The organism is Sorangium sp. So ce145, from assembly GCF_051525985.1.
Lineage (GTDB): Bacteria > Myxococcota_A > Polyangia > Polyangiales > Polyangiaceae > Sorangium > Sorangium cellulosum_B.
Genome location: NZ_CP150315.1, coordinates 10,029,083 through 10,086,098 on the forward strand (window position 1 = coordinate 10,029,083; position 57,016 = coordinate 10,086,098).

Genomic DNA, 57,016 nt, shown 5'->3' on the forward strand with positions numbered 1-57,016 from the left:
ACAGCTTCAACGATTACTTCGTCGCGTTCCTCTCGCCGCGGCCGGCCAACCTCATCGACGGCCACATCCTGTTCGACAGCGAGCGGAACGCGATGAGCGTCAACAGCTCCTTCATCGACGTCTGCGCCTGCCCGAGCGGCCCGCCCTGCGATCTCGACGAGAGGGTGTACGCGTGCACCCGCGGGACCCGGGAGCTGCTCGGGACGGGGTTCGAGAGCCGCGCGGGGACGAGCTGGCTGGTCACCTCGGCGCCCGTGGAGCCGAACACGGAGATCAAGATCCGGTGGGGCGCGTACGACGCCGGAGACCACCAGCTCGATTCGACCGGGCTCGTCGACAACTGGCGGTGGCTCACCGACAAGGACGAGAGCGTGATCACGCTGCCCGACCCCCCTGCGCCGCAGCCGTAGGGCGCGTCGCGGCAGCGGCGGCGCGCCCGCGTGCGTGGGAGGCGATGGCCCGCGCGCCGGGCGATCAGGCCGCGATCGGCGCGTCCGAGGTCGCCGCGCCGATGCCGGCGAGCAGCTCCTTGTACCAGGCGGCCGCTCCCGCCGCGCGGCCCGGAAGCGCGCGGCTGCCCCAGAGGACCGAGAGCGTGCGCGTCGTCCCCGCGTGCGTCTTCGTCCGCTGCGCGTCCTTCACGGCGTTCGCGCACGGGCCGTCCGCGTCGAAGACGCAGAGGAGCCCCTCGAGGTCGATCTCCTGCCCCGAGGCGTTGAACACGTAGCGGGAGCCAGCGGGCGCGACCTCGATGCGGAGCGGCGGGCGGGCGCGATCGAGATCGATCACGCTGATGGGCAGGCCCGTGTGCAGCGACACCGCGTTGCACGCGTCCACGGCCGCGTTGATGGGCGCGAGCGATCCCCCCTCGGCGGCGCGGATGAGGTACTCGGAGGCCGGCTTGCCCCGGCCTGTCGGCTTGTAGCCGCCGTGCCGGAGCAGATCGCGGACCGCCGACCGCACGGCGTCGTCCGAGCGGAACGGGGCCGAGGCCTTGTCGGACAGGAGGCCGCGGAGCGCGTCGCTCCCCTGCAGCTCGCCGAGCGGCGCGGGGAACGTCGTGACGAAGGCGGCGACTTCGAGCAGAGGATGCGCCGAGAGCGTGAGCACGCGGCGCACTCTACACGAGCGGCGAGGCTGCGCGAGCGCCTCCTCGGAGCAGGTCGTCATCGGCGCGCTGCTCGCCAGAGGCGCGGTTGGGTGCGAGCTCGATCAGCGCGTTGGACGACCCCTTCGTGATCAACCGCTCGGCGTTGAACGCGAAGGAAGGCCCATTGATGCGCGACGGCGCGCGGCGCGCGACAGCGCTCCTGGATGGATGCTCGTCATCTCACACGCTCTCGGTCAATCCCGCGAATGCGCAGGTCGACTCGATGGTGCCGTGAGCGATCCCGTCCCTCTGCGGCGCAGATCGACTACCCTGGCCGGCCGTGACGACGGACTCCACACGCCCGAAGCTGAGGTCGCCCGCCGAGCTCCGGCGCTCGATGGGCGCCGCGGCGCGGAGCCGCCCAGGAGGCGCCGCACCACCGCTCGCCGAGCGCGTGATCCCGTGGCTGCTCGGGGCCATCGTCGCCGGGTCCGTGCTCGCCATCGGCGCTGTCCATACACCGACGCTGGCCCTCGTGTCCGCGGTCGTGGCGATCGCCGCCGCGCTCTCGCTCCGCGCCAGCGCGCTCGCCGGCGAGCCGTCTCCCGTGAAGGCGCTGCCGGCGCTCACGCTGCTCGGCTTGACCGCGTATACGCTGCTGCAGGCCGCGCCGCTGCCGCTCGCGTGGCTCGAGCGGCTCTCGCCGGCGAGCGCCGACATCTGGTCGCGCTCCCTGATGCCGCTCGGCGAAGCGGCGCCGCGGTACGCCAGCGTCTCGCTCGATCCCGGCGCCACGCTGGTGGAGGCCGTGAAATGGCTGACCTATACCGGCGTCTTCATCACGGCTGCGTTCGTCGGTGCGCGGCGCGGCGCGAAGCTCGGGATCACCCTGGTCTTCGGCAGCGCGTTCCTCGCCGCGCTCACGACGATCGCCCACGGGCTGCTCGGCGCGACGACCGTCTTCGGCCTGTATCAACCGCGGTTCTCGGTGGCGTCATGGCACGTCGGGCCGCTGCTCAACCCGAACAACCTCGCCGGTTACCTGAACCTCGGCATCCTCTCGGGGGTCGGGCTGCTGCTCACGAGCAGGCCGCTCCTGCCGCCCTGGGTCGCCGGCGTCGGGCTCACCACGATCGTCGGGGTCGGCATCATCGCGTCGTCTCGCGGAGGGCTGCTCGTGCTGCCGCTCGGCCTCGCCCTCTTCGCGTTGCTCTCGCGGCGGCGGCGCGGCAGGCACCGCTCCGGCCCCCGCGGCCGGGGCGCGGCGGCGTGGCTGTTGAGCGTGGCCATCGGCGGCGGCGCGCTGCTGGCCGCGCTCGCCGCGACGAACCGCACGCTCGCGGAGATGGCGGACGACAACCTCGACAAGCTGTCGCTCTTTCGCTCGACGCTCCCGCTGCTCGCGGATCACTGGCTCCTCGGCATCGGGCGCGGCGCGTTCGAGACGGTGTTCCCCGCGTACCGACAGTCGCCGGGGAACATCGTGTTCACACACGCCGAGAACGTCGTGATCCAGTGGGCCGCGGAGTGGGGTGCTCCGGTCGCGGCGGCCTCGCTCGTCGCGCTCGGCGTCGCGTTTCGCCCGGGCAAGATCGCCTTGCGCGCGAGCACGGCGGCGCTGGGCGCCTGGGTCGGCTGCGCGGTGCTCGTCCTCCAGAACCTGTTCGATCTCGGGCTCGAGGTGCCAGGCGTCAGCATCGCTCTCGCGGCGACCCTGGGCTCGCTCTGGGGTGAGGCCCATGGCGAGCGGCCACGGCACGAGGCTCCGGCAGGGGCGCCCGGCCCGGAGCGGCGGCGGCCGTGGCAGGCGGCGGCTTGCGCCGCGGCCTCCGCGCTCGCGCTCGTCTCCCTGATGGTGCGCTTCGGCTGGCGCGACGTCGACCACGACCGCCGATCGCTGCGCGCGCAGAGCGACGCCGGCGCGGCGAGCGGCGCCGGCTGGCCACGCTTCCGCGAAGAGCTCCGCGCGGCGATCCTCCGCCACCCCGCGGAGCCGTACTTCCCGCTGCTCGGCGCGGTCGCCGCGCTCCGGGGCAGCGGCGAGAGCCCCATCCCATGGCTCCAGCGCACGCTCGAGCGCTCACGCCGCCACGGGCGCGCCCACCTCCTGCTCGCGGAGGTGCTCGCGTCCCGCGGCGCCAAGGAGCAGGCGCTCCTGAGCCTGCGGCTCGCCGTGGAGGACGACCCCGGCGTGACCGACACGGCCGCGGTGCTCGCCCGGCAGTGGACCCACACGTGGGAGGAGCTGCTGCGGGCCGTGCCGGAAGGCAAGGCCGGGGTCGAGGTGCTCGAGCGCATGGCCACCGCGGGCGACCGCCGGCAAGAGGTCGACCTGCGCCTGCGCTGCGCGGAGGAGGCGATCGCGCGCGACCGCGCGCGGGTCGGCGCGCACTGGGCCGCCGGCGATGCGCTGCTCGCGATGCTGGAGGCCCCGGGCTCCGCCCGCTGCGGCGGTGACGACGGGCGGAGGGCCGCCTGCGAGCGGGAGATCGAGGCGCACGCGGCGGCGGTGCAGGGCCTCGACGACGACTCGTTCTTCGCGGTCCAGCTGAGGGCGCGGCTCCTCCTCCTGGGCAAGAAGAGCGCGGAGGCGGAGCAGCTGCTCTCGGGGAGCTGCGAGCGGCTGGACAACCGGGCCGGCTGTCTTCGCCTGCGGGTCGTCGCGGCGGCGCAGATGGCCTCGTCCGAGAAGCTCCTCCCCGCGCTCCGCGAGCTGCTCTCCGCGTCGTGCACGACGCTCGCGGCGTGCGCGGCGACGTCGACCTGGGCCGGCGACCTGCTCGCGGCGCGTGAAGATTATCCGTCGGCCGTGACCTACTACGCGCGGGCAGCGCAGGACGAGCCGACCGAGGAGCGCCTCCTCAAGCTGGCCGACGCCGCCAGCCGCGCGGGCGCGCACATCGAGGCGTCGAAGGCGCTGGAGCGCCTGCTGCAGCGGCGCGGGGGGCAGGACCCTGCGCTGCGCAAGCGGGTCCTCGAGGAGAAGGCGAAGGCGCTGGCGCCTTCGCTCAGCCCGTAGGTAGATTGCGCACGATCGTGGCCATCTTCGCCTTCCTCCCTCTCCTTCGAATCGCCCTGTGAAGCTGTCGTCGTTGCTGCGCGCTGGGATGCACGGCGGCGCGGGGGTCGCCTTCGCGGTCATCCTGCCTCGCGCCGTCTCGCTCGCGGCCCAGTGGGTGCTCGCGCTGTCCGCCGACCCCGCGGCGCTCGCCGCGCTCGCCAACTACACGTCGCGCGGGATGGTCGTCGTCGCCCTGGTCTCCGCCGGCCTCGCGCCGACCCTCGCGCGCCGGGCGCGCGCCTTCGCGACCAGGGGGGGCCGCGCGCTCGTGGGCGGCGCCCTCGCGCTCGTCGCCGTGTTCGCCTTCAGCTGCACGCTCGCCCATGAGCTGACCACCGGGCTGGGCGGGACGGCGGGTTTGGTCACCGCCCTCTTCAGCGCGTGCTCGCTGCTCGCCGCCGCCTCGCCGAGCATCTGGCCGAGCTGGCAGCTCCAGGGGCGGTATCTGCACGCGCTCGCGGTGCTCCTCGTTTTCTCCCCGGGCGCGTCCATGCTGGCCGCGCTTGCGGGGCGCCCCGATGCCGTCGCCGTCGCGATCGGGATCGCCGGCGCCTCGCCCGCGCTGCTCCTCCTGCGCCCGACCCGGCTCCGGCGCGCCGCGCGTTACGCGATGCTCGTCGTCCGGCGCGCGGTCCCGTACTCCATCGCGAACTTCGCGACCGTCATCGTTTACCCGATCTCGCTCAGCGCCAACCTGAAGCTCATCGGCGACCATCGCGTGGGGCAGCAGGTGCTCTACTGGTCGTTCGCCGCGGTGCTCTCCCAGGCGTCGCAGGCGTTCGCCGCGCGCGCGGTCGCGGGCGCGAGCAGGTCGGGAGACGAGGCGACCTGGCAGGCGCGCGCCGTGCGCGCCTGGCTGCCTCCGGCCGCCCTGCTGTCGCTCCTCGGCGCGGCCATCTATGTGATCTTCACGGTCCGGATCCCCGGCCTGCCGCACTCGGGCGCCGCGCGCGACGCCATGACGATGACGATGCTGGTCTCTGCGGTGGCCCCGCTCGTCACGGACGCCATGTGCATTTACTTCTCCGGCCCGGGTTCGCGCCGCGTGCTCGCGGCGGGCAGCGTGCTGAGCAGCGCGTGCGTGGCCGGATGGCTCCTGCTGGCGCCGGCGCCCCTGGTCCGCCATTTCGGTGTGTTCGGCCCCTCGGTGCTCGTCGGCGTGGCGCGCCTCGCCTTCGTGATCGACGCGCCTGTGCGGCGGTACACGCTCGGCGCGATGCTCCTGCTGATCGCAGCGTTCGCGCTCACGCTGGCGCTCGGCGGGGGCGTGAGCTTCTAGCGCGCCGGCCGCGCGTCGCGCGGCCAGCGCCCGCGAGGTGCCCTGATCGCGCGGCGGCTCGGCGGCGCGCTCGCCGTCCCGCGGGCCCTGCCGAGGGCGACGAGCGCCAGGGCGATAGCGCCGAGACCGGCCGCCCACGAGGCCGGACGCTGCCCAGGCGCCTCGGTGCACACGCAACCACGGCCGTACAGGAGCGTGTCGTCCCATCCGGCCGCGCCGGCTCCGCCATAACCCGCGCTGCCGATGCCCCCTGCCCCGCCGTCGCCGCCCCCCCCTGCGCCGCCGCCGGCGCCTCCTGCTCCGCCGCCGCCGGCGCCTCCGGCTCCACCGCCGCCAGCGCCTCCGGCTCCACCGCCGCCTCCCCCTTCGCCCTGCGGCATCCTCACGATCACGCCGTCCGACCCCCGGTCCGGCGAGAGCCCGGCGGCAGAGACCGCGCGCACGCCGACGTAGTACTTCGCCCCGTCGAGGAGCGGCAGCCCGCCGACCGAGGCTTCGACGACATCGCCCACGTCCTGCCAAGCGGGCGAGCTCAGGTAATCGCCTTGCCCGCCCACGACCGTCACCTGATACGACGTCGCGCCCTCGACCTTCGACCACCTCATGTGGAGCGTGTCCCTGGTCTCGATCTCGTCGATGTCCTCGCCCTGCTCGCCGCTGCCCGGATCGACATCCCAGACGAACTCGGGTGCCGGCAGGATCTCGTGTCGCATGTTGTAGAGGTAGCCATCTGCCACGCTCACGAGGATGTCGTCGTGGCCGTCACCGTCGGTGTCCGCGAGGCTCGGTGAGCCGACGGGGCTGCCGAAAGCATAAGACCACACGAGGCGCGCCGAACACGCGTCGACCGCATAAAGAAAGCCGTTCGTGGAGCCGACGAGGGCGGTCGGACCGGCGGACGCGCGCCCGGTCAGGTTCCGCGAGATCGCCACATCGCCGAGCTGGCCCATCGGGGCGCCCGCCTGTGCTGCGGCGCCCTCCGCGTCGAACGCGCCGTCGCCCGCGAGGACGATGAAGCTCGATTGCCCCCCGCTGGCGGCGTCCAGCACGGAGAACGTCAGCCGCGCCGGATTCATGAACGACCCCTCGACGAGGACGGTCTTGCCGTCACAGCTGGCGATCGCGCCGTGCGGGTAGGGACGGATGTCCTCCACGCCCCTCCACAGCGCGGCGCTCAGGTCGTGCGGCAGCGCCCGCGCGGGGGCATACCCCCCCTGCAGGGTCATCTCGAGCCGATGATCTCCCGACACATCGGCGAGGATGGGCATGAAATAGAGCAGCGTCTCCGGGTTCTCGCCGAGGGGGCTGCCGTTCCGACCCGAGAGCACCTTGGCCCTGTTGATCGCGACCGCCACGTCCTCCGCGCCGTCTCCGTTCCAGTCGGCGATCGCGACGGCCTGTGTGCCGGCGGAGGCGTCGATACGGTGCTTCCACCGCTCTCCGCCGCCCCCATCGATCGCGACGACCTCGGTGCGCAGGCTCGGATCCACCGTGACCGCCACGAGCTCGCGCGCGCCGTCTCCGTCGAGATCCCCGTGCAGCACGTCCCACGCGGGGGGCTTCTCGAGCGGAGTTTCGCTCGTTTGCCTGCCGTTCGCGTCGAGCGTCGCGACGGCGTACTTCACCGGGTCGGTGAGCGGGTGCAGCCGCCTGAAGCACGCGAGCGTCGCGGGCGAGCTCCCCTCGGCGGGGGCGATGGACGCGCCGAACGCGTCCCTCACGCGCCAGGCGGCCTTGGCCGGCGCCACATTGCTCGCGCCGTCGGACGCGACCCGGACGAGGTCGCCCCGGCTGTCGACGACCACGACGCTGGCGGCGGCGTCCTCCGGAGAGAACCTCGCGGCGAGCGGGGCGCGGCCGAAATTGACGAAGGCGCCCGGGCCTGTGTAGAAGCCGCCGACGCGCATCCCGGGCAGGACGTCGCGCCCCTCCCGCACGAGGTTCAAGGGCTCGAACGACGCGTCGAGCAGCGTGAGGAACCCATCGGCCCGGGAGACCACCAGCCGCGGCCACGACGGAGCGCTCGCGACGGGCAGCTCGAGCGCCGCGATGCCGCTTCCGGGCTCGACGGAGTAGACGGCCGCGACCGTCGTCCCGCCCCCCTGCATATCCACCGCGGTGAGCGCCACGGGCTCCGACGTCGACTCGAGCACGAGCTCGCCGCGTCCGTCGCCCGTGAGATCCGGAGTCACCAGCGAGAAGGCGAGGTTCGTCCTGCGGGATCTCGCCCAGTCGACCCGCGTGCGCACCCGCTCGCCGTCCAGCGACCAGAGCCGCTCCAGCGAGCCTCCGGCGGCGCGGCTGAACCGGTACGCCGACACACGCTCTTCGCGCGACGTCACGATCCATTGCTCGGAGCCCGCGTCTCCCTGGACCGCGCCCTGCGCTATCGCGTCGGGAATGGTGGCGAGCACGGCGCCCGTGGCGGCATCGAGCACGAAAGACGTCCAGGTTTCGCCCACCTTGCCACTCGCCAGCACCTCGAGCGCGCCGTCGCCGTCGAGATCCCACGCGAGGCGCGTCGGGGCGCGGGCGTCGCCGCCGTCATTGGGGCTGAGGGTCTTTCGCCAGACCACGGCGAGCGACGGGCTCTCGTCCGGCCTGTACGCGAGCAGGGTGACCTCGCGCGCGCCCTGGTTGCCGCGGACCCGATTCTGGAAGCAGAGCGCGTGCTGACCGGGGCTCGCCCGATCGCCCATGGTCACCGCCTCGCAGACGGCCGCGCCGAGATGGACGCCGATGCTGGCCGACTCCGCGAAGACGTCCCCCGATCCCGAGACGAGGAATAGCTGGTCATAGGAGGACACGAGGAGATCGTCCGCGCCGTCTCCGTTCCAGTCGCCCACCGTGTCGATCGTCGCGTTGCAATGCACGCGCCGCGGAGGAGGAGGCAACCGCTCGACAGCGCCGAACCCCCTCGCGAAGCTGTAGATGACACCCGGGCTGTCCGTGCGCACGGTGCAACAGCCACACTCGTCCAGGAAGAGATCGAGATGACCGTCGCCATTGAAATCGGCGAGGCGCGCGGCCCCGAGCGTCCCGAGCTCCGAGGCGTCCTCGCGCCACAGGATGGCTCCGCTCGATCCATCGATGACCGCCGCGCCCGCGCCGCTCAGCGCGACGATCTCGAGCCGCCCGTCTCCGTCGAGATCGTCGACGGAGTGCAGCGTCTGCAATCCCAGCGATGGGGTGCTCCAGCGGACGAATCCCAGCGGATCGGAGAGGACGACGCGGCCGCCGGACACAAAGAGCAGGTCGATATCGCCGTCCTGGTTCGTATCCCCTGCGAGCACCCGGCCTGTCCCGAGGACACCGCCGAGGTACGCCCGCCAGTAGGGCGCCGGCTTCACGATATTGCTCGTGGACGACGTGGCGCCCGTGCGCTGCGCGTCGTGACGGGCAGATGGCCAGTCGGCGAAGGCCGAGGCTCCATCGAGGAGGAGCGCAGAGCAAACCGCGCTCGCGACCGCGCCGCGCGCCATGAAGGACGATCGTTCCATTCTGACTGCCCGAGCGCGTTTTTCGCTTCCAGACGCGCGGCCGAAGTGTACTCCATCGGCGCGAGCGTCGCACCGCGCGAGAATGTGCCGCACCTCGCCTCCCCGACGCCAGGCCGCCACGAGGCCGCGCATTTTCACGATGCGCACATTATACCACATCGTCCCCCTAGTGAGAACCCCGGCTTGAATTTTGGAGACGCCGCGGGCACCTTACCCCTCCGCGCGGACCTCTACCCTCCACGAAGGCGCTTCGAGCGCATGACTTATGGCCGACGAATCCAGAGCCCCCTCCACGACCGCTCTCCGCGACGACACCTCAGGCGAGCGCGCGTTCGACCTCGTCGTCACCTGGCGAACGGTCAGCAAGCACTGGGCCATCGCGCTGACCACCCTGCTCCTTGTCGCCCTCAGCGTCACGTTTTATACGCTCGGGCAGAAGAAGATCTATCAATCCGCGGCGACGGTGCAGTTCGATCCGAACCCTCCTCGGCCCCTCGGCCGCGGGGTCGACACCGTGGTCGACATGGGCGCCGGCTCGTACTGGAACAACCGCGAGTACTATGAAACCCAGTACAAGGTCATCCGGTCCATCCGCGTGGCGCTGGCGGTCGTCGCCCAGCTCAACCTGCAGAACGATGCCTATTTTCTGAAGGACCTCCCGAAGGACGCGGCCTCGCCCGGGCCGATGTCCGTGACCCCGGAGGAGGCCGCGGAGATCCTGCGCGAGCGGCTCGTCGTCGAGCCGGTGAAGGACAGCCGCCTCGCGGTGATCCGCTACAACGACGCGGATCGCGAGCGGGCTCAGCGCATCCTCACCACGTTGATGGACATCTACATCGAGCAGAATCTCGATGACGCGCTCGCCTCGACGAACTCAGCGGTCGATTGGCTCCGGGCGCAGCTCGACAAGCTGAAGTACGATCTCGAGACGAGCGAGACGTCGCTCCACGAATACAAGCTCAGCAAGAACATCCTCGACGTCGATTTCGAGGACAAGACGAACCTGCTGCGCGAGGAGATGAAGCAGATCAACGACGCTCTCACGTCCGTGCGCACGAAACGTGAAGAGTTCGCGGCCCGGAGCCACGAGCTGTCGAAGCTCGATCCGAACAACCCGCTCGACCTCCCCGCCTCCGAGCTCATCCAGAGCCCGGTCCTCCAGATGCTGCGCGCGCGCCAGGAGGAGTGCGTCCGTGAGCGCGACGCGCTCATCGGCTCCGGCAAGGGCGAGAACCACCCCGACGTCCGCGCCGCGACCGAGCGGGTCGCCGCCAACAGGAGCGCGCTGATCGCCGAGATCAAGAATGTTCAGGGCGCCGTCAACCGCGATCTCGCCATCGTGAAGCGCCAGGAGGGGGGCCTCGTGGGGCTGCTCGAGGACGCGAAGAAGCAGGCGTTCGAGCTGAACTCCCTCAAGATCGAGTACGATCGACTCCGCAGGACGAAGGACAACACAGAGAAGCTGTACCAGCTCGTCCTGGAGCGCACGAAGGAGAGCGATCTCCAGCGAATGCTGCGGGTGAACAACATCCACGTCCTCGATCGACCGAACTTCCCGCTCACCGCGCTGCGGCCGCGCGTCGGCGTCAACATCGGAATAGGCATCCTCGCCGGGCTGCTCCTCGGGATCGGCGCTGCGCTGGCGCGGGCGATGCTCGATCGCACGCTGCGGACGCCGGATGAGGTCGAGCGGGAGCTCGGGCTGCCCTTCCTCGGGCTCCTCCCGGAGTTCGACAAGCGGGACCAGAAGGAAGCCCAGCGCCGCAGGGCGCGCCACCGCGGCAAGGCCGCGCCGCAGCTGGGCCGGCGCGAGCTCGTCGTGCACGACCAGCCGACGAGCGGGATCGCCGAGGCGGCGCGCGCGATCCGGACCAACCTGCTCTTCATGTCGCCCGACCGGCCTTACAAGACGCTCCTCATCGCCAGCGCGGGCCCCAGCGAGGGCAAGACGACCGTGTGCTGCTGCATCGCGGTCGCCATGGCGCAGGCCGGACAGAAGGTCGTCCTCATCGATTGCGACCTCCGCAAGCCGCGCATCCACCAGATCTTCGGCAAGAGCCCGGAGCTCGGCGTCACCAGCGCGCTGCTCGACGACTCCGTGGTGGACGACGAGAGCGCGCTCAAGACCGAGGTCGAGAACCTCTACGTCATCCCGGCAGGCCCGATCCCGCCGAACCCGGCGGAGCTGTTGCACAGCGAGCGCTTCCAGGCGCTGCTCCAGAAGCTCCAGCGCCGCTTCGACCGGGTCATCATCGACAGCCCCCCCATCGTGGCGGTCACCGACGGCGCCGTGCTGTCGACGCTGGTCGACGGCACGGTGCTCGTCGTGCGCGCCTCCGCGACGAGGCACGACTTCGCGCGCCATGGGATCCGCGCGCTGCTCGACGTCGGCGGCAAGACCGTGGGCGTCGTGCTGAACGCCGTCGATCTGAAGCGCCAAGAGTACGGGGTGTACCACTACTATGGCGACAGGAAGGACGGCTATTACCACGCGCCCTCCGAGCCGGCGCCCCCGGCCCCGACGGACGCTCCTGCACCCCCCTCCCCGCCCCCCTCTCCACCCCCGTTGCCCAACTGAGGAGCGCCGCCGTTGCCCTCGCTGAGACTCCCCCGCGCGCGCGGCGCTGCGCGCGCCGCAGGCGCGGCGCCCGCGCGGCGGACGAAGACGCCCCTCGGCCGGGTCACCGCGACGCTCCTCGTCGGGACGCTGGCGGCCCTCGGCCCGATCCTCGAGGGAGCGCTCGGCGACGGCCGCGGATGGACGATCGGCCTCTTGATCTTGCTGGCCGCCCCGTCGCTCGCCCGCGCCAGCGGCCCCCGGTTCCATCCGCTGGATCCGGAGACCTACATACCAGCCGCCTATTTCCTCAGCGTCGCCTACTCACCTATCCTGCGCCTCCTCATCTCCCGCGAGTTCTCCCTGTCGAGCCATGAGACGGCAGCCATGCGGGTGGCCTATGCCGGCGCGGTCGGGTGCGCCCTCGCCTGCACCGCGCTGAGCCGCCGCCAGGAAACACCCGACCTGCAGCGCCTTGTCCCGGCGCACAGGCCCAAGGCGACGCTGGACCAGGACTGGGCCACGATCCTCGTCGGCATGGTGGGCCTGGGGCTCGTGGCCACGTGGATCGCCACGATCGGCGTGGGGCGGTTCTTCTCGATGAACTACGCCTCCAATCACCTCGAGGCGGATGGCAAAGGGCTGCTCACCGGCGGCTGGCATCTCATCGGGGTGGCCGTCGTTTACCTCTTTCTCCGGGTCGTATCGCTCCGCAAGGCGGGGCTGGCCGTGCCGAGGGTGGTCTCGCTCGCGGGGTTCTGCTTCTTCGTGAGCTTCCTGCTCAACACGATCATGGGCCGGCGGGGCCCCCTCGTCTGGACGGTCCTCTCCGTCGCCCTCGCTGCGCACGCCTTCGGCATCCAGATCCGACGCGTATGGCTGGCCATCGGAATGGTGGGCGTCCTCTTCTACGGCATCGTCGTGGAAGGCGCCCGCGCCGAGCAGGGCAGCGGGCTCGACGCGCAGATATCGTCGGCCAGCGCGTACCTCGATCGGATAGAGAACCCGCTGGAGATCGGAGAGCTCCAGCGCGTCTACGCCAACCTCGTCAGCGTCGTGAACGAGCAGCCGCCCATCATCAGCTACCCAGGCGAGAGCTGGGTGAACGCGGTCCTCATCCTGGTGCCCAAGCCGCTCTGGAGCGAGCGACCGCTCGGCCTCGCGCAGCGATATGCCATGTGGACGGCCCCCGACCTTGCGCGCCGCGGCGCCGGCTTCGCGATGGGCGCCGCCGCCGAAGGGTACCTGAACTTCGGGCTCGTCGGCACGGCCATCGAGATCGCGGTCTTCAGCGCGCTCTTCTTCATGATGCCGCTCCTCGTGGCCGGCGCGCGCGGCTCGCCCCTGCTCGCCCGCGCCGCGGCGGTGAACCTCGCCTCGTTCGCGTACAACCAGTTTCGCGGCGAGCTGACCGCGCTGCTCAAGATCGCGGTGTCGCTGGGGATCGCGCTGCTCGCGACGGTCGTGCTCACCTCGGTGGTCGCGCACCTGCGGCGCGGGCTGGCGGCGCTCGGCCCGACACGCCGGAGATCCGGGCGGCGCCTGCGCGATCCGCGCCTCGGGCCCTCGTCGGCGCTGGGCCGGTAGCCGCGCCGACCGGGGTTGGCCGGCGCGAGCACAACGCGGGACCGCGCGCCCGCAAGCCGCAGGATGGACCGCGCGGCGCGCGGCGTCGGAACATGAAGAGCGGAGAAGCCAGGTCCTTATCGTCATGAGATTTCCCTTTCGTTTGAACCGTTCAGGCTGGCCGGCGCGCATGCTGCCTCGCAGGGTCTGCTTCCCGGACCCTCGGGCCCTTCTCCGGCCCGAGGAGATCACGTCGCCCGAGGTGTTCTCGGAGCGGATCTCCGTCCTCTTGCTGGGCGGCACCTACAAGACGACGCGGCCGGGCAGGCACCGGCAGAGCGACGCTCTCCTCGTGGGAGCGCTCCGCCAGAAGAGCCCGGTCGTCCTCGATGTCGGTGCCTCCGACGGGAGCACGGCGCTCGATCTGATCACCGCGCTCGGCGACGCCTTCGAGGCGTACTACGTGACGGACAGGGCGCTCTCGCTCCGGGTGCGCGCAGACGACCGCGGGCGCGCGTTCTTCTACGATGCGGACGGCGCCTGCGTCCTCGCCGCCACCCCGCGCTTGCTGTTCTATCCCGCAGCGGCGGGCTCGCGCCGCTGGCCGCGCTGGGTGCTCCCCGGGTGGCGCGGCGCCATCCCGCCGTTCGACCCGGCCTATCCGGAGGTGTCGCTCGTCCAGCCGCGGCTCCGCGAGATCGCGCGCCGTGACGCGCGCGTGCGCCTCAGGCCCCACGACATCTTCCAGCCGTGGGACGGCCCCGCGCCGACGGTCGTCAAGGCAGCGAATATCCTGAACCGCGCCTATTTCTCCGACGATCAGATCCGCCGAGCCGCGCGCAATTTCTGGCGCGCGCTCGCGCCTGACGGGCTGCTCCTTGTGATCGACAACCGCGACGCCGAGAAGGCCTCGCTGTTCGCGCGAACGGAGGGCGGCTTCGGGCACATCGACAGCATCCATGGCGGAACCGAGATCAAGGAGCTCATCCTGAGCTGCTGAAGCCCCTCTCTCATCGGCAGCGAAGCTCGCTTCCCACGCACGGACCTCCCTGAAGCCCTCATGCGCATCCTCTACGTCTCTCCCTACTTTCCCCCCGAGCCCGGGGCCCCTGCCGCGCGTGTCTCCGAGCTCGCCCGGGCCTGGCGGCGTGCCGGACACGAGGTCACGGTCCTGACGGGCATGCCGAACCACCCGACAGGGGTGATCCCGGCTGCCTATCGAGGTCGGCTCCGCGTGGAAGAGGACTTCCACGGGGTCCGGGTCCTCCGCACCTGGATCTACGCCGCCGCCAACCGGGGCAAGGTGCGCCGCTCGCTCGCGTATGGGTCCTTCGCCCTGTCCGCGCTCTCGCTCGCGCAGCTCGGTTTACCGCAGGCCGACGTCCTCATCGCGACGAGCCCCCAGTTCCTCGCGGCCGTGGCCGGCTACGGGCTCTCGAGGCTCCGCGGGCTGCCGTTCGTGTTCGAGGTGCGCGACCTCTGGCCCGAGTCGATCGTGGCCGTAGGCGCGCTGTCGGCCGGGCACGCGGTCGTGCGCGGGCTCACGCGCGTCGAGGAGCACCTCTACGAGGCGGCCGACGGGATCGTGGTCGTCACGCAGAGCTTCCGGGAGCGGCTCATCCAGCGAGGCGTCCCCGCCGACAAGATCGACGTCATCAGGAACGGCGTGGACCTCGGGCGCTTCACCCCCGCCTCGCGCGACACGCCGCTCCGCGAGAAGCTCGGCTTCGGCGACCGCACCGTCGTGGCGTACGTCGGGACGCACGGCATGGCGCACGGCCTCTCCGCCGTGCTCGACGTGGCGAGCGGCCTGCGCGCGCGCGACGACGTTCGTTTCCTGTTCGTCGGCGAGGGGGCGGAGCGAGCCAGCCTGGAGGCGCGCGCCCGGGAGCTCGGGCTCTCCAACGTGACGTTCCTCGGCGCCCTCCCGCGCGATGCGGTCACCGAGGTGTACGCGACCGCCGACATCTGCCTCGTTCCCCTGCGCAAGACCGAGCTCTTTCAGACGGTCATCCCGTCCAAGATCTTCGAGATCCTCGCCATGGAGCGGCCCATCGTGATCTCGGTCGACGGCGAAGCGCGGTCCATCGTCGAGGAGGCGAGCGCCGGCGTCTTCGCTCCCCCGGAAGACGTGCCGGCCATGACCCGGGCGATCGTCGAGCTCGCCTCCGATCCCGAGCGGCGAAGGCGCATGGGGCCGGCAGGGCGGGCCTACGTGATGCGCTCGTTCGAGCGCGACATGCTCGCGCGCGAGTATGTCGATGTGCTGGAGCGCGTGCTCTGCCGCGCGCGCTCTCGTGAAGGCCAGAGCAGGAGCAAGCGATGAACCTCCCGCGGATCGCCCGCACCCTCGTCCAGCTCCATCCGCTGCAGGTCCTCGCCCGCCCGATCGCCCTCGGCCACCGCGCGCTCGGCGGGGGGCCGAGCGCGGCGCTGGCGCCTCGCCTCCGGCCGGGCTTTGCCCCGCCGAGCCCGCGGTTCGCGGCCTTCGCCGACGCGGAGAAGGAGCGCGGGCGCGCGCGGCTGGCCGCCATTCCCGAAGGGTCGCTCCTGCACGCCTACGAGCGCGCCTACGGCTATGAGCTCGGGGCCGAGCCGACCCTCCCCGCCCCGAGCGCGTGGGACGACCCGATCGCGTCCCACCCGTTTCCCGCGTCGGTGCGCGCCCGCCGGCTCGCGGCGGCGGCGCGCCTCGGCCGCCCCGGGCTCTCTGCCGAGCTGGCGCGCGCGTGTCGGGCCATCGCGCTCGGCCTCGAGCTTCACCTGCTCGCCAATCACCTCCTGGAGAACGCGATCGGGCTCGTGTGCGGCGGCGCGGTGGCCCGCGGGCCCGAGGCCGAGGCGTGGTGGCGGCTCGGCTCCGCGATCCTGGCGTGGCAGCTGCCGGAGCAGTTCCTCGCGGACGGCGGCCATTTCGAGCTCTCCGCGTCGTACCACCTCGCGCTGACGGCCGGGCTGCTCGAGGCCATCGAGCTCGCGCAGGCGGCCGGCCGCGAGGTGCCCGAGCGCTGGAGGACCACGGCGGAGAGGGCGCTCGAGTGGGCCGCCGCCGTGCGCGCGCCGGACGGCTCGTACCCGCTCTTCAACGATGCGTCGCTCGACGCCGCGCCGGAGCTCGACCACGTCCTCGCCCTCGGCGAGGACCTCGGCCTCTTCACGCCGGGCAGGGCCTCCGGTGGCGGGCGGGCAGCCCCCGGCACGCCGGGCGCGCCGCCGGACGACACGCCGTCGCTCGACCACCTCGCGTCCACCGGCTGGGTGATCCTGCGGTTCGGCGACCGGGCCTGGCTCGCGCTCGACGCGGGGATGGATGGAGCCCCCTATCAGCCCGGGCACGTGCACGCGGACGCGCTCACCTTCGAGCTATGGCTCCACGGAGAGCGCGCTGTCGTCGACTACGGGGTCTCCAGCTACAAGGCCGACGGCGACCGGCAGACCACCCGCTCCACGCGCGCCCACAACACGGTGGAGCTCGGCGACGTGGATTCGAGCGAGGTGTGGAGCGCCTTCCGCGTCGGCCGCCGGGCGCGCGCCGGGGTGCGCAGGCTCGAGCGCGCCCCGGCGCACGTCGCCGTGGAAGCTGAACACGACGGGTATCGAGCGCTCCCCGGGGCCCCCCGGCATCGCCGGACGGTGGAGCTGTCCGCCCGGGAGCTCGTGGTCCTCGACGACATCCTCGGCGGCAGGACGAGCGCCTGCTCCCGGCTCAGGCTCGACGAGGCCGCCTTGCGACGCCAGCCCATCGAGATCGAGGGTATCCAGCTCACGCCCGAGCGGAGCTCGGGCGTCTGGCACCCCTGCTTCCGGAAGCCCCAGGCGGCCACGGTGTTCTCCGTGCGAGGCGACGTGCGCGACGCCTGGCGCGGCGGGTTTCGCGTCCGCTTTTAGACGGGGCGCGTCTCCGTGCGCTACTCGCGCACGAGGCTGCCTGTGAGCGTGATGCGAAAAGGCGCGAGGGCCTCGACCTTGTCGAGCACGAGGTGCAGCGCCAGCGCGGCCTGGTGGAGCCCGGGGATCAACACCGTATAGCTCGGGTGGTCGACCCCGGTAGCGAGCTTGTCGACGCGGAAGCCCGCGGCCTTCGCGAGGCGCTTCACGGCCCAGACCGTGTTCATGCGGAAGTACGTCGGGTACGGCTTGGCATTGTCGCTGCCGCTCGTCCCGCGCAGCAGCCCGACGTAGAGCGTATGAAACCAGTGCGGCGTGAGGTGAGTCGCGAGGCCCGAATAGGAGAGGAGGTTCGGCGCCGTGAACACGAACCGCCCCCCCGGCCGCAGCAGGCGGTGCGCCTCGCGCAGCACCGCCTCGGGCCGCTCGAGGTGCTCGAGCAGGTGGTCCGCGGCGATCACGTCCGCGCAGCCGTCCGGCAGCGGGATCGACTCGCCGAACGCGCAGATATGCCGCTGCGCCGGGTTGCGCGCGAGCGCCTCCTCATCCGGATCGACCGCGTAGATGGTCTTGCCGTCGAGAGGCACCGTCGCGACCTTGCCGAACCACAGCGGCCCGCAGCCGAGGTGGATGATGTCCGTCGCCGGCGCGACCGCCTCGTCCACGATGCCCTGATAGACCTTCCAGTAATGCGCATGATCGCTGAAACGATAATAGAGCTCGTTCGTCTTGCTGTTGAGACCAACGATCTTGCGGGCAATATCCACGATATCTCCTCAGTCAGTCCGGCACGAACACATCAGCGCGGGACAGCGGCCCCTCACACCACCGAGAAGCGCCCATGCGGGCGCGAATCCCGCGTGCGCGGGGGCGGCCGGCGCAGCAGCAGGCGCTCCGCAGAGTCCACGACGAGCTGCAGCAGCATGTCGGCCTGCGGATTGACCGCGCACTCCTCGCTGTCCCAGCGGAAGCGCAGCTCGACGGTCTCGCCCTCGAGCTGGATCGGGAACACCGCGACCACCGCCTCGCGGAGCTGCTGCGCCGTCGCCGCGTCCTGCGCCCAGCTCCAGGGCTTCACGCGCGCGCTGCCGTTGGCCCCGGCGGAGCTCACCTCGAGCGCGACGAGCTTCGCCTCCTCGGCGAAGCGCTCGAGCACCGGGCGCAGCTTGTCCACGCCGCTCGCGGCCTCCATCTCCATCAGCGCCCACGGCACGGCGCGGCGCAGCGCCTCCACGGTGGCCTCGCGGGCGCGCCGGGGGTCCTGCGGCTGCGCCCCGAAGAGCGGGAGCGAGCCCGCCGTGCGCACCACGATGAAGAGCACCACGCTGCAGGCGACGAGGGCGAACCCGATCTCGAGCGAGCGGCCGACATACGCCACCAGCGCGACCACGGTGAACAGCAGGCTGAGCCCGTACAGGATCAGCACCGCGCTGCGATGCGAGTGGCCCTTGTCGAGCAGCTTGTGGTGGATGTGCGAACGATCGGGGGCGAAGATCGGCCGGCGAGCGACATAACGCCGCACCATCGCCGAGATCATGTCGAAGATCGGCAGGCCCAGCGCGAGCAGCGGCACCATGACGGCGAGCGCGGTGCCGCCCTTGTGCGTGCCCACGCCGAAGAGAGGGATCGCGGCCAGCATGAACCCGAGGAACATGCTCCCGGTGTCCCCCATGAAGATCGTCGCGGGGTGAAAGTTGTGAAACAGGAACCCCACGATCGCGCCCGCGAGCGTCGCCGCGAGCAGGCAGATCACCATGTTGCCGGGGTAGCCGCCGAGGTACGCGGTGATGAAGTTCGCGACGCAGGCGAAGAAGCCGACGCCCGCCGCGAGCCCGTCGAGCCCGTCGATCAGGTTGACCGCGTTGATGATGGCGACGAACCACGGAATCGTCACCAGGAACGAGAGCGGCCAGAACGATACATGCCCGAAGTACGGCAGCGTCACGCACTCGAGGCGGAGCCCGCAGGCCCAGGCGATCGACGCGACGAGGACCTGCGCGGCCAGCTTGTGCCGCGCGCGCATTCCCTTCGTGTCGTCCCAGGCGCCGACCGCGGCGATCGCCAGCCCTCCAGCCAGCAGCCCCAAAACCAGCGAGCGCTGCGAGAACCACAGCAGCCCGATCTGCGTCCCCAGCGCGACCAGGATGAACAGCGGCAGCACGAAACCCGCAACGATCGCGAGCCCGCCCAGGCGCGGGACGCACCGCGTGTGTACGCGCCGCGCGGTCGGCTCATCCACGGCCCCCACCGTCACCGCCAAGCGGCGCGCGAGCGGCGTCGCTGCCCACGAGAGCACCAGCGCCAGAATGACCGCCGTGAGCGTACTTACCATCGCTCGCTCCTCTGAAAATCCCGCACCCCTAAGGTGCGGCGCGGCGGGCGACATTCATAGCTCATCACCATGGCGGACAGCCCGTTGTTGGTGCGCACTTCGTACCCCAAGTCAGCACACGGAACAACCCAGGAGCAGGCTTTGGAATGCGGCGAGCATCTGGAATTTTCTGCTGTCGCTTACATTTTACAGTCACATCGAACAATTTTACCTGTGAGTGTCTACCATGGTGCGTCGGCCTGGTGACAATGTCGTTATGCCGGACTCGTCCGTGCCGGGCTTGCCGTGAAAGCGGAAACGCCTTCACGTGACAGCGGAAACGCCTTCATCGGGACAGAGACGTGGCGGCGAGCCCTTCCTCGTCTCCGCTGGGCGTGGAGCCCCTCGCGAGGCGCGTGGCGCTCCATAGCAGCGATGGAGCCCGCGCCTTGTGTGCGTTTTCTGGCCCGAGACTCCATGGTGTGATGGAGTCGGGCCATCAGCTCTTTTCGGCGACGCAGAAGATGTACGGAGACGTGACGGCGTTCGGTCGGGGTGCCAGGCCGCGCGCGTCGAGCGCCCAGACGAGCTCAGCAACGGCGGAGGCAGCGCCGACCGCCGGCAGGCGAAGCCAGCGCGACCCGATGCTGCCCACGCCGAAGAGGCTGACGTCCAGCGGGAGGATGTAGTCGCTCCGCAGCACATGGAGGCCCGCGTCGCGATGCGCCTTCACCAGCGCCTCGCGGTCCAGCGGAACATGAACGTCGTAGGTGGGCCTGTCGGTGACCTTGGCCACCCACCCCACGAGCCCGCGCATGTTCGGGATCTCCGTGACGATGCGCCCGCCCGGGCGCAGGTAGCGCGCGCATGCGCGGAGGCAGCCCGCCGTGTCCTCGAAGTGCTCGACCACGCCGAGCGACACCACCGCGTCGAAGGCGCCCACGAAGCGCTCCGGCGGCTCGAACAGATCGGCGCACACGATCTCGCCAGGGATGCCGGCGCTCGCGAGGATGTCCCGCTCCTGCGCGCAGCCAATCTCGGTATAGTCGAGCCCGCTGACCTGAAAGCCAAACTCACGCGCGAGGTAGGGGAGCCAGGCGGAACGACCACAGCCGATCTCCAGCAGGCGTTGCCCCTTCGTGTCCATCCCCTCGAACGCGCGAACGAACTCCCGATGAAATGCCTGGCGCACGTATTGCCGAAACCCACGCGCGTGCGGATCCACCGGCTTTGGGAGCGACCGGTTCGACCACACTTGATTCCAATGCGCTTTTCCTGCCTTGTCTCCGGCCGACGACGCCGTGTTGCTCATCACGTCCTCGCTAGGGCAGGGCCGCCGGCGGGGCGGATGCCTCGCGAAAGAAATCACGGTTTCCCAGCTCGGTCCAGGACAATTCTGGACGAATTGTCGCAGCGCGGCACCCCGGGCGCTCCCCGGCCGGGCGAGGCCAGCGCGCCCTTGGCCATGCAGATCCGCGCGGGTCACCCGCGCCATGGAACAAGGCGCGCATGGAGATGCGCCCGGTCACGCGGTCGGGCCGACCCGATCCTGCGGATCAGGCGCTCGGGTTATCCAGCTCGTAGTACTTGAGCTTCCTGTCGGACGCGATGATCCTGAACGGATTCCCGGCGACGACGGAGTTGGACGGCACGTCCTTGTTCACGACGCTGTTGGCTCCGATGATCACGTTATCCCCGATGGTGATGTCGCCGAAGATCGCGCTTCCCGCCCCGACATAGACGTCGTTGCCCAGGCGCGGGACGCCCTGGCTGCCGAAGTTTCTCCCTATCGTGACGTTCTGGCAGATGAGGCAGTTGTCGCCGATGACCGTCCTCGTGTGGATCACGACCCCGAGCCCCCAGTAAGCGAGCCTGAAATTCGCCCCGATCGTGGCCGAGGAGGGGACGAAGACCGCGAACACGAACCTGTTCAACCACGTGATGAGCGTGGCGATGAAGGTCAGGTTGTTCCGATAAAAGAAGTTTCCCAGCCGGTACAGCAGCACAGAAGGGTTCTTCATAGCGTCGACAGCAGGTCTCTGAACTTGGTCACGGCATGACCCATCCTGTTGGTCTGCCTCACCCTCTCGAGCGAGCGCCGCGAGAACTCCTCCAGCAGCGCCGGCTCGCGGAGGACGGTCAGGACCGCCTCGGCGATCTGGCCCGGGCTCCCGACGTCCACCAGGAGCCCATTTCTCCCGGACACGACGAGATCGTTCACGGCGCCCACCCTGCTGGACACGACCGGGACCCCGAGGGCCATGACCTCCAGCAAGGCGTTCGGGAACCCTTCGCTGTGCGAGGTGAACACGCACAGATCGAAGGACGAGATGACCTCGTTCTTGTCCGTCGAGAGCCAGCCCATGTACTCGGTGTTCTCGAGCTGGTTCTCGGAGATGAACCTGCGCACGTCGTCCAGCTCGCTTCCGTCTCCGTAGATCTTGGCGCTGACCGAGGCGTTCGCCCGCTGCAAGAGGAGCATGGCCTCGAGGAAATCGTAAATCCCCTTCTGCCTCTCGATCCGGTTGAAATAGAGCAGCCTCAAGGGCCTGTCCATGGCCTGAGGGTATGCCTTGTGTCCCACGTCGCCGAAGCTGGAGTCGGGCAGCCAGTTCTCGATGACGACGAGTTTGTCCCCGCGCTCCTCGGGGACCAGGCTCTGGAAGAAGCTCCGCCAGGTTTCACTCTGGCATATCACGACATCGCAGGATCTCACGACGGCGCTCAGGTACGACCTGTACAGCCTGCTCCTGGCGACGTTGTCGACGATCGGCCCCGAGCGAGGGAAGATGGCGACCTTCTTGCCGAGCAGCTTGCCGAGGAGCCCGATCGACCCCTTCTCGACGAAGCTCAGCCCCGAGCTCGAGAACAAGAGGACCGCATCCACCCTCGAGAAGAGCAGCGCCCTGACGCACGTCAGCACCCTCGGCGCGATTCTGTGCAGCCTGCGGAGCGCCGATTGCACCCGGATGCTGTCGAGGGTGGAGTCGACGAGGAGGAAATCGAAGTCATCTTTCAGATCGCTCTCGATCAGAGAGCGACAAGCAAAGTACTGCCCACCCATCTTCCCGTCAGCCGGGGGATTGAACGAGCCCACGAACAGGATTCGTTTCTTGTCTGCCATCGGGTCGCTGTCGTCTCGGAGGTGATACCATACCTGTGCGGCGATGGATGGCGGGAACGCCCGCTCGCCGAGCGCCGCGCCGACAGCGCCGGATCGTCACCGAACGGCCCGCGGTCAGAGGAAAGCAGTCAGCCGGACTCGGCACAGGGCGGTGGGGGCGGGCTCTCTGGGCGCGCCCTCCCGCCGCCCCGACCAGCCGCGGCGCGGCCGCGTCCGGCGGCCCGTGACGTTGCTCCTCCGTCACCTCGAGCGGCCACCGATTCCGCCCCCTTCCGCTGTTTCACGCTGGCCCCGTACGACCCGGTTGACAGTCTTGGCGCTCCGACCTACAAGGTCCCCAACCCTCACGCGCACGTAAGGGTCATGGTTTCAACCGAGCACGGTTTCGAGCGCAATGAGCCGATGACCACCCGATGACCACCCGCCACCACCTTCCGCTAGCCCACGAGCAAAGCATCGGGGGGCCCGTCACGTCCAGCACGTCCCGAACGGACGACGTGATGGGGGCTCTCGGTGGTGCCGAGGAGGAGGAGCGCCTCCTTCAGGTGGGGGACATCGCCAAGGCGACCGGGAAAACCGTGCGGGCGATCCACCACTACGAAGAGGTGGGGTTGCTCACGCCGCACGCCCGCTCCAAGGGGCGCTACCGGCTCTACGATCACGCGGCCCTGACCCGCGTCCGGTGGATCGGCAAGCTCCACGACCTCGGCCTGTCGCTGAGCCAGATCCAGCAGATCGTCTCGACCTGGGAGTCGTCCCCTTCGGCCCCCGGCGCGATGGCGCAGATCCGCCACGTCTACCAGCAGAAGCTCGAAGAGGTGCGGGAGCAGGTCGCGCACCTCAAGACCCTCGAGCACGAGCTCGTGGCGAGCCTCGCCTACCTCGACACCTGCGAGACGTGCGACCCGGCAGAGCTCGTCGCCGCCTGTACGAACTGTAACCTCCACGACAAGAGCACGGCTGAGCCCGAGCTCGTCGCCGGCATCCGCGGCAATGGGCATTGCCGCCACGGCTCGAATCACCGCTGAGCGAGAAACACCATGGCTATCCAGCTTCCGATCTACATGGACTACCACGCGACGACGCCCGTCGATCAGCGTGTCCTCGACGCGATGTTGCCGTATTTCAACGGCAAATTCGGCAACGCCGCGAGCCGGAGCCACGTCTTCGGCTGGACGGCCGAGGAGGCGGTCGGCCACGCTCGCGAGACGCTCGCCAGGTTCATCGGCGCCTCGAACCCCAAGGAGATCGTCTTCACCTCCGGCGCGACCGAGAGCGACAACATCGCCATCAAGGGGGTCGCCGAGTTCTACAAGGACAAGGGCAACCACATCATCACGAGCGTCATCGAGCACAAGGCGGTGCTCGACACCTGCAAGCGGCTCGAGAAGCAGGGCTACGAGGTCACCTACCTCAAGGTCGACAAGTACGGGATGGTCGACCCGGACGACGTCGCCCGGGCGATCACCGACAAGACGATCCTCGTCTCGATCATGCTGGCCAACAACGAGGTCGGCACGGTCCAGCCCATCGCCGAGATCGGGAAGATCACGAAATCGAAGGGCATCCTCCTCCACTCCGACGCGGTGCAGGGGGTCGGGAAGGTCCCGTTCAACGTCGAGCAGATGGGGGTCGACCTCGCGTCGGTGACGGCCCACAAGATCTATGGCCCGAAGGGCATCGGCTTCCTGTACGTGCGCAGGTCGAAGCCGCGCGTCCGCATCACCGCGCAGATGGACGGCGGCGGCCACGAGTTCGGCATGCGGTCCGGCACGCTCAACGTGCCCGGCATCGTCGGGTTCGCCAGGGCAGCCGAGATCCTCATGGAGGAGGGCGAGGCGGAGTCGGCGCGCATCCTGTCGCTGCGCGAGCGGCTCAGGAGCCGGCTCTGGAAGGAGCTCGACGCCATCCAGCTGAACGGCTCGCCCGATCGGCGGCTGCCGGGCAACCTCAACGTGTCGTTCAGCTTCGTCGAGGGCGAGGCCATGATGATGGCGATCAAGGACGTGGCGGTCTCGAGCGGCTCGGCGTGCACGAGCGCCAGCCTGGAGCCCTCCTACGTCCTCCACGCGATGGGCATCGGCGACGACCTCGCCCACTCGTCCATCCGGTTCGGGCTCGGGCGCTTCACCACCGAGGAGGAGGTCGACTACGTGGCTGACCTCGTGATCCGGAAGGTGAACAAGCTGCGCGACATGTCGCCCCTCTACGAGATGCACAAAGAGGGGATCGACCTGAACACCGTGCAGTGGGCGGCCCACTGACGAGCGGCGCGGACGCCGCCGGCCCGACAGAGCGAGATTTCGAGACGAAAGGAAACGGTCGAGGAGAGAGCCATGGCATACAGCGATAAGGTCATCGAGCACTACGAGAACCCCCACAACGTCGGCACGCTCGACAAGAATGACGAGCGCGTCGGCACCGGGCTCGTCGGCGCTCCGGCCTGCGGCGACGTCATGCGCTTGCAGATCAAGGTCGGCGAGGGCGGCGTCATCGAGGACGCGAAGTTCAAGACGTTCGGCTGCGGGTCGGCCATCGCGTCGTCGTCGCTCGCCACCGAGTGGCTGAAGGGCAAGACGATCGACGAGGCCGAGACGATCAAGAACAGCATGATCGCCGAGGAGCTCCACCTGCCTCCGGTGAAGATCCATTGCTCGGTCCTCGCCGAGGACGCGATCAAGAGCGCCATCGCCGATTTCCGCGCCAAGCAGCAGGCGAAGAGGGAGCTCGCGGGCGCGGCGCCTTCGGTCCCCGCCGCGGCCGCCGCGACGGCGAGCGCGGAGTAACAGCGCCGGGGCTTCGGGGCGGAGGCGGCCCACAGCACCGGGACCGGAACCGGAACCGGAGAAGGAACGACGCATGCAGAGCAGTGAGCAGACCACGACCAAGCCGGCGGACACCGGGCCGCACGCCGCGCACACCGCAACGGCGGACGGCGCGCCCGCGCGCAGCGACGGGGCCCCCGGCGAGGCGGAGGCCAAGTCGAAGCGGACGCTCTCGGTGAGCGACGCCGCGGTGCAGGCCATCCGGGCGCAGCTCGCCAAGCGCGGCACGCCCGAGGGCGCCATCCGGGTCGGGATCCGCGGCGGCGGCTGCTCCGGGTTCTCCTACGTCATCGAGTTCGAGGACAAGCCGCCCCGGTCCGGCGACCTCGTCCTGGAGTTCGCCGAGCCGGACAAGGCGACCGTGCGCGTCTTCTGCGACAAGAAGAGCATCCTCTACCTGGGCGGCTCGGTGCTCGACTGGGAGAAGACGCTCATGTACCAGGGCTTCAAGTTCAAGAACCCGCACGAGGCGACGCGCTGCGGCTGCGGGCACTCGTTCACGGTGGCCTGAGCCGCCGCAGGGAGCGCCCGCCCGTCGCCGAGGCGCCTTCCCCAGAGCACGCCATGACCGATCCCTTCGATACCCTGGGCGTCGAGCCGCGGTTCGACCTCGACCTGGGCGCGCTGGAGCAGCGCCACCGCGATCTCTCCCGCGCGCTCCACCCCGATCGCTACGCGGGCGCCCCCGCGGCCGAGCGCCGGCTCGCGCTCGGCCGCGCGATCGAGGCGAACGACGCCCTGCGCGTCCTCAGGGATCCGATCCGCCGGGCCGAGGCGCTGCTCCAGCGCGCCGGGGTCGCGCGGGGCGAGGAGGGCGAGAAGAAGGCCTCCCCCGCCCTGCTCATGGAGATGATGGAGTCGCGCGAAGAGCTCGCCGAGGCGGCGAAGGGGCGCGATCCCGCGCGGATCGCGCGGCTCGGCTCGGCGATGCTCGCGCGCGAGCAGGCGACCCTCACGGCGATCCAGGGCGCCTTCGCCGCCGCAGGGAATGATGCGGAGCAGCTGCAGGGCGTGCTCGCCTTGCTCAGCGAGCTCCGCTACATCCGGCGGTTCCTGGAAGAAGTGAGCGCCATCGAAGAAGAGCTCGCAGATTTGAAATGACCCTCCTCGAAATTTTCGACCCCAAGGCAAGGCCCAGCCCGATCGGCATCGATCTCGGGACGACGAACTCGCTCGTCGCCCGCGTGCGGGACGGCCGCCCGGTGGTCATCGACGACTGCAATGGAGAGCGGCTGCTGCCGTCGGTCGTGCACTACGACGAGCGCGGCCGCGCGGTCGTTGGCGACAGCGCGCGGCGGCTCGCGCAGAGCCACCCCCGCGAGACCATCGTCAGCGTGAAGCGCTTCATGGGCCGCGGCGCGAACGATCCGGAGACGCGGCGGCTCGGGCCGTACGAGTTCGCGGAGCCGAAGGGCCCCGAGGACGCGAAGAGCGTGCGCTTCAAGGTGCGGGACGCGGTCGTGACGCCCGTCGAGGTGTCGGCGGAGATCTTGAAGGAGCTCCGCACCTCGGCGGAGCGCGAGCTCCGCTCCGTGGGCGGCGCGGTGATCACGGTGCCGGCGTACTTCGACGACGCCCAGCGGCAGGCGACCAAGGACGCCGGCCGGCTGGCCGGGCTGGAGGTGCTGCGCCTGCTCAACGAGCCGACCGCCGCGGCGCTCGCGTACGGGCTCGACAAGCAGCAGAACGGCCTGTTCGCCGTGTACGACCTCGGCGGCGGGACGTTCGACGTGACCGTCCTCCTGCTCGACAACGGGGTCTTCCAGGTGAAGTCCACCGGGGGCGACAGCTCGCTCGGCGGCGACGACATGGACAGGGCGCTCGCGGAGCGGCTGCTCGAGGAGATGGGCGCGACGCGGCGCACGCCCGAGGTGGTGCGGCTCGCGCTCGACACCGCCCGCAGCATCAAGCACGCGCTGACCGACGCGACGCAGATCGAGATCGAGCTGCCCGTGCAGGCGGCCGAGGCGACGGGCGGCCCGGCGTCGAAGCTGGTCACCGTGACCCGCGACGAGCTGAACGCGCTCATCACGCCGCTCCTGGAGCGCACGGGCGTCGCGTGCCGCCGCGCGCTCCGCGACGCGGGCGTCCAGGCCGCGGACATCGACGGCGTGATCCTCGTGGGCGGCGCGACGCGCGTGCCCCACGTGCGGGACTACGTGGCGCGCCTCTTCGGCAAGGAGCCGCTCAAGGACATCGATCCGGAGGAGGTCGTCGCGCTGGGCGCGGCCATCCAGGCCGACATCCTGGCCGGCTCGATGGATCGCGCGGACGAGGTGCTCCTGCTCGACGTGCTGCCGCTGTCGCTCGGCATCGAGACGATGGGCGGCGTCGCCGAGAAGATCCTGCCGAGGAACACGACGATCCCGGCGGGGGCGCGGCAGACCTTCACGACCTACGCGGACAACCAGACCGGGTTCGACCTGCACATCGTGCAGGGCGAGCGGGAGCTCGCCGCCGACTGCCGTTCGCTCGCGCGCTTCGTGCTGAAGGGGATCCCGCCGATGCCCGCGGGCATGGCGCGGCTCGAGGTGACGTTCCGCGTGGACGCCGACGGCCTGCTCGGCGTGACCGCGCGCGAGCTGACGACGGGGGTCGAGCAGAAGGTCGAGGTCAAGCCGAGCTACGGGCTGACGGACGAGGAGGTCGAGGACATGCTCCTCGCGGCGCTGGACCACGGCGAGGAGGACCTGCTCAAGCGCCGGCTTGTCGAGGCGCGGGTCGAGGGCGAGCGCGTGGCGATGGCGACGCGCAAGGCGCTCGCCGCGGACGCCGATCTGCTCGAGCCCGGCGAGCGCGAGGCGATCGAGGGCGCGCTGACGGGCCTCGACGCGGCGATCCGCGGCGACAAGCCAGGGCTGATCCTCGCGCGCACGGAGGCGCTCGACGAGGCGACGCACGGGTGGGCGGGGCGGCGGATGGACCGCGCCGTGGCCAGGGCGATCGCGGGCAAGCAGGTCGAGGACGTCGAGGCGAAGGTCGCCGCGGCGAAGGGCGTGGACGCGCACCTGGCCGAGCACGGCGGGGGCGACGCGAGCCACGCGCCGGTCGAGGCGAGCGGCGCTGGCCCGGCGAAGGCCGGCGTCGAGGCGAGGAGGAGCTGATGGCCAAGGTCCGATTTCTGGCGCACGGACGCGCGTGGGAGGTCGAGGCCCCGGTGGGCTCGTCCGTCCTCCAGGCGTCGAAGTCCGTGGGCGCGCCCGAGGGCGACGCGTGCGGCGGCGTCTGCGCGTGCTCCACCTGCCACGTCTACGTCACGAAGGGGCGCGAGCTCCTCAGCGAGGCCGAGGAGGACGAGGAGGACATCCTCGACAAGGCCTTCGACGTCCGGTCGACGAGCCGCCTCGGCTGTCAGGCGAAGATCTTGAAAGACGGCGATATCGAGGCGGAGATCTCCCGCGAGAGCCTCGACGCTTTCTACAACGAGCACCCGAACGTGAAGGATCCGCGCAAGGGCTGAGCCGGCGGCGCGGGCCGATCCGCGCGAGCAGCGCGCGCCGCCCGGCGCGATCAACGCGCAACGATGGCAGGGACGGCTACGGCGGCGGCCTCACCTTGGCGGTCGCCGGCTTCGGCTCGCGCTGCGAGGGCGGCGGGCGGCGGAGCTTGTCCAGCTCGGTGCGCGCCTCGGTGGCGATGCGCCGAGCGATGTGGGCGAAGGCCGAGGCGGCCTCCCTGGCCGGCGGCGTCGAGACGATCGCGACGAGGTGCTGCGCGGCCGTCTTCCTGCCGATGGGGACGAGGAAGAAGGTCAGGGCGGCGAGGAGGAACACGACGCCGTTCGTGAGGCGCTTGAAGAACTCGCCGACCACAGGCGCCAACCGTAGATGGAGCGATCGGCCGGGGCCCAGTTCTCGGGGGCCTTTTGCCCTTCCGCCGGGCGCGGCCTGCTGCGCCAAGCCGAGCGCGTGGACAGCGGACCGCCCCATGCTCGCTGCCCCTTGCCAGGGCGCCAGCGACTCACGACATACGGCGAGCGCATCGACCCGGGGGCGCCGAGCAGTGGAGTCCGGCCGTCCCGGGGCGATGGAGCGATCGGCACGGCCGCCGGAACGCGGCCGTGACAAGGAGGGGACTGAGATGCTCAAGCCTGTTCTATTCACCATCATGATGGCGGCAGCGTCCGTGCCGGCCTCTGCCGCTGCAGAGGGGCAGGGCTCGACAGGGCAGCAGGCCCAGGCCAATCAAACCAAGCTCAGCGAGTCAGATCGGGAGTTCGTCGAGAAGGCTGGTCAGGGAGGGCTCCTGGAGGTGCGGCTCGGGCAGCTCGCGAAGCAGCGCACCGCGAGCCCGGAGGTGAAGCGCTTCGCGCAGCGGATGGTCGACGATCACACGGCGATCAACAAGCGGCTCGCGGAGCTCGCGCACCGCAAGGACGCGCTCGTGCCGCAGGAGCTCACGCAGAAACACCGCGAGCACGTCGACAGGCTGTCCAAGAAGACAGGGGTCGAGTTCGACAGGGACTACATGAGCGCGATGGTCGATGACCACCAGCGCGACATCGAGGAATTCGAGAAGGCCTCGAAGGAGGCGAAGGACGCCGACGTGAAGCACTTCGCCGCCTCGACGCTGCCGCAGCTCCAGGAGCACCTCGCGATGGCGAAGCAGGTCCACGGCAAGGTGAAGGGGAAGTAGCGGCGCGAGCGCGCCGGCCCCGCGCGGCGCGGCCGGCGCACCGCCGCCGGCGCGCTCAGGCGACGACGCGCGCCGCGCGCTCGGGCCTCTCCGCCGGCGGCGGGGTCGTCCTCGACCTCGCCGCGCCGCGGACGGGCGCGAGCTTGCCCCGGAGCTTCTGATACGCGGCCGTGTCGACCGGCTCGCCCCGGACCCAGGTGCGGATGAACGGCGCCACCCCGGACTCCCAGGCGGCCCCGAGGCGGAGCGCGAGGAACTCGCCGTAGAGCGCGGTGAAGAGCGTCTCGAGCTCCTCGATGAGGTACATGCGCTCGTAGAACTGCTCGTCCACGGCGTCCTTGACGACGCTCGGGATCTTCACGCCCGAGAGCGAGAACGCGTCGGCGTTGAACAGGAAGGCGTACTCGAGCTCTCCGCGCGTGACGCGGACGCGCGCGTGCGACGGGAGCTTGCCCTGGCGCAGCGCCTCGTGGGCCTCGGGGGCGCTGCTCGGCGCCGCGCCCTTGAGCCGGCTCTGCTCCTTCTCCTGGACGAGCGTGATCTGCCCCTCGAGCCAGAGCTCGCAGACGCCGAGGGCGTCCAGCGAGAAGCGGCCCTCGAAGAGCTCGCTCTCGAACCAGAGCCAGACGAGGAATTCGCGGCCGACGAACCGGCGCTGCTCGATCAGCTCAGCGAGGCTCACAGGGCACCTCCAAGGGTCGATTCTGCGTGGAAGACCGTGGGCTTGAGCAGCTCGAACGCGGCCAGCTGCTGGGCCGACAAGCCGAGCTCACGGGCGGCCGTGTACGGGCTCTCCGGCACGAGATCGAGCTCGAAGGTCTCTTCGAAGAGCTCCGAGAGCCCCTCGTGCGCGCGCGGCGACTGGTTCCAGAACCGGACGACGCCGGCCTCCAGGTTCCAGGACAGATCCACGACCTTCATCACCGGCATGAGCTGCGCGCGGAGCTTCCTCGACACGACGGCCCGGAGCTCCTCCTTCTCGCGCCGCCCGAGCTTCTCGCGCCCGCGCTTCGCGAGGTGCTCCCGCTCCGCCTCGGCGAAATGCGCCTTGAAGAGCGCCGAGGGCACCTGCCAGCGATCGGTCCTGAGCCCGAGGTTGATGTACGAGTTGAAGAAGATCTTGCCGTGATCGAGCTCGCAGTCGAGCGGATTCTCGATGGAGCACCACCCGGCGCGCTGCTCCGCGTCCTCTTCGACCGTGAGCGGCCGGAACGCGCGGAGCCGGATTCGCTCGACGAACTTGTCGCGGAACCCCTCGGTGAGCTCGCCGCGGACATAGAACTTCGAGAATGAGATGGATCCTTTGAGTGCGCCCAAATGATCGTCCTTTCGTCTCGTGAAGGCGCAGGAGGTAGCCGAGCGGATCCAGGGGGTCAAAAAACCGGACGGGGCGCCGCGGCCATCGGGCGGAGAACGACGACGAACAGCGACGAACGGCGATGGCCCCAGCCGCCAGGCGGGCTGGGCAGGGGGCGCGGTCAGAGCGGCTGGACGAGCGGCGGGCGCAGCCAGCGGCCCGAGAACGGGCCAGTGAGATAGAAGCGATAGTGAAGGAAATACGGCTGCTCGTCGGGCCCGCAGAAGACGACGGTGGCTCGCAGGAAGCGGCCGAAGACGTCGTCGCCGGGCTCCGCGGATGGCCTGTGGCCGATGGCCGGCGCGGGCACCGCAGGAAAGCGGGGCGGCGCGCCCTCCGAGAACCCGCGCGGCACATCGCACGGCGCGGGCGGAACAGGCGCCCGCGCCGCGCCGCCGCCCGGGTCCGGGGCGCCCGCCTCCTCGGGCGGGACGTCGGTGGCAGCCGCGACGCAGCCCGCCGCGGCGCTCCCCAACGAGGAGAGGAGAACCAGCACACGCCATGCGCCGACGCTCGCCCTGGGCACCGTCCTGCCTCCGTCCGAGAAGCGCGAGGTCCGCGGAGCGCCGGCGGTCGTGGCCGGCACACCGCGCCTGCGCGAACGCCGGAGGAGCAACGGCGGTGCCGCGCCGCCCGCGAAGCAGGGGTGCACCGGGCGCCCTCGAGGAGAGCGACGGCAGCGGGCGCGCTCGTGGGACGGACGGTCAGACGTTGAAGAGGAAGTGCGCGACGTCGGCGTCCTGGAAGACGTACGTCTTGCCCTCGACGCGCAGCTTGCCTGCGGCGCGGATGGCGGCCTCGGTCCTGTGCTCGACGAGGTCGTCCACCTTGTAGACCTCCGCCCGGATGAAGCCCTTCTCGAAATCGCTGTGGATGACCCCCGCGGCCTGCGGGGCCGTGCACCCGATCGGGATCGTCCAAGCGCGGATCTCCTTGGGACCGGCCGTGTAGTAGCTCTGGAGGCCGAGCAGCCGGTAGGCCTCGCGCGCGAGCGTCGAGAGCGCCGGCTCCTTCATGCCGAGGCTCTCGAGCATCTCCTTGCGCTCGTCGGGCGCGAGCTCGTTCAGCTCCGCCTCGAGCTTGCTGCAGACCGGCACGACGCCGCTTCCCTCGGAGGCGGCCCGCTCGCGCACCTTCGTCGCGAGCGGGCCCGTGCCGGAGACGTCGGACTCGTCGACGTTCGCCACGTAAAGGACCTTCTTCGCCGTGATCAGGCCGAACGTCTTCACGACCTTCCGCTGATCGTCGTCGAAGGAGAGCCCGCGGACGGGCTTGCCGGCCTGGAGCGCCTCGAGGCACTTCTCCATGAGCGCGATCTTCGGGAGGAGCTCCTTGTCGCCCTTGGCCTGCTTCCGCGTGCGCTCCAGCATCCCCTCAAGGGAGCCGAGGTCGGCCAGCATCAGCTCCGTCTCGATCGTGTCGATGTCGCGGAGCGGGTCGACCCCGCCGTCGACGTGCACGACGTCCGCGAGCGTGAAGCAGCGGACGACGTGGAGGATGGCATCTACCTCACGGATATGACTCAGGAATTTGTTCCCGAGCCCCTCGCCCGTGCTCGCGCCGCGCACGAGCCCGGCGATGTCGACCACCTGCACCATGGCGGGGATGATCTTCTCGGACTTGATGAGCTTCGCGAGCGTCGTGAGCCGGTCGTCAGGGACAGGGACGGCGCCGACGTTGGGCTCGATCGTGCAGAAGGGGTAATTCTGCGCCTCGGCCTTGGCGGCCGTCAGCGCGTTGAACAGGGTGCTCTTGCCCACGTTGGGCAGTCCGACGATGCCAACCTCGACGCTCATGGCGCGCACGTCTAGCACAGGCAGGGTCGCGCGGCCCGGCCCCGTGGGCAGCGCCGCCCCAGCGAGATTCCCGGCTGGCCCGCGGGCCGTCGCCGCGGCGCCGCCGGGGCGTGATCAGCCGGCGAGCGCCCGGAGCCGCCGCGCCGCGATCGCCGCGATCGCCGGGTGCAGCACGAAATGCTGGCGCCCCGCATCGGCGGCCTGGGGGGCAGGCGTCAAGGTCCCGTCGCGCAGGCCGCGCACCGCGCGACACATGAGCTCAAGTCCGACGCGCTCGACGCGCCTCATCACGGCCGGGTGGTCGTCCCCGGGCTCGAGCGCGAACCGCTCGACCAGCAGGACGGGCCCGGTGTCGACACCCGTGTCGATGAGGTGCACGGTGACCCCGAGCTCGGGCGGGCCGTCCTCGAGGAAGGGCCACAGCGCGACGTCCATGCCACGGTACCTGGGCAAGACGCCCGCATGGGCGTTGAGGACGCCGATCCTGGGAATCGCCAGCAGCGGAGCGCGAAGCAGGCCGCCGCCCGCGAACACGATCAGGTCGGGCGCGGCGGCCCGGAGCACGGCGAGCGATCGGTCGTCGTTGTGGTTCTGGACCACGTGGAACCGCGCGCCGATCGCCGCGGCGACGTCTCGCAGGGACGCCCCGGGGAGCCCCTCCTCGGCGGCGATGTCCCGCACCGATCGCTCCCCCTCGCGGGGGGACGAGAGGCTGCCCACCAGGACCTTGCCGGTGACCTTGGCGAGCACGCGGCCGGGCGTGGTGAGGCGGAGCTCGTCGCGGAGCCGGTCGAGCTGGTAAGGCGCTCGCAGCAGGACGTCGGTCAGCTCGATGCCGTCGGTGCGACCGAGCCGCCACGCGAGCAGCCGCGCGTACATGCTCGTATGCACGGGCGCTAGGAGCGCGATGCGCATTGCGCCTCCAGCTCCGCGAGGGCGGATTCGACGTCGCGGAGCGCCGCGGCCCAGTCCGCGGCGACCTCGGGTCCGACCCGCCGCGACATCCCCGGCGCGAACCGATCCGCGAGCTTGAGGGCGGCGTTGAGCAGCCGCCAGTCGCGGCGCGCTGGCGCCTGCCGCGCGAGCAGCGAGCAGACGGCAGCGCGCTCACGCGCGACGCCGGCGCGATCCTGCAGCGGCTCGATCTCCGCCAGGGCGTCGCCGCGACGCAGCTCGACATGACGAAGCAGCCGCTCGAGCTCCTCGGCTCCCCGCGCGTCGCCCGCGGCGAGCGCCGCCTCGATGTCGGCGCACGCGCCGGCGCGCCACCGGCGCTGCTCCAGCGCCGGGCGGAGGGCGCCCTCGGCGCGCGCCGGCGCGGCGCGGGTCACCCCGGACGCCGCCCGTCGCAGCGCCGCCTCGAGGCGGCTCCGGCGCTCGCGCCCCCGGGCGGGATCATCGAGCCACACCGCGGCGGCGCGGACGCCCGCCAGCACGCGATCGCGCAGGGTCACGGCAAGCCCCCGTCGATCGCGATACGCACGCTGCTCCCGTCCAGGCCCACGAGCGCCTCTCCGCTCAACCAGAGATCGTCCTGACGCAGATGCCCAGACGGCAGCGTGAGGACACCGTTCTTGAACAACCAGTAAGGACTCCATCGATCCTTGCGGAAGCAGGCGAGCTCCCGCCAGGTGATCCCGTCGCGGCTCGCGAGGACGGCCGCCGTGTCGCGGTGAACCCCGGCGCCGCGCTCGACGACCGTGAGCGCGATGAGCACCGGACCTGGGAGCTGGGCCCCGTGCCACGCCGAGGCGGGGATCGCACAGCCCACCTCCAGGGCGAGCGTGCGTCGATCGGCGCGGCATGCATGGTTCTGCGTCACCTCGGAGTCGGTCAACCAGCACACGTGGTCCGCGGTGAAGAACAGCTGCACGGCGCGCCAGCGCTGCGTGCCGTCGCCGAACCTCTCGATCGTGCGGAACCAGTCGCGCGTTCGCCACAGGTAGCACTCGCCGTCGAGATCACCGGTGGTCACCCACGCCGCGCCGGCGTCGAACGGGTCGGCGAAGATGCCATGAACATGCCGCACCGACCTCGCGGAGAACTCGTGGGCTACATCGACGCGGTCGCCGTCAGGGGCGACCCGGTGAACGCGCACCGGGCCACGGCGCTCGTTCCTCGTGTACTCGCCGAGGTACGCGGCGCCGAGAGGGTCCTCCGCGATCCCGCGGTGCAAAACGCAATCGCCGGCGATCGTGCCCAGCGGCGCCGGATCGCGCCCCTCCTCGAGCCGGTAGATCGTCCCCGCGCGGACCCCGATGACGACGCCGCGCGACGTGCGGTACACATTGCACTTGTCGGCGCGCGCCGCCCGGACGAGCAGGCGCTGGAAGGCCATGGCGTCACGCGGCATCGCCGCGGGAAACCGGCAAAACGGCTCGAAAGCGCCGACGCCGCGGGCGCGGCGCAGCACGACGCGCCCATGGCTCGCCCAGACCGTGCCGTCCGCGTCTATGTGGTGCACGGCCGAGACCGCCGGAGCCCGCTCCCGTACAGAGACCCCCAGCGCGAGGTGATCGCTGGAAGGAGTCGGGGTGATGGCGCGAACGGGCAACATCGTCAGCGCGGCGCACGCTAGCACCCGCTCGCGCGATCCGGCAAGCCGGAGCCCGGCGTCACGGCGCACGCACGCGCGCCGCGCTCGACGCGAGGCGCGGCTCAGGTGCCTTGACGCCGCCGCGCCGAGGCGCCCGGCTCAAGCGAAGAACGAGGCGATAGCGGCCGCCACGCGGGCGACCTCCTCGCCTGTGAGCTCGGGAAAGATCGGGAGCGCGAGCGTGTCGCGCGCCGCCGCCTCGGCGACCGGAAGGGAGCCCTCCGGCGGGCCAAGGCGCGCGAAGCAGGGCTGGAGGTGGAGCGGCGCGGGATAATAGATCTCGGTGCCGATGCCCTGCTCCGCGAGCGAGCTCCGCAGCGGATCGCGCAGAGAGGCATCCTTCAGGCGAATCACATACTGATTGAACGTGCGCCCCGCGGCGCCGGCGTCCGGCAGCGCGAGGGGCAGATCTCGCCCGCCGAGCAGCGCGGCATACCGCGCGGCGTGCTCGCGCCGCCGCTCGAGGAGCGCGCCGAGCCGCGGGAGCTTGCGCCGGAGGAGCGCCGCCTGGAGCGCGTCGAGCCGGAAGTTGCCGCCGACGCGGGTGTGATGGTGCTTCTTCCGAGCGCCCTGCGCCCTGAGCGTCCGGACGCGCTCGGCGAGCTCGTCGTGATCGGTGGTCACGAGCCCGCCATCGCCGAAACCGCCGAGGTTCTTGGTCGGGAAGAACGAGAAGCACCCCATGAGCCCGAGCGCCCCGGCGCGGCGGCCGCCGCGCTCGGCGCCGAACGCCTGGGCCGCGTCCTCGATGACCGGCAGGCCGCGACCGCCCGCGATCGCGAGGAGCTCGTCCATGGGCGCGCAGCCGCCGAAGAGGTGGACGGCGAGGATCGCCCGGGTGCGCTCGGTCAGGGCGCGCGCCGTGGAGGCGGGGTCGAGGTTCAACGAGCCAGGGAGCACGTCCGCGAAGACCGGCGTGGCGCCGATGCGATGGATGGCGCCCGCGGTCGCGAAGAACGTGTAGGCGGGGCACACGACCTCGTCGCCCGCGCCGACGCCGAGCGCCATCAGCGCGACGAGCAGCGCGTCGGTGCCGGAAGAGACGCCGATCGCGTGCCGGACGCCCAGGTACGCGGCGCACTCCGACTCGAAGGCCTCGACCTCCGGACCGAGGATGTAGTGGCCGCTCCGGAGGACCGACTGGAACACGGCGGAGAGCTCGTCCTGCATGGCGAGATCGCCGCGGGCTCGATCGAAGAAGGGAACGGGCGCGGTCATCCGTCGGTGTCCTCCGGGGAGAGGGGATCGCGGTAATGGCGCGTGGCCGCGGCGCGGGGCCGGGCGAGCGGCGCGTCCTCGTCGAGGTCGAGGCAACGGACGATGTCGCCGCGGCGCTCGTAGCGAAAGCCGCTCTCGGGGCAGCGCAGGAGGCCGTCGCGCGAGGCGACGAGCTTGTGACCGTGGCGGCTCATCCAGCCGGTTCGCCGGGCCGGCACGCCGGTGACGAGCGCATAGTCGGGCACGTCGCGCGTGACGACCGCGCCGGCGCCGACGAACGCATGGCGCCCTATCGTGACGCCGCAGACGATGGTGGCATTGGCGCCCACGGTGGCGCCGCGACGGATGCGCGTCGTGTCGAGGAACGCGCGTCGGTCGATCGGGGCACGCGGGTTGACGACGTTGGTGAGCACCGCGGACGGGCCGAGGAACACGTCGTCCTCGACCAGCGTGCCGTCATAAAGAGACACGTTGTTCTGGATCCGGACGCCATCGCCGATGACGGCGGTGCCCGCGACGAAGACGTTCTGGCCAAGGACGCAGGCGCGGCCGATCCGCGCCCCCGCCGAGACATGGCAGAAGTGCCACACCTTCGTCCCCTCGCCGATGTCGCAAGGCTCGTCGATGCACGCGGACGGGTGCGCGAAGAAGGGCTTTGCGGGCTCGCTCATGGCTCCCTGTCCGCGGGGCCCCTAGAGCCCCCCTCCGGCAAGGCCCCCAGCGCGCCGCCTGCCGGAGGCACCGGCCAGATCCCCCAGGCGCCGCGCGTCGCGAGCGGCGGGCCGGCGAAATCGATGACGGGCGGCCTGACGCGCCCGATGAGGTAAGCGGCGCCCAGGCCGGCGGCGCGGCGCGCGAGCGAGGCGGGGTCCTCGAAGCTCGAGCGGACCGGCGGATCACGGGGATCGATCGAGCGATCGGGGTGCACCCCCTCGGGACGCCCCAGGGCGGCGAGCGCCGCGAGGTGGCCATAGTCGACGACCTCGAGGAGGAGGGGCGCGGAAGGAGGCGTGAGCTCCGCGGCGGCGCGGCCGATGGCGACCTCGTCCCTCCGCGGATTGAAATGCTCGCGGCGCAGGTGCGGGCGGAAGAAGGCGCCGAGGGCGAGCACCACCAGCAGCGCGCCGCCGAGGGCGCGCCGCGCGCCGGCCGAGGCGCCCCGGAAGGCGCGCGCCGAGAGATCTCCGACGGCGAGGGCGAGCAAGAGCAACGCGAGGAGGGTCGCTCGCTCGGGGTGGTGGGTGGGCGCGCCGTCGCGCACGAGGGCGAGCGAGAGCGCCGCGATCTGGAAGGCGGCGACGGCGCCGGGGAGCGCGTACGGACGGGCCGCGCGAAGGAGCGGTGGAAGCGGTCGGGCCGCCCCCGGCGCAGCGCCGCGGCGGGCACGCCATGCGACGAGGGCGATGGCGATGGGCCACGCGAAGAGCTCCGGCTCCTCGCGGACCATCGCGGCAGGGTACGCGAAGAGCCGCAGCAGCGAGCCGTCGCCGCCCGGGCCGATCGCGTTGCGGTAGGAGGCGACGCGGGCCAGGAAGTGCAGCGCGTCGCCGTGAGCGACGCGGTTCCACGCGATCCAGGCGGCGGGCCCGGCGAGCGCGACGAGCGCGGCGAGCGCGAGCTTCGCCTGCGCGCCGCGGCCCTGGCCGAGGCGGGCGGCAGCGAGCAGCGCCATCGCCGCGAAGGCGACGGCGACGGACCAGGGTTCGTAGCGGGAGAGCGTCGCGAGCACGAGCGCGAACGCGCCGAGGAGGGCGCGCCCAGCCGGGGGCGCAGGCCCGGCCGGCGGCGTGACGAGCGACGCCACCGCGAACAGCGAGAGGGCGGCGGTCGGCAGCTCGGGGACCGTCGCCACGCCGAGGCAAGCGCTCCAGGGGAAGGCGCCGGCGAGCAGCGCGCCGGCGAGCGCGGCGCGGCGGTCACCCGTGATCCAGCGGGCGGCGAGGTGGACGAGCGCGGCCGAAGCGAGGCCGAGGACGAACGCGATGGCGCGGGCGACCTCGAGGGTCGGCGCGAAGAAGCCCCCGAGAACGCGGAAGAGCGCGCCGTTGAGCCAGAAAGGGACAGGCAGCCAGCTGGTCCCCGTCGGGTCGAGCCGGGGCGCGTGGGCCCACGCCTGCGCGAGGACCACGCGCGCGAAGTCGTCATCGCTCACCGCCCGGAAGCCGAGCGCGAGGACCAAGGCGGAGACGACCGCCTTGGCGAGGGCGACGAGGGCAAGGTCGCGCGCGAAAGGGACGGAGACGGTCGACGCCGCCTCCACGGACGACCTCGCCTCGAGCGCCCTACCCGCTTCCCTCCCCGACGCGGGGGCGGGCCCTAGCACGCGGGCCTACTTTTCCTGGGATTTCTCGAACTCGCGCAGCTCGCGGTCGCCCGCCGACGAGAGGTAGGCGAGCGACACGCTCGTCGCCATGAAGACGACGGCGCAGGCGGCCGTGAGGCGGGTCATGAAGTTGCCCGCGCCGCGGCCGCCGAACACCTGCGCCGTCGCGCCGCCCATGGCCGAGCCCATCCCGCCCCCGCGGCCCTGCTGGAGGAGCACGACGAGGATCAGGAACAGACAGACGAACACGTGCACGATGTTGAGGAACGTGTGAAGCATCGGCGTCTTTCAGCTAGGTGAGTCTGGACCGCGCGAGGGACCCAAGGGGCAAGTGGGCAGGCCGGCGCTCCCGTGGCGAGACGGGAGCGGCCTGCGATCTACCCCTGTTCCGCGCGCTCCGCCAGTCGGTGAGCGGCGTCGACGATCTTGGCGAAGCCAGCGGCGTCGAGCGAAGCCCCGCCGACCAGCGCGCCGTCGATATCGTCCTGGGCGAGCAGCGCCTCGGCGTTGTCGGCCTTGACGCTGCCGCCGTAGAGGATGCGCGTGACGCCCGCGAGGTCCTCCGAGGCCTTCGCGAGCAGGCCGCGGATGAACGCGTGAACCTCCTGGGCGTCCTCGGCGCGCGCGACCTTGCCCGTCCCGATCGCCCAGACCGGCTCGTAGGCGATGACGCCGAAGCCGGGCTGCTTCGCGAGCTCGTCGAGGACGGCGCGGACCTGCCGCTCGACCACGGCGAGCGTCTCACCCGCCTCGCGCTGCTCGAGCGTCTCGCCGACGCAGACGATGGGGCGCAGCTCGGCGGCCATCGCCGAGGCGACCTTCCGGGCGACCGACTCGTCGGTCTCGGCGAACAGCTGCCGCCGCTCGCTGTGCCCGAGGATCACCCAGGTCGCGCCCGCGTCCTTGAGCATGCCCGAGGAGACCTCGCCGGTGAACGCCCCGGAGACCTCGGCGCTCATGTTCTGCGCGGCGATGCCGACCTCGCTCTTCGCCTCCGCGAGCTCGTGGGCCACGGCGGCGATCGCCGTGAACGGCGGAGCGACCACCACCTCGGCCCGGGTGAGCTCGCGCGTCGCCTTGGCGACGGCCGCCGAGAGAGGACATGCGTCCTGGCCCCCGGCGTTCATCTTCCAGTTGCCGGCGATGAGCGGACGACGCGAGGCCGCCCGCGGGGCGGCGCCCGCCTCCGCGGACGTGCCCCCATCGTTCACGGGCTTCACTCGCTCACCTCGGCCGACCGGAGCGCCTCGACGCCCGGGAGACGCTTGCCCTCGATGAGCTCGAGCGAAGCGCCGCCGCCGGTCGAGATGTGATCGAAGCCCTTGGCGATCTGCTCGCCGGCCTGCTTGACCGCCGCCGCGCTGTCGCCGCCGCCGACCACCGTGAAGCCGGAGGCGCCGCTCATGATGCGCGCGACGTCGAACGTGCCCTTGGAGAAGGCCGGCGTCTCGAAGAGGCCCATCGGGCCGTTCCAGAACACCGTCTTCGCCCGCTCGATCGCCTGGCCGAACTGCTCGATCGAGCGGGGGCCGATGTCGAGCGCCATCGTGCCCTCGGGGATCGCGTCGACGGACGCGGGCTCGCCCTGCGTCGCGTCGATGCTCGAGGCGACGACGGCGTCGACGGGCAGGAGGAGCTGGATGCCCCGATCGCGCGCCTTGCTCATGATCGTGCGCGCCAGCGGGAGCTTGTCCTCCTCGATCCGGCTCTTCTGCAGGTTCTTGCCCTGCGCGGCGAGGAAGGTGTTCGCCATCGCGCCGCCGATGCACAGGGTGTCGACCACGTTGAGGAGCGCCTCGACGACGTCGATCTTGTCGGAGACCTTGGCGCCGCCGAGGACGGCGACGTAAGGCTTCTCCGGGCGATCGACGAGCCGGGTCAGCGCCTTGAGCTCCTTCTGGAGGAGGAGGCCGGCGGCGCGCTCGCGCATGAGGCGCGGCAGCGCGTGCACCGACGCGTGGGCGCGGTGCACGGCGCCGAAGGCGTCGTCGACGTAGACGTCGCAGAGCTCGGCGAGCTGGCGCGCGAACCCCTCGTCGTCCTTCTCCTCCTCCTCGTGGAAGCGGAGGTTCTCGAGGAGGCAGATCTGGCCCGCGCGGAGGTCGTAGATGACCTTCTTGGGCGAGTCGCCGACACAGTCGTCCGGCAGGTGGACCTCGTAGCCCGTGAGCTCACTGAGCCGCCCCCCGCACGGCTCTAGCGAGAGCCCCTCGGTCTTGCCCGGCTTCGGGCGGCCGAGGTGCGACGCGAGGATCACCTTCGCGCCCGCCTCCATGACGAGCTTGATCGTCGGGATCGCCTCGCGGATGCGCGAGTCGTCCGTGATCTTGCCCGTCTTCTTGTCGAGCGGGACGTTGAAGTCGACGCGGATGAAGACGCGCTTGCCGCTGAGGCCAGCGGCGCCCCCGGCGGCGGCGAGGTCTTCGACGGAGCGGATTCCGGTGAGCTTCACGGCGCTAGACGCCCTTCCTCGCCACGAGCTGCGCGAGGTCGATCATGCGGTTCGAGAAGCCCCACTCGTTGTCGTACCACGAGAAGATCTTCGCGAAGCGATCGCCGAGGACCGACGTCATGGTCGCGTCGAAGGTGCTGGACGCGGGCGAGCCGATGAAGTCGCCCGAGACGAGCTCCCGATCGGTGTAGTCGAGGACGTCCTTCATCGGCCCCTGCTCGGCGGCCTGCTTCATCGCGGCGTGGATGCTCTCCTTCGTGATCGGCTTCTCGGTCTCGAGGGTGAGGTCCACGAGCGAGACGTCGACCGTGGGGACGCGGACCGCGAGCCCGTCGAACTTGCCCTTGAGCGCCGGGATGACCTCGGACAGCGCCTTCGCGGCGCCGGTGCTCGAGGGGATCATGTTGACCGCGGCGGCGCGCGCGCGGCGCAGGTCGCCCTTGCGGTGCGGGACGTCGAGCAGGTGCTGGTCGTTCGTGTACGAGTGGACCGTCGTCATCAGGCCGCGGACGATGCCGAAGTTGTCGAGCATCACCTTGGCGATGGGGGCGAGGCAGTTCGTCGTGCAGGAGCCGCACGAGATGATCGTGTGCTTCTGCGCGTCGTAGAGTTCGTCGTTCACGCCCATCACGACGGTGAGGTCGTGGCCCTTGGCCGGCGCGCTGATGATCACGCGCTTGGCGCCCGCGTTGATGTGGCCGGCGGCCTTCGCCTTGTCCGTGAAGAGGCCCGTGCACTCGAGGACGATGTCGACGCCGAGGCTCTTCCACGGCAGCTCGGCCGGATCCTTCAGCGCGAGGACCTCGATCTTCTGGTCGCCGATGCTGATGTGCTTGTCGCCGGCGCCGACCTTCGCCGCCTTGAACTCGCGGTGGATCGAGTCGTACTGGAAGAGGTGGGCGAGGGTCTTCGGATCCGTCAGGTCGTTGATGGCGACCAGCTCGATATCCTTCACGCCGCGCTCGTAGAGCGCGCGGACAATGCAGCGTCCAATGCGCCCAAAACCGTTAATTGCGATCTTCGTCGCCATCACGAACTCCTGGGAAAGTGGCCGGCGCGAGTCGTAGTCACCTCGCGCGCGACGGTCAAGCAAAGCCTCAGCCACGGGGCGCCGGCGACGTGGAGCGCCGGCGGCGACGGGGCCGCGGCCGGCTGGCCGGAGCGGCGCCTCGCCGGGAGGGCTTTCGGTCGGTATTTGGGGTGGTTTCGGCCTGTGGGAAGGGGAGCGCTGGCGCGCTCGGGCGTTGCCGCGCCGGGATCTGTCACGCCGGCGTCAGGCGCAGCCGCGGATCAGACGCCGAGCTCCCGGAGGAGCTTCTCCTTGCTCGCGACGCCGGTGTACGAGCCCGCCTTCTCGCCGCCCCGGAACAGGATGCACGTCGGAACGGCGCGGACGTTGTATTTCTGGGCGAGCTTGGGCGCCGCGTCGATGTCGAGCTTGCCGACCTTCAGCGTGCCCTGGGACTCCTTGGCGATCGTCTCGACGATCGGCGCGAGCTGCTTGCAGGGTCCGCACCAGGTGGCCGTGAAGTCCACGAGCACCGGGATCGGGGAGTTGATGACCTCGGACTCGAAATTCTCGTTGGTGAAGGTGACGATGTGCTCGCCTGCCATGATTGTCTCCGTCGGTGCCGCGCTGTTCATGTTCGGGGCCGCGCCTGTGGTGCGCGGGGCGCGCCCCGTGAGTTGACCGAGGCCGCGCCGGCCTATCGGCCCGATGCAGAGCGGACCGCCCTGTCGGGAAAGGAAAGTACCCGGCGCGCACGCCTCCGGCAACCCACAAGGCGCTCGCGGCGCGCCCGCGGAACCTTCCGCCTGCGCCGTCGTTTTGGTAGATCGCCCGGCGCCGGAGCGCCCGTGCTGGCCGACGCAGCGGAGGCCTGAGCGCGAGCGGACGCCCGCGGACTTGGCGCGCGACGCCGCACGGCGCGCGCGACCCCGCGTGCGAGCGCCCGCTCGCGCGGCGCCGAGCCAGGATGGCCCCCCGAACCCTCATCATCACGCCGACGTACAACGAGCGCGACAACCTCGCCGAGTTCGTGAGCTCCGTCCTCGCGGCGGCCCCGGAGGCGCACGTGCTCGTCGTCGACGACGCGTCGCCCGACGGGACAGGCGCCCTCGGCGACGAGCTCGCCGCGCGCGACGGGCGCGTCCGCGTGCTCCACCGGGCGGCGAAGCGCGGGCTCGGCACGGCCTACCTGGAGGGCTTCCAGCGCGCCCTGGACGGCGGCTACGACGTCGCGTTCGAGATGGACGCCGACCTCTCGCACGACCCGCGCCACCTGCCGGCGTTCCTCGACGCGATCGCGCGAGGCGCCGACGTCGTGCTCGGCTCGCGCAACATGCCGGGCGGCGGCGTCGAGGGCTGGGGCCTCGGGCGGCACGTGCTCTCGAAGGGCGGCTCGCTCTATGCGCGGACGATCCTGGGCGTCGGCATCCGCGACCTCACGACCGGCTACAAGGCGTTTACGCGGCGCGCGCTCCTCTCGCTCGATCTCGGCAGCGTGCGCTCGAACGGCTACGCCTTCCAGATCGAGACGACCTACCGCGCGCTGCGCAAAGGGCTGCGCGTGGTCGAGGTGCCGATCGTGTTCGTCGACCGCCGCGCAGGCCGCTCGAAGATGAGCCGCCGGATCTTCGCCGAGGCGATCGTCGAGGTCTTCCGCCTGAAGCTCGACGCCGCGCGCGGTCGCCTCTGATCGCGCGGCCCCGCCGGAGCGCGAGCGCGCGCTGCGCTCAGCGCTCCCCCGCGCGAGGCGACCGCGAGGCGGCGCGCGTGCGGCCCGGCTCGTCGATCTCCAGCTCGTCGAGCTCCTCGTCCAGCGCGACGTCGCCGTCGTGGATGCGCGATCGACCGGGGGCCTCCTGCTCCTCGAAGCGCACGCGCGCCGCCGCGGCCTGGCCGCGCTGGGCCGTGTCCTCTGGCGCCGGGTGCCCGCGGACGACGCGTGTGGCGCGGCGCAGCGCGAGATCGGCGACCCGCCCGGCCCTGCGCACGTTCGGCGCGGCCTTCTCGCGCAGCACGCGGCCGAACACCAGGGACAGCAGCGTCAGCACCGTCGGGACGATCACCCCGAGCGCGAGGCCGACGGCGATGCGCGCGACGGTGAGGCCGAACAGCGCGGCGACGAGCGGCAGGCCCACAAGGCCGCGATCGAGCGACGGGCGCCCCTCGTGCCGGCGCGCGCGCCGCTCCTCCTTGCGCGCGCGCTTCTCTTCCTTGCGCTCGTCCTTGCGCGCGCGCCGCTCGTCCTTGCGCTCGTCCTTGCGCGTGCGCCTCTCTTCCTTGCGCGTCCCGCGCTCCGCGGAGCCCTCCGCGGGCTCGCCAGCGCGCGGCGTAGGGGGGGGCGCGCCGCCCGCCTCGAGCCCCGAAAGGAGCGGCGCGATGCGCGCGGCGCGGCGGTCCGGGTCGGGCTCCAGCATCGCGGAGAGCGCCCGGACGAGGCGCGGATCGGCTCGATCGCCGAGGGCAGCGGGCACGTCGATCGCGAGCCCTCGGTGCGGCAGGTTCTCCGGCTCCTCGCCGGTGAGCAGGCAGAGCGCGGTCGCGCCGACCGCATAGACGTCCGACGCGGGCAGCGCGCGGCCCTGGAACTGCTCCGGCGCCATGTACCCGAACGTGCCGACCACGGTGCTCCCGCCCTCGGGACGCATGCGATCGCGGACCGCGCCGAAGTCGACGATCGCGAAGGAGCCGTCGGGCCTGCGGATCACGTTGTTCGGCTTGATGTCGCGATGGATGACCGGCGGCGCGCGGCCGTGCAGGTAGTCGAGCACGCCCGAGGCGTCCCGCAGGAAGCGGAGGACGTCGTCCCGCCCGAGCACCGCGCGGCGACGGCGTATCGCGCCCAGGCTCTCGCCCTCGATCTTCTCCATCACCAGGAAGAGCGCTCCGTCCTCCTCGAAATGATCGAGGTAGCCTGGCAGGCTCGGGTGCGAGAGCGACGCGAGCACCCGGGCCTCGCGCTCGGCGAGCTCCACGCTCTTCCAGCTCGAGGCGCCGCGGATCTGGAACCGCTTGATCGCGACGAGCTTGCCGAGCCGCTTGTCGACCGCCTCGAGCGTGTGCCCCTGAGCCCCTTCGCCGAGGGCGCGCGTGATCGCGTAGCGGCCGTCGCGCAACGCCTGGCTCGGCTCGGCACCCATCGAGGGAGCGAGAGTACACCGCCCGGACAACGACACCAGGTCGAAGCCGCGCCTGGGCGCCCGCGAGCGGGCGCGAACGTCCGGACGCCCGCCGACGCGCGGTCCGCGCCATCCGCTCTGCTAGAGTCGCGAGCGATGTCGCTGATCCTCACCGTGCTCGGGCTGTTCGCCGCGCTCTACCTCCTGTCGGGGCTGCGGCAGATCAACCAGTGGGAGGCCGCGCTGCGCTTCACGCTCGGGAAGCTGACCGGCCGCGTATCCCCCGGGGTGACGCTGTTCCTCCCGGGGATCCAGGAGCTGCGGCGCATCGACACGCGGATGAAGAACCGCGATCTCCTCCAGCAGATGGTGATCACCCGCGACAACGTGACCACGATGGTCGACGCGGTCGTCTATTACCGCGTCGTCGATCCGGAGAAGGCCACGCTGGCCGTCGAGAACTACGAGACGGCGATGAAGGATCGCGCGAAGGTCGTGCTGCGCGACGTGGTGGGCGAGACGCGGCTCGACGAGCTCCTCGCGCACCGCGAGGAGGTCGCCGCCAAGGTGCGCGCGCAGGTCGAGGCGGTGGCGGCCGCGTGGGGCCTGCATGTGGAGATGATCGGACTCCAGGACATCGCGCTGCCGCCCCAGATGCAGGAGGTGCTCGCGAAGGGGGCGATCGCCGAGCGCGATCGGCGCTACGTGGTCATCAAGAGCGAGGCCGACGTGGAGAGCGCGAAGAACTTCGCGGAGGCGGCGGGCATCCTCGCGCGCTCGCCCGGGGCGATGGAGCTGCGCCGCTTCGAGGCGCTGGCGAACCTGAGCCAGGGCAACACCAAGGTGATCTTCGACCTCGCGAAGCCGTACGACGACGTGCGGCACGCGGCGGTCGCGATGGCCGAGGCGGCGGCCACCGAGGCGAAGCCCGTGCGCGTCCAGCAGGGGCAACGCGCGGTCGACGCCGAGGCGCAGCGCGAGGCCGAGGCAGCCCTCGAAGAGGAGGCGGCGATCGAGGAGCAGCGGACGGCGCGGCGCGGGCGCATGGGCGGGGCGTGATCCCGGCGCTGACCGCGCTCAAGGCCGCGGCCGCGGCGCTGCTCGAGGCGCGCGGCGAGCGCGGGCTCTCCGCCCTCGTCGCCGGCGGGGAGCTCGCGCTCGCCGCCCCGCCCCAGCGGTGGACGCTGGGGTCGCGCGAGGTGAGCGCGTCGCGCCTCTCGCTGGCCGTCGACGCGCCCGAGTTCGCGGCGCTCACCGCGGATCCGAGCCGCCTCGCGGCGGTGAAGGAGGCGTTCGCGAGCGCGGTCCGCACGCCGGAGACGGAGCTCGCCGATCTGTCGCTGGTGCTGCGCCTGCCCGGCGTCGGGCGCGGGTGGAGCCAGATCTACCGGGAGGCCGCCCTCCCGGCGGCGCCGGAGCGGCCGGCTCCGGACGCGGTGCTCGGCGGCGCGGCGGCCCTGCTCGAGGCGTCGGGCGACGCGCGGGGCGCGGCGATGCTCCGCCGCGCGCGGCTCGAGGCGGCGCAGGTCGCTAGCGGGGGCGCCGCGCTGGTGCGCTGCGTGGTGCGGCTCGAGCCAGCGGATCGCGCGGCGCTCGACCGCGACGGCGAGCGCGCGGAGCGGCTGCGGCGGGCGGTGCGCGACGCGGGGACGCGCGCCTCCGAGGCGATCGCGTCCGTGGAGCTCGCCACGGCGCTCTACCCGCTCGGCGGCGCGGCGGCGCCGGAGGCCCGGCTCGCGCGGGCGCTCGCGGCGCGCGGCGCGGTGGCGGTGACCATCCGCCGCGGTGACGGGCCGGAGGGCGAGGGCGTGGAGCTCGCGGTCGTGGCGTCCGGCGAGCTCATGCGCGTCCGGATCACGGCGGCCCCGGAGCGCGAGCACGGCGGCTGGAGAGCCGAGGGGATCCGCGCGATCACCGTCACAGCCGGGGACCTCGCGACGCCGGAGCGGACGGAGGAGCTCGCCGCGCTGCTCTGCGGCGGCGGCGAGCTCCCGTGACGCGCCGCGGTCAGCCCCGCGCCAGCAGGCCGGGCGTCGCGGCGCCTGCGCCGGCGCCGGGCGTCGCAGCGCCGTTGCGCGGGGGGTTCTCCGGGCGGGTCATGCTCCGGATCGCATGCTGGAGCGCAGCGCGGAGGTTGCGCTGCGTGTTGAGCTGCGAGAGGTCGAGCCCGAGCGCGACCATCGTCTGCGCGACGTTCGGCTTGATGCCCGCGACGATCCCGTCCGCCCCGAGCAGCCGGATCGCCGTGACGAGCTCGATCAGGTGGCTCGCGACCTTCGTGTCGACCACCTCGACGCCCGTCAGGTCGAGGATGGCGAAGCGCGCCTGCTTCTCCACGATCTTCGAGAGCAGGCTATCCATCACGTCGGCGGTGCGCATGCTGTCGACCGTCCCCACCATCGGCAGCGTGAGCACGCCGTCCCAGACCTCGATGATCGGCGTGGAGAGATCGCGAATGACCTTCTGCTGCGCCTCGATCTGCTGCAGCTGAGCGCGCAGCTCCTCCTCCGTGCGCTTGGACTCCGAGATGTCGAGCGCCAGCCCGAGCACGCCGCACACGGGCCCTCCGCGCTCGTCCTGGAGCGGGGTGATCCAGTTGTCCCAGTAAGCGCCGAACGCGTCGGTGCGGAAGCCGCGCACCTCCCCGTCGAACCATTGGCGCAGATCCGCGGCGGAGAGGTTGATGCCAGTCGTTTCCGGCTTGTCCGCATAGATGTCGAACCAGCTGGCCCCGACGAGCTGCCCGGGCTTGAGCCCGGCGGCCCCGAGCCCCTTGCCGCCGTGATAGAAACAGACTCCCTCCCTGTCGATCGCCCAGAGAACCAGGTTGTCCACGTGCTCGGCGATGCTGTCCAGCATGCGCGCCTTGTCACGGAGGGTCGCCAGCTCCTTGTCATCGCTCTCGGAGGTCGGCTGGAGCGATCCGAAGACCGCGCTGCGATCGGGCGATCGCCTCGCATTGCACAGCAGCGGCCGATACGCCCCGCGCGCGTCGCGGAGGCGGACGCGGAACGAGACGGGCTCGCGGGTCTGCTCGAGCTTCGCCCATGCTGCAAGGAGCGCTGCGCGATCGTCCGGGTGAGCGAGCTCTGCGAGCGAGGTGCCCCCCTCGCTCGCGGGACCGATGACCTCCCGCAAGGCATCGCTCTGGTGAAGCAGTCCGCCCGCCGCCGAGGCGACGAAGAGCAGCTCTGGACAGCTGGCGAAGAACTCCGCGAACAGGGCGTCTGAAGTAACATTCATCACACGAGCACTCCCCTGGAGCTCAGAAAGGCAGCAGGGTATCGCATGCGACGCTCTCGGGGGAAGACAGTCGGCCGCAGCGGCTCATGGCGACGGGGCACGTACGACGACATCTACAACGACGTATGAGAGAGGACGACGTTACGCGCCGCACAGCCGGCTGGGAGCGTGAAAACACCCACTCTTTCCTGGATTATGGTCGCTGGTTCGTCGCCGTTCGCAACGTCGAGCTCAGGGATCGGCAGGCTGCCGCGGCGGCGAGCCCCTGCGCTCACCGCTCCGCCAGCCGCTCGGCGAGCCACGCCGGATACCCCTTCGATTCAATGGACGTGAGGCCGAGGTCGGGTACCTCCACGAACACCGCGCGGCCCACGGCGTAGAGCGCTTCCAGCAGGATCGCTGGCGGACCGAACGCCTCGAGGCCCAGCGACCAGGCCGCCGGAGCAGCCGCGCCCTCGCCTTCCGCCACGGCGACGCGCGTCAGCTCGACAGCGCACCCGGCTCCGGGGTGCGCGCCGTCCATCACCTCGACGGCGCGCCCGCCCACCAGCCCGAACACCCGCACGCGGCGCTCCTTCGTGAGAGTCGTCCACCCGCTGTCATCGTCGTCCGTCGACGAGACGGTGAGCTTCGTCCACCGCTCCAGCTCACCCAGCACCGTGGGAGAGAGGTGGATGGATCCGAAGGTGCAGACCCGAAACTTGACCTCCAGGCCCTTCGGCCGCCCGCCGCGCTTCTTGATCCCGAGATCGGCGCGCCGGAGGCGCCGGTAGCGGTCATGCCGGGGCGCCTCGGAGAACGCACGCGAGAACCACGACACGAGCCGCGCCGCCCGAGCGTCGTCCGCAGGCAGAAACCAGCGGACTTCGATGCTCTCCCGGATGTCCATGGCGTCCTCCCGGCCGCGCGCTGGCGGCGCGTCCGCGCCACCGCCTCCATGATGCCAGAAACGGGGGCACGTGCCGCCGGCGCGGCGAAGGTAGGATCTCAGGTCGGGCTGCCTTCCGCCGGAGCACGCACGGCTGCAGGCGGGCGAGCGCCCCTGCGCGTCTCTGGCTCAGGCCCTCGACGACGCCCGGTACGAGTCGGACACGACCTTCTTTGCGAAGTCGATGATCGGCTCCCTGGGGACGTTCTGGATCGCATACTTGACCGCGTAGCCGCCGGCGAGGACGGTGAGCTGGCGCAGGATCTTTGAGCTGGCGAGCACGCCAATCGCAAACGCCGCTCCGCCGATCGCGATCGGGACGATGTACGGGACGTCCTTGACCTTGGTCTGGATGTCCTTGGCGAACTTCAGCAGCATGTCGAGGCTCACCGCGCCCTCGCCCCCCTGCGTCTGCGGCGCGCCAGCCTCGTGAGAGCCGGACTCCTGCGAGCCGCCCTCGTAAATCCCGTTCTTGTACCCGCCTGAAGTGTACTGGTCGTTACCGATACTCATAGCGCTCTACCTCGTCCTGAGATGATGAGCCACGGAAGTGGCGATAGCTCCCGGCGCCATGCGAAGCACATACCAGCCGCAAGCGCCGGGGCGGCCGGCGCGCTGCCACGCGTACGCCCGCGCGGCTCGCGCGGCAGCGGGCGAGCCGCTTGCTCCAGCGGCGAGCGCGCTCGCAGGCGAGGGCGCCCGCCTGCGATGAGGCAACTTGGCCGGGCGTGGCAAATGATCCCACATCGATCGGCTCACACGATATCGGCTCGCATCGGAGGAGAGGCTGGCCCTGCAAACCTCGAATGCGGCGGGCTGCCGCCACGCTCATGCAGGCGACGCTCGTGCTCGAGCAGCACCGCTGACGAGCGCTCGGCGCGAGCGTGGAGCACCGGTTGCACGCTGCGGCTCCGACCGACGCGCGCGCGACGGAGCTCGCTCCCGGCACACGCCTTGCGTGAGCTGCCTTACCCATGTCGCTCATGACGGTGCTGTTCGGCCGGCGGCTGGCCTCGGATGAAGAGGAGAAGGAACAGATCGGCCCGCTCTCCGGGATCCCGGTCCTGGGCCTCGACGCGCTCGCTTCCGCGTCGTACGGCCCCGAGGCCGCGCTCACCGTGCTCCTCCCCCTCGGCGCGCTCGGCGTTCACTACATCGTGCCGCTCAGCGCCTTGGTCATCGGGCTGCTCGCGATCGTCTACGTATCGTACCGCCAGACGATCGCCGCGTACCCGAACGGCGGCGGCTCGTACATCGTCGCGAAGGAGAACCTCGGCACGCGCGCCGGCCTCGTCGCGGCGGCGGCGCTGCTCATCGACTACGTGCTCAACGTGGCGGTCGCCATCTCCGCGGGGGTGGGCGCGCTGGTCTCCGCGGTGCCCTCGCTCCTGCCCCACACCCTGGGCCTCTGCCTCGCCGTCCTCGTCGTGCTCACCGCGGCCAACCTGCGCGGGCTCCGCACCGCAGGCCTCGTGTTCCTGGTGCCGACGTACGCATTCCTCGGCTGTCTCTTCGCGGTGATCGGGATCGGGATCGGGAAGACGATCCTCCACGGAGGGCACCCGCCGCCGGTGGTCGCACCGCCCTCGCTGCCGGTCGCGCTCGGGACCGCGAGCCTGGCGCTCCTCTGCCACTCTTTCGCGAGCGGGTGCACCGCGATGACCGGCGTGGAAGCGGTGAGCAACGGCGTCCCTGCCTTCCGCAAGCCGAGCAGCGAGCAGGCGCGCCGGACGCTCTCCTACATCGTCGCCTCGCTCGGCATCCTGCTCGCCGGGATCGCGATCCTCGCGCGGGCATACGGCATCACCGCCACCGAGCCCGGCAAGAGCGGCTATCAGAGCATCGTCTCGCAGATCGTCGGCGCGGTCGTGGGGCGCGGCCCGTTCTACTACGTGACCCTGGCCGCCGTGGTGGCGGTGCTCATGCTCTCGGCCAACACCAGCTTCGCCGACTTCCCGCGCCTCGGTCAGCTCCTCGCGCTCGATCGCTTCCTGCCCGAGCCCTTCATCCACCGCGGCAGGCGCCTCGCCTTCTCCTACGGAATCGGCGTCCTCGCCGGGCTCTCGGCCCTCCTGCTCGTCGTCTTCCAGGGCATCACCGACGCCCTCATCCCGCTCTTCGCGGTGGGCGCGTTCCTCGCCTTCACGATGTCGCAGGCGGGGATGACCGCGCACTGGCGCAGGGTCGGCGGCAAGCGCTCCCGGCTCCACCTCGCCGTCAACGCGACCGGCGCCACGGCCACGGCCGTCACGCTCGTCGTCATCATCATCTCGAAGTTCACCGAGGGGGCGTGGATCTCGACCCTGCTCGTGCTCGGGGCTTTTCTCATCTTCTGCAATGTGCGACGCCACTACAAGCGCATCGACGAGGCGGTTCGCGCCCGCGCGCCGCTCGACCTCACCCCGCCTCCGCCGCCGATCGTGGTGGTCCCGATCAGGCGCTGGGATCTCGTGGCGCAGAAGGGGCTCCGCTTCGCGCTCCGTCTCTCGCCCGAGGTCTACGCGCTCCAGGTGCTCCTCGACGATCCTCGCGTCGAGGACCTGAGCGGCGAATGGCACGATCTGGTGGAGGAGCCCGCGAAGGAGAAGGGGGTGCCGGCGCCGCGGCTCTCGGTGGTGCGGTCTCGCTACCGGCGGCTCTTCAGGCCGCTGCTCCGCTTCGTCACGACCCTCGCGCACGCCCACCCGGACCGGCAGGTGGCAGTCGTCGTGCCAGAGGTGATCGAGTCACGCTGGTACCATTACCTGCTCCACAACCACACGGCATCGGTCCTCAAATGGCTCCTTCTCTTCCGGGGCGGGAAGGGCATCGTGATCGTCAACACGCCTTTTTATATGCCCGATGCACCGGAGGCCGCCTGATCGTCGCGCGCGGCCACGCCGGCCCGAGGCCTCACCACCACGAGCGCTGGCGGGCGAGCGAGACGATCGCGGCCGAGAGCTTGCGCGGGTCGTGGCGAATCAGCTTGCCGCCGAACAGCAGGTCGGCAGGGACGAGGAGGTCGGAGGCGAGCGGTTTGTCCGGCGAGGTCACGACCGGCTCAGAGCCGGCGGAGGCGTACTCCTCGAGGCCCTCGGAGGGCCAGACGTCGTTGACGAGCACCGCGTCGAGCCGGGCCTCGCCGAGGTACATGGCGATGGTCCCCACGAAGTCCTCGACCGTGTAGCCGGGGGTCTCGTTGGGCTTCGTCATCAGGTTGCACACGAACATCGCGCGGGCGCGGCTCGCCGCGATGGCCTCGCGCACCCCCTTGACCAGGAGGTTCGGCACGAGGCTCGTGTAAAGATCTCCCGGCCCGAGGATGATGAGATCGGCCTCCGCGATCGCGTCGAGCGCCGCTGGATACGCCTGGGCCTCGGGATCCAGATAGACCGAGAGCACCGGCGCATCGAGCATGTCGGAGAGGTTGTCAATCGACGCTTCGCCGCGGATGGTCCGGTCGTTCTCGAGGTGCATCACGAGATCGACGTGATCCATCGTGACCGGGAGGACGCGGTTCTTGACGGAGAAGATCTCGTGCAGGCGCTCGACCGTGAGGGGGAGCGAGCCGGTGAGCTCCTGCACCGCGGTGAATATCAGGTTGCGCAGGGTGTGCCCCCCGAGGCTCCCCGAGCGGAAGCGGTGGCCGAGCAGCTCCTTCAGCGCTTCCGGGTGCTCGGACAGGGCGACGAGGCAACGCGTGAAGTCGCCTGGCGGCAGGAGGCCGTACTCGTCCCGGAGCCTCCCGGAGCTCCCGCCCGAGTCCATCATGGTCACGATCGCGGTGATACGGACGCTCAGGTCACGCAGGCCGGTGAGGAGCGTGTAATGGCCCGTCCCCCCTCCCACGGTCACGATCTTCGGCGTCGCCATGGGGGAGCAGGCTACCATGCGGACGAGCGGGGCCGATACCGACCGTCAGGCCGCCGAGATCTCGACGCGCGGCTGCGGCGCGCACTTCGCGAGGCGGCGCGACGCGACGGCGTGGTACGTGGGCGCGATCTCGGCGCTGTAGCAGCGCCTCCCTGCGTTGAAGGCCGCCACCGCGACGGAGCAGAGCCCCCCGAATGGCTCCCAGACGACATCGCCTGGATCGGACGATGCGCGGATGATGCGATCGAGCAGCTTGAGGGGCTTCTGGTTGCCGTGGATCGACCGGGTGTCCTCCTTGAAGCGTTCGGGGCCGCGGACCGCCGGCTCCTGCCAGACGTTGGTCACGCCGACCTCGCAATGGAACTTGGCTCTCAGGGTAGCCCACTCCTCGCCCGTCAACGGCCGCTTGCCATCGACCGAGAAGTAGGGTCGCCCCTCGGGGCGGCCGCGCGCGTTCGCGAAGGCGGCGATCTGCTCGAACGCCGAGGCCGGGGGGTAATACCAGAGGTGGCAGCGGGTGAAGTACTTCCTCGTGGCCGCGTTCTTCACGCCGCATGCCTCGTTCGTCTGGCGCAGGGGGAGGCCCGAGCGCTCCCATTCATGCCGCAGCCAGGTCTTGAGGGGCAGCCGCACGCCGGCGCTCTCCAGGAGGACCTTGCGCACGTACTGCACGCACACCTCGCTCACCACGGGGAACTTGCGCAGGGTCCGGGTGTTCGCGTTGCCCGCGATGTGGGCGATTCCCTTGTCCCAGACGTGGCAGGTCCGGTACTCCCAGCCGTGCTGCTCGAGCAGCGGGTGAACCGTCGCCCAGCCGATCTCCGTCCCCCAGAACCAGAGGGTGGCGGACGGCAAGGCGCGCTCCGACCAGACGGCGACGTGGGGCGCGTACCACGCGGCGAGCCCGTCGTGCGTCGGGGGATCGCCGGGAAAACCGGAGACACCATAAGCACCGTCGGAGACAATCACGGTGGGTCTCGGCCAGGAGGCGTAGTGCTCCAGCGCGTCGCCGAGCGTCAGGGTGGGGTGGAGGTTGGTCGATGCGCGCTTCACGGGGGGCACGCGGCCATCCAATCGAACTGCGCGGATCTGTCAACAAAACGGCGGAGTTCGTCCCCGGCGAGCCGCCAGGACCCGCGCGCCACGCGGCGCGGGCGGGCGCGCTTCGCCAGCGAGCGCGAGCCCCGAGCGCCCGGGATGGGCCGATCCGTGCGACATCGCCGCCCTCCAGTCGACGTCGGGCGCAACGTCGGACGCAACGTCGGTCGCGTCGGGCGCAACCTCGGTCGCGACGGCCACGGCCACGCGTCGGGCGCAACCTCGGTCGCGTCGGGGGCCGTCGGGCGCAACGTCGGTCGCGTCGGGCGCAACCTCGGTCGCGACGGCCACGGCCACGCGTCGGGCGCAACGTCGGTCGCAACGTCGGTCGCGACGGCCGCGCCCTCTCCGTACCGGCCGTGATCCCGGCGCCACCGCAGCGCCGCCCCTGCGGTGGGCATCGACGCGCGGATCTGCGAAGACGTGCACGGAGGTCGCCGCGAGGAGACAGCCTGTGGAAATGAGGGGAATACTATCCACGCAGAATCGCGCACGGCCCGCGTGCCGCCTTCGTACCGGTGATTGAAGAGATCGCTCGTTCGGCGTATGTTCGGTGGCTTGGTGCGCAACTTCGCTTTGCCGGCGCTCCGCGGCGATGCCCGCGATGAGGCCGACACCGGTGTGACCAGCCTACGCGGGGCCATCGATTCCACACGGGAGGAAATCATGAATGCATTGAAGCGCATGAGCTCGAGAGCTGCTGTTCGCGCGCTCCCGGCCATCGTTCTGGCCGGGGTGAGCCTGCTCGCGCCGCGCCCGGCAAAGGGCCAGACGGCCGGAGAGCCGGACCATTTCTACTGGGCCGACACGCTCGTGACCCACATCGCACCGGCAAACAACGAATATGGAAACGGAACGACCTATGTTTATTGGGCCGGCGTCGGAGGATCCACGGATTACCGGAGCCGCAGCCTGTGCGCGTCGTTCGTCACGAACGTCCTCAAGCAGGCCTATCAGCTGTCCGCCTACGACATCAATACATGGTTCGGCAGCATGAGCCCGAACGCCGCGCTTTACCACGATAAGATCATCGAGGAGGTCGGCTTCGAGCAGATCGTGACGGTGAGCGAGATCGAGGCCGGCGATATCGTCGCGATCGAGTATCCGGCGGGGAGCACGGCGAGCGGGCACGTCGCCATCGCGGCAGGCGCTGCGGTGCCACGCGTGGCGACCTATCCGTTCGTCACGGGGACAATCCAGTACTCGCTCCTCGTCCTCGACTCGAGCACCACGGGCCACGGGACAACCGACACCCGGCGCAACGCGGACGGCTCCTGGCACGCCGGTGTTGGCAGGGGCGTCATGCGCCTCTATGCCAACAGCAACGGGACGATCGTGGGACACGCCTGGAGCACGCAATCGGGATCGACCTACTATGGGACGCAGATGCGCGATATCGTCGTCGGCCGGATCACCGAGCCGTACATCGAGCTCCCCCTACCATTATAGCGACACGCACGGACCGCCCGCGCCCCCTCGACCACCAAGCCGGCTCACGCAATCCCGGCGCCCTTGACGTGTAGTTTCCCACGAAAACCAGGTGCGCGTTCATGCACGCGAACGGAGGGCGTCTGCCGCTCACTCGCCCTCGTTCAGCAGCCCAGGTGCCGCGTCGGCATCCCGATCGTTCCTTTTACGCTACGAGCGGATCATCGTTCACGGCCACGCCATGGAATACGCGCATCCACCACGTTTGTGCCGGAAACACCACGCTGCGCAGCCCTGCACGCCATCGTTGAAGCGCCTCGCGGTACGCTGCGCGAAATGCCCGGACAGCGGCAACCGCGGTCCTTCGTGCGTCTGCATGTCCTCTCCCCACCGCAAACGTCGGATTGAGGCCGAGAGGCGCCTCGAAGCTCGTCGCGCGAGCGTCGGGCGACACCGTGCATGCGCGCTCGGGGCCGAGGAAACCGCGGCCAGCTCGATGCATCGCGGCGTGCGCCTCGGCTTCCTTCCGCTCCAGCTCCGCCGCCACCTCGCGCCGGAAGGCGTCAGCGTCATCATCCGCCACGGCTGGCGGAAGCGAGATCGCAATGGAGGCGTCCTCGGGCCATACAGGATTGTTCGGAGCAAAGTAGACGTCAGGACGCCTCGCCCGCAGCTCACCGCGGCCGATTTCGTTGACGAGCACCTTCGCTCCCGGCCATTCCTTCGCACGTCGCACCAACCCCGCCTCGACCGGGTTCGCCAGT

Annotated in this window: 51 protein-coding genes (2 of these 51 cut by a window edge); 21 read left to right on the top strand and 30 right to left on the bottom strand. The window is 71.0% G+C overall.

Annotated elements, in window-relative coordinates:
- Positions 1–410 carry the 3' portion of a putative metal-binding motif-containing protein gene (locus tag WMF34_RS37130; RefSeq protein WP_012239921.1) on the top strand. It extends 892 nt beyond the left edge of the window, so 410 of the gene's 1,302 nt are visible here — the last part of the coding sequence; its start codon lies off the left edge, out of view; it ends in the stop codon at positions 408–410.
- A 64-nt stretch (positions 411–474) separates the two neighbouring features.
- On the opposite strand, the gene WMF34_RS37135 is transcribed toward WMF34_RS37130, so the two are convergent.
- On the bottom strand, positions 475–1,170 hold the full coding sequence (locus tag WMF34_RS37135; protein WP_012239922.1) for a phenylalanine--tRNA ligase beta subunit-related protein: 696 nt from the start codon (positions 1,168–1,170) through the stop codon (positions 475–477).
- A 260-nt stretch (positions 1,171–1,430) separates the two neighbouring features.
- Between WMF34_RS37135 and WMF34_RS37140 the strand changes: the two genes are divergently transcribed.
- Positions 1,431–4,109 carry an O-antigen ligase family protein gene (locus tag WMF34_RS37140; RefSeq protein ID WP_231864457.1) on the top strand — a complete coding sequence of 893 codons (2,679 nt, stop codon included), beginning with the start codon at positions 1,431–1,433 and terminating at the stop codon, positions 4,107–4,109.
- A gap of 58 nt (positions 4,110–4,167) precedes the next feature.
- Complete coding sequence (locus WMF34_RS37145; RefSeq protein ID WP_157907179.1) at positions 4,168–5,430, top strand: hypothetical protein; 1,263 nt, start codon at positions 4,168–4,170, stop codon at positions 5,428–5,430.
- Here the strand turns inward: WMF34_RS37145 and WMF34_RS37150 are convergent.
- A complete protein-coding gene (locus WMF34_RS37150) occupies positions 5,427–8,930 on the bottom strand; it encodes an FG-GAP-like repeat-containing protein (RefSeq protein ID WP_437990776.1) in 3,504 nt (1,167 codons plus the stop codon). The genes WMF34_RS37145 and WMF34_RS37150 overlap by 4 nt on opposite strands.
- Positions 8,931–9,195: 265 nt before the next feature.
- On the opposite strand from WMF34_RS37150, the gene WMF34_RS37155 reads away from it, so the two are divergent.
- The 5 genes from WMF34_RS37155 (at position 9,196) to WMF34_RS37175 (ending at position 16,941) form a co-directional block, all read left to right on the top strand.
- Positions 9,196–11,508: a GumC family protein gene (locus WMF34_RS37155; protein WP_437990777.1), complete on the top strand. Its 2,313-nt coding sequence runs from the start codon at positions 9,196–9,198 to the stop codon at positions 11,506–11,508.
- 12 nt (positions 11,509–11,520) lie between these two features.
- Complete coding sequence (locus WMF34_RS37160) at positions 11,521–13,074, top strand: hypothetical protein (RefSeq protein ID WP_437990778.1); 1,554 nt, start codon at positions 11,521–11,523, stop codon at positions 13,072–13,074.
- Positions 13,075–13,243: 169 nt separating this feature from the next.
- Entirely contained in the window at positions 13,244–14,053 is an 810-nt protein-coding gene (locus WMF34_RS37165) for a hypothetical protein (RefSeq protein WP_044966717.1), read from the top strand.
- Between the two features lie 60 nt (positions 14,054–14,113).
- Entirely contained in the window at positions 14,114–15,379 is a 1,266-nt protein-coding gene (locus tag WMF34_RS37170; protein ID WP_012239929.1) for a glycosyltransferase family 4 protein, read from the top strand.
- A complete protein-coding gene (locus WMF34_RS37175) occupies positions 15,376–16,941 on the top strand; it encodes a heparinase II/III domain-containing protein (RefSeq protein ID WP_437990779.1) in 1,566 nt (521 codons plus the stop codon). The genes WMF34_RS37170 and WMF34_RS37175 overlap by 4 nt, the downstream gene beginning before the upstream one ends.
- A 20-nt stretch (positions 16,942–16,961) precedes the next feature.
- On the opposite strand, the gene WMF34_RS37180 is transcribed toward WMF34_RS37175, so the two are convergent.
- The 5 genes from WMF34_RS37180 to WMF34_RS37200 form a co-directional block, all read right to left on the bottom strand.
- Positions 16,962–17,708, bottom strand: a complete 747-nt coding sequence (locus WMF34_RS37180; RefSeq protein ID WP_012239931.1) for a class I SAM-dependent methyltransferase — start codon at positions 17,706–17,708, stop codon at positions 16,962–16,964.
- A 53-nt stretch (positions 17,709–17,761) separates the two neighbouring features.
- Positions 17,762–19,327, bottom strand: coding sequence for a glycosyltransferase family 4 protein (locus tag WMF34_RS37185; protein ID WP_231864458.1), 1,566 nt, complete (start codon positions 19,325–19,327; stop codon positions 17,762–17,764).
- Positions 19,328–19,751: 424 nt separating this feature from the next.
- On the bottom strand, positions 19,752–20,738 hold the full coding sequence (locus WMF34_RS37190; protein ID WP_437990780.1) for a class I SAM-dependent methyltransferase: 987 nt from the start codon (positions 20,736–20,738) through the stop codon (positions 19,752–19,754).
- A 70-nt stretch (positions 20,739–20,808) separates the two neighbouring features.
- Positions 20,809–21,273 carry a serine O-acetyltransferase gene (locus tag WMF34_RS37195; protein WP_012239934.1) on the bottom strand — a complete coding sequence of 155 codons (465 nt, stop codon included), beginning with the start codon at positions 21,271–21,273 and terminating at the stop codon, positions 20,809–20,811.
- On the bottom strand, positions 21,270–22,376 hold the full coding sequence (locus WMF34_RS37200) for a glycosyltransferase family 4 protein (protein WP_437990781.1): 1,107 nt from the start codon (positions 22,374–22,376) through the stop codon (positions 21,270–21,272). The genes WMF34_RS37195 and WMF34_RS37200 overlap by 4 nt, the downstream gene beginning before the upstream one ends.
- Before the next feature lie 500 nt (positions 22,377–22,876).
- Here WMF34_RS37200 and WMF34_RS37205 point away from each other — a divergent pair, with 500 nt between their 5' ends.
- The 7 genes from WMF34_RS37205 (at position 22,877) to WMF34_RS37235 (ending at position 28,661) form a co-directional block, all read left to right on the top strand.
- On the top strand, positions 22,877–23,404 hold the full coding sequence (locus WMF34_RS37205) for a MerR family transcriptional regulator (protein ID WP_231864459.1): 528 nt from the start codon (positions 22,877–22,879) through the stop codon (positions 23,402–23,404).
- An 18-nt stretch (positions 23,405–23,422) separates the two neighbouring features.
- Positions 23,423–24,640, top strand: a complete 1,218-nt coding sequence (locus WMF34_RS37210; RefSeq protein WP_173427476.1) for an IscS subfamily cysteine desulfurase — start codon at positions 23,423–23,425, stop codon at positions 24,638–24,640.
- 72 nt (positions 24,641–24,712) lie between these two features.
- Complete coding sequence (iscU, locus tag WMF34_RS37215) at positions 24,713–25,162, top strand: Fe-S cluster assembly scaffold IscU (protein WP_012239938.1); 450 nt, start codon at positions 24,713–24,715, stop codon at positions 25,160–25,162.
- Positions 25,163–25,235: 73 nt separating this feature from the next.
- Positions 25,236–25,712 carry a HesB/IscA family protein gene (locus WMF34_RS37220; protein WP_437990782.1) on the top strand — a complete coding sequence of 159 codons (477 nt, stop codon included), beginning with the start codon at positions 25,236–25,238 and terminating at the stop codon, positions 25,710–25,712.
- 53 nt (positions 25,713–25,765) lie between these two features.
- Complete coding sequence (gene hscB, locus WMF34_RS37225) at positions 25,766–26,302, top strand: Fe-S protein assembly co-chaperone HscB (RefSeq protein WP_437990783.1); 537 nt, start codon at positions 25,766–25,768, stop codon at positions 26,300–26,302.
- Entirely contained in the window at positions 26,299–28,305 is a 2,007-nt protein-coding gene (hscA, locus tag WMF34_RS37230) for a Fe-S protein assembly chaperone HscA (RefSeq protein ID WP_437990784.1), read from the top strand. The genes hscB and hscA overlap by 4 nt, the downstream gene beginning before the upstream one ends.
- Positions 28,305–28,661, top strand: coding sequence for a 2Fe-2S iron-sulfur cluster-binding protein (locus WMF34_RS37235; protein WP_437295123.1), 357 nt, complete (start codon positions 28,305–28,307; stop codon positions 28,659–28,661). Before hscA ends, WMF34_RS37235 begins: the two co-directional genes overlap by 1 nt.
- 76 nt (positions 28,662–28,737) lie before the next feature.
- Here WMF34_RS37235 and WMF34_RS37240 read toward each other — a convergent pair whose 3' ends face one another.
- A complete protein-coding gene (locus WMF34_RS37240; protein ID WP_012239943.1) occupies positions 28,738–29,013 on the bottom strand; it encodes a hypothetical protein in 276 nt (91 codons plus the stop codon).
- Between the two features lie 268 nt (positions 29,014–29,281).
- Here WMF34_RS37240 and WMF34_RS37245 point away from each other — a divergent pair, with 268 nt between their 5' ends.
- A complete protein-coding gene (locus WMF34_RS37245; protein ID WP_044966720.1) occupies positions 29,282–29,836 on the top strand; it encodes a DUF4142 domain-containing protein in 555 nt (184 codons plus the stop codon).
- 55 nt (positions 29,837–29,891) lie between these two features.
- Here WMF34_RS37245 and WMF34_RS37250 read toward each other — a convergent pair whose 3' ends face one another.
- From WMF34_RS37250 to trxA, 15 genes are all read right to left on the bottom strand, one after another.
- On the bottom strand, positions 29,892–30,518 hold the full coding sequence (locus WMF34_RS37250) for a hypothetical protein (RefSeq protein WP_012239945.1): 627 nt from the start codon (positions 30,516–30,518) through the stop codon (positions 29,892–29,894).
- Complete coding sequence (locus WMF34_RS37255; protein ID WP_012239946.1) at positions 30,515–31,153, bottom strand: hypothetical protein; 639 nt, start codon at positions 31,151–31,153, stop codon at positions 30,515–30,517. The genes WMF34_RS37250 and WMF34_RS37255 overlap by 4 nt, the downstream gene beginning before the upstream one ends.
- A 161-nt stretch (positions 31,154–31,314) precedes the next feature.
- Positions 31,315–31,779 carry a hypothetical protein gene (locus tag WMF34_RS37260; protein ID WP_437990785.1) on the bottom strand — a complete coding sequence of 155 codons (465 nt, stop codon included), beginning with the start codon at positions 31,777–31,779 and terminating at the stop codon, positions 31,315–31,317.
- Between the two features lie 118 nt (positions 31,780–31,897).
- On the bottom strand, positions 31,898–32,989 hold the full coding sequence (gene ychF / locus WMF34_RS37265; RefSeq protein ID WP_012239948.1) for a redox-regulated ATPase YchF: 1,092 nt from the start codon (positions 32,987–32,989) through the stop codon (positions 31,898–31,900).
- A 114-nt stretch (positions 32,990–33,103) separates the two neighbouring features.
- Positions 33,104–33,868 (bottom strand): formyl transferase, encoded by a 765-nt coding sequence (locus WMF34_RS37270; RefSeq protein ID WP_437990786.1) that lies wholly within the window; start codon positions 33,866–33,868, stop codon positions 33,104–33,106.
- A gap of 17 nt (positions 33,869–33,885) precedes the next feature.
- Positions 33,886–34,443, bottom strand: coding sequence for a hypothetical protein (locus WMF34_RS37275; protein WP_437990787.1), 558 nt, complete (start codon positions 34,441–34,443; stop codon positions 33,886–33,888).
- Complete coding sequence (locus WMF34_RS37280; protein ID WP_044966726.1) at positions 34,440–35,453, bottom strand: hypothetical protein; 1,014 nt, start codon at positions 35,451–35,453, stop codon at positions 34,440–34,442. The genes WMF34_RS37275 and WMF34_RS37280 overlap by 4 nt, the downstream gene beginning before the upstream one ends.
- Positions 35,454–35,684: 231 nt before the next feature.
- Positions 35,685–36,803, bottom strand: coding sequence for a DegT/DnrJ/EryC1/StrS family aminotransferase (locus WMF34_RS37285; RefSeq protein WP_437990788.1), 1,119 nt, complete (start codon positions 36,801–36,803; stop codon positions 35,685–35,687).
- Complete coding sequence (locus tag WMF34_RS37290) at positions 36,800–37,474, bottom strand: acyltransferase (RefSeq protein ID WP_012239953.1); 675 nt, start codon at positions 37,472–37,474, stop codon at positions 36,800–36,802. The genes WMF34_RS37285 and WMF34_RS37290 overlap by 4 nt, the downstream gene beginning before the upstream one ends.
- On the bottom strand, positions 37,471–39,063 hold the full coding sequence (locus WMF34_RS37295; RefSeq protein WP_437990789.1) for a hypothetical protein: 1,593 nt from the start codon (positions 39,061–39,063) through the stop codon (positions 37,471–37,473). The genes WMF34_RS37290 and WMF34_RS37295 overlap by 4 nt, the downstream gene beginning before the upstream one ends.
- Before the next feature lie 69 nt (positions 39,064–39,132).
- Positions 39,133–39,405 carry a preprotein translocase subunit SecG gene (gene secG, locus WMF34_RS37300; RefSeq protein ID WP_012239955.1) on the bottom strand — a complete coding sequence of 91 codons (273 nt, stop codon included), beginning with the start codon at positions 39,403–39,405 and terminating at the stop codon, positions 39,133–39,135.
- A 98-nt stretch (positions 39,406–39,503) separates the two neighbouring features.
- Complete coding sequence (tpiA, locus tag WMF34_RS37305) at positions 39,504–40,337, bottom strand: triose-phosphate isomerase (RefSeq protein ID WP_012239956.1); 834 nt, start codon at positions 40,335–40,337, stop codon at positions 39,504–39,506.
- 5 nt (positions 40,338–40,342) lie between these two features.
- Positions 40,343–41,578 carry a phosphoglycerate kinase gene (locus tag WMF34_RS37310; protein WP_012239957.1) on the bottom strand — a complete coding sequence of 412 codons (1,236 nt, stop codon included), beginning with the start codon at positions 41,576–41,578 and terminating at the stop codon, positions 40,343–40,345.
- A gap of 4 nt (positions 41,579–41,582) precedes the next feature.
- Positions 41,583–42,608: a type I glyceraldehyde-3-phosphate dehydrogenase gene (gap, locus tag WMF34_RS37315; RefSeq protein WP_437990790.1), complete on the bottom strand. Its 1,026-nt coding sequence runs from the start codon at positions 42,606–42,608 to the stop codon at positions 41,583–41,585.
- A gap of 260 nt (positions 42,609–42,868) precedes the next feature.
- Complete coding sequence (gene trxA / locus WMF34_RS37320) at positions 42,869–43,192, bottom strand: thioredoxin (protein WP_012239959.1); 324 nt, start codon at positions 43,190–43,192, stop codon at positions 42,869–42,871.
- A 362-nt stretch (positions 43,193–43,554) separates the two neighbouring features.
- Between trxA and WMF34_RS37325 the strand changes: the two genes are divergently transcribed.
- Complete coding sequence (locus WMF34_RS37325; RefSeq protein WP_012239960.1) at positions 43,555–44,277, top strand: polyprenol monophosphomannose synthase; 723 nt, start codon at positions 43,555–43,557, stop codon at positions 44,275–44,277.
- A gap of 37 nt (positions 44,278–44,314) precedes the next feature.
- On the opposite strand, the gene WMF34_RS37330 is transcribed toward WMF34_RS37325, so the two are convergent.
- On the bottom strand, positions 44,315–45,724 hold the full coding sequence (locus WMF34_RS37330; protein ID WP_437990791.1) for a serine/threonine protein kinase: 1,410 nt from the start codon (positions 45,722–45,724) through the stop codon (positions 44,315–44,317).
- 135 nt (positions 45,725–45,859) lie between these two features.
- Here WMF34_RS37330 and WMF34_RS37335 point away from each other — a divergent pair, with 135 nt between their 5' ends.
- Together WMF34_RS37335 and WMF34_RS37340 are read left to right on the top strand one after the other, a co-directional pair.
- Positions 45,860–46,762, top strand: coding sequence for a slipin family protein (locus WMF34_RS37335; RefSeq protein WP_012239962.1), 903 nt, complete (start codon positions 45,860–45,862; stop codon positions 46,760–46,762).
- The gene (locus WMF34_RS37340; protein WP_012239963.1) at positions 46,759–47,700 is read left to right on the top strand and encodes a hypothetical protein; all 942 of its coding nucleotides are present in this window, start codon (positions 46,759–46,761) and stop codon (positions 47,698–47,700) included. The genes WMF34_RS37335 and WMF34_RS37340 overlap by 4 nt, the downstream gene beginning before the upstream one ends.
- A 10-nt stretch (positions 47,701–47,710) precedes the next feature.
- Here the strand turns inward: WMF34_RS37340 and WMF34_RS37345 are convergent, their stop codons facing one another.
- From WMF34_RS37345 to WMF34_RS37355, 3 genes are all read right to left on the bottom strand, one after another.
- Positions 47,711–48,946 carry an STAS domain-containing protein gene (locus tag WMF34_RS37345; protein ID WP_012239964.1) on the bottom strand — a complete coding sequence of 412 codons (1,236 nt, stop codon included), beginning with the start codon at positions 48,944–48,946 and terminating at the stop codon, positions 47,711–47,713.
- Positions 48,947–49,217: 271 nt separating this feature from the next.
- Entirely contained in the window at positions 49,218–49,835 is a 618-nt protein-coding gene (locus WMF34_RS37350; protein WP_012239965.1) for a hypothetical protein, read from the bottom strand.
- Between the two features lie 168 nt (positions 49,836–50,003).
- The gene (locus WMF34_RS37355) at positions 50,004–50,387 is read right to left on the bottom strand and encodes a hypothetical protein (protein ID WP_012239966.1); all 384 of its coding nucleotides are present in this window, start codon (positions 50,385–50,387) and stop codon (positions 50,004–50,006) included.
- A 461-nt stretch (positions 50,388–50,848) separates the two neighbouring features.
- Here WMF34_RS37355 and WMF34_RS37360 point away from each other — a divergent pair, with 461 nt between their 5' ends.
- On the top strand, positions 50,849–52,735 hold the full coding sequence (locus WMF34_RS37360; protein WP_012239967.1) for an APC family permease: 1,887 nt from the start codon (positions 50,849–50,851) through the stop codon (positions 52,733–52,735).
- A gap of 31 nt (positions 52,736–52,766) precedes the next feature.
- Here the strand turns inward: WMF34_RS37360 and WMF34_RS37365 are convergent, their stop codons facing one another.
- Together WMF34_RS37365 and WMF34_RS37370 are read right to left on the bottom strand one after the other, a co-directional pair.
- Positions 52,767–53,726 (bottom strand): gluconeogenesis factor YvcK family protein, encoded by a 960-nt coding sequence (locus WMF34_RS37365; RefSeq protein ID WP_157907182.1) that lies wholly within the window; start codon positions 53,724–53,726, stop codon positions 52,767–52,769.
- 45 nt (positions 53,727–53,771) lie between these two features.
- Positions 53,772–54,788 carry a DNA methyltransferase gene (locus WMF34_RS37370; RefSeq protein ID WP_437990792.1) on the bottom strand — a complete coding sequence of 339 codons (1,017 nt, stop codon included), beginning with the start codon at positions 54,786–54,788 and terminating at the stop codon, positions 53,772–53,774.
- A 597-nt stretch (positions 54,789–55,385) separates the two neighbouring features.
- Here WMF34_RS37370 and WMF34_RS37375 point away from each other — a divergent pair.
- Positions 55,386–56,273 carry a hypothetical protein gene (locus WMF34_RS37375; RefSeq protein ID WP_231865087.1) on the top strand — a complete coding sequence of 296 codons (888 nt, stop codon included), beginning with the start codon at positions 55,386–55,388 and terminating at the stop codon, positions 56,271–56,273.
- A 184-nt stretch (positions 56,274–56,457) separates the two neighbouring features.
- Here WMF34_RS37375 and WMF34_RS37380 read toward each other — a convergent pair whose 3' ends face one another.
- Positions 56,458–57,016, bottom strand: the 3' portion of a protein-coding gene (locus WMF34_RS37380) for a transposase (RefSeq protein ID WP_437990793.1). It continues 362 nt past the right edge of the window; 559 of the gene's 921 nt are visible here — the last part of the coding sequence; the start codon falls outside the window, past its right edge; the stop codon is at positions 56,458–56,460.

Bases quoted from the DNA above. Each gene is read 5' to 3' on its own strand.
- WMF34_RS37350 (WP_012239965.1), bottom strand. From the start codon at position 49,835: ATGGACATCCGGGAGAGCATCGAAGTCCGCTGGTTTCTGCCTGCGGAC.
- hscA (WP_437990784.1), top strand. From the start codon at position 26,299: ATGACCCTCCTCGAAATTTTCGACCCCAAGGCAAGGCCCAGCCCGATC.
- WMF34_RS37325 (WP_012239960.1), top strand. From the start codon at position 43,555: ATGGCCCCCCGAACCCTCATCATCACGCCGACGTACAACGAGCGCGAC.
- WMF34_RS37195 (WP_012239934.1), bottom strand. From the start codon at position 21,273: ATGAAGAACCCTTCTGTGCTGCTGTACCGGCTGGGAAACTTCTTTTAT.
- WMF34_RS37285 (WP_437990788.1), bottom strand. From the start codon at position 36,803: ATGACCGCGCCCGTTCCCTTCTTCGATCGAGCCCGCGGCGATCTCGCC.
- secG (WP_012239955.1), bottom strand. From the start codon at position 39,405: ATGCTTCACACGTTCCTCAACATCGTGCACGTGTTCGTCTGTCTGTTC.
- WMF34_RS37330 (WP_437990791.1), bottom strand. From the start codon at position 45,724: ATGGGTGCCGAGCCGAGCCAGGCGTTGCGCGACGGCCGCTACGCGATC.
- WMF34_RS37290 (WP_012239953.1), bottom strand. From the start codon at position 37,474: ATGAGCGAGCCCGCAAAGCCCTTCTTCGCGCACCCGTCCGCGTGCATC.
- iscU (WP_012239938.1), top strand. From the start codon at position 24,713: ATGGCATACAGCGATAAGGTCATCGAGCACTACGAGAACCCCCACAAC.
- WMF34_RS37185 (WP_231864458.1), bottom strand. From the start codon at position 19,327: ATGTCGCCCGCCGCGCCGCACCTTAGGGGTGCGGGATTTTCAGAGGAG.
- WMF34_RS37200 (WP_437990781.1), bottom strand. From the start codon at position 22,376: ATGGCAGACAAGAAACGAATCCTGTTCGTGGGCTCGTTCAATCCCCCG.
- gap (WP_437990790.1), bottom strand. From the start codon at position 42,608: ATGGCGACGAAGATCGCAATTAACGGTTTTGGGCGCATTGGACGCTGC.
- WMF34_RS37205 (WP_231864459.1), top strand. From the start codon at position 22,877: ATGGGGGCTCTCGGTGGTGCCGAGGAGGAGGAGCGCCTCCTTCAGGTG.
- WMF34_RS37175 (WP_437990779.1), top strand. From the start codon at position 15,376: ATGAACCTCCCGCGGATCGCCCGCACCCTCGTCCAGCTCCATCCGCTG.
- WMF34_RS37155 (WP_437990777.1), top strand. From the start codon at position 9,196: ATGGCCGACGAATCCAGAGCCCCCTCCACGACCGCTCTCCGCGACGAC.
- WMF34_RS37335 (WP_012239962.1), top strand. From the start codon at position 45,860: ATGTCGCTGATCCTCACCGTGCTCGGGCTGTTCGCCGCGCTCTACCTC.
- WMF34_RS37170 (WP_012239929.1), top strand. From the start codon at position 14,114: ATGCGCATCCTCTACGTCTCTCCCTACTTTCCCCCCGAGCCCGGGGCC.
- WMF34_RS37235 (WP_437295123.1), top strand. From the start codon at position 28,305: ATGGCCAAGGTCCGATTTCTGGCGCACGGACGCGCGTGGGAGGTCGAG.
- WMF34_RS37135 (WP_012239922.1), bottom strand. From the start codon at position 1,170: ATGACGACCTGCTCCGAGGAGGCGCTCGCGCAGCCTCGCCGCTCGTGT.
- ychF (WP_012239948.1), bottom strand. From the start codon at position 32,989: ATGAGCGTCGAGGTTGGCATCGTCGGACTGCCCAACGTGGGCAAGAGC.
- WMF34_RS37220 (WP_437990782.1), top strand. From the start codon at position 25,236: ATGCAGAGCAGTGAGCAGACCACGACCAAGCCGGCGGACACCGGGCCG.
- WMF34_RS37355 (WP_012239966.1), bottom strand. From the start codon at position 50,387: ATGAGTATCGGTAACGACCAGTACACTTCAGGCGGGTACAAGAACGGG.
- WMF34_RS37365 (WP_157907182.1), bottom strand. From the start codon at position 53,726: ATGGCGACGCCGAAGATCGTGACCGTGGGAGGGGGGACGGGCCATTAC.
- trxA (WP_012239959.1), bottom strand. From the start codon at position 43,192: ATGGCAGGCGAGCACATCGTCACCTTCACCAACGAGAATTTCGAGTCC.
- WMF34_RS37245 (WP_044966720.1), top strand. From the start codon at position 29,282: ATGCTCAAGCCTGTTCTATTCACCATCATGATGGCGGCAGCGTCCGTG.
- WMF34_RS37270 (WP_437990786.1), bottom strand. From the start codon at position 33,868: ATGTACGCGCGGCTGCTCGCGTGGCGGCTCGGTCGCACCGACGGCATC.
- WMF34_RS37360 (WP_012239967.1), top strand. From the start codon at position 50,849: ATGTCGCTCATGACGGTGCTGTTCGGCCGGCGGCTGGCCTCGGATGAA.
- WMF34_RS37165 (WP_044966717.1), top strand. From the start codon at position 13,244: ATGCTGCCTCGCAGGGTCTGCTTCCCGGACCCTCGGGCCCTTCTCCGG.
- WMF34_RS37150 (WP_437990776.1), bottom strand. From the start codon at position 8,930: ATGGAACGATCGTCCTTCATGGCGCGCGGCGCGGTCGCGAGCGCGGTT.
- hscB (WP_437990783.1), top strand. From the start codon at position 25,766: ATGACCGATCCCTTCGATACCCTGGGCGTCGAGCCGCGGTTCGACCTC.
- WMF34_RS37345 (WP_012239964.1), bottom strand. From the start codon at position 48,946: ATGAATGTTACTTCAGACGCCCTGTTCGCGGAGTTCTTCGCCAGCTGT.